General features: G+C 60.7%; 60 protein-coding genes and 1 tRNA gene (1 of these 61 cut by a window edge). 44 read left to right on the top strand and 17 right to left on the bottom strand.

The window, feature by feature from the left end:
* The 11 genes from OHL13_RS18590 to OHL13_RS18540 all read left to right on the top strand — a co-directional run.
* Window positions 1-125 (top strand): EF-Tu C-terminal domain-related protein (locus OHL13_RS18590; RefSeq protein ID WP_449649498.1); only part of this gene is annotated, 125 nt, incomplete at its 5' end.
* A gap of 74 nt (window positions 126-199) precedes the next feature.
* Complete coding sequence (locus tag OHL13_RS18585) at window positions 200-826, top strand: Uma2 family endonuclease (RefSeq protein ID WP_263411614.1); 627 nt, start codon at window positions 200-202, stop codon at window positions 824-826.
* 415 nt (window positions 827-1,241) lie between these two features.
* The gene (gene rpmG, locus OHL13_RS18580) at window positions 1,242-1,391 is read left to right on the top strand and encodes a 50S ribosomal protein L33 (protein WP_263411613.1); all 150 of its coding nucleotides are present in this window, start codon (window positions 1,242-1,244) and stop codon (window positions 1,389-1,391) included.
* A gap of 33 nt (window positions 1,392-1,424) precedes the next feature.
* Window positions 1,425-1,500: transfer RNA gene (locus tag OHL13_RS18575), tRNA-Trp, on the top strand.
* A 46-nt stretch (window positions 1,501-1,546) separates the two neighbouring features.
* Complete coding sequence (secE, locus tag OHL13_RS18570; RefSeq protein WP_263411612.1) at window positions 1,547-1,807, top strand: preprotein translocase subunit SecE; 261 nt, start codon at window positions 1,547-1,549, stop codon at window positions 1,805-1,807.
* 29 nt (window positions 1,808-1,836) lie between these two features.
* Window positions 1,837-2,457, top strand: a complete 621-nt coding sequence (nusG, locus tag OHL13_RS18565) for a transcription termination/antitermination protein NusG (RefSeq protein ID WP_263411611.1) — start codon at window positions 1,837-1,839, stop codon at window positions 2,455-2,457.
* A gap of 182 nt (window positions 2,458-2,639) precedes the next feature.
* Window positions 2,640-3,074: a 50S ribosomal protein L11 gene (gene rplK, locus OHL13_RS18560; protein WP_263411690.1), complete on the top strand. Its 435-nt coding sequence runs from the start codon at window positions 2,640-2,642 to the stop codon at window positions 3,072-3,074.
* A gap of 274 nt (window positions 3,075-3,348) precedes the next feature.
* Window positions 3,349-3,846, top strand: a complete 498-nt coding sequence (locus tag OHL13_RS18555) for a hypothetical protein (protein WP_263411610.1) — start codon at window positions 3,349-3,351, stop codon at window positions 3,844-3,846.
* A gap of 102 nt (window positions 3,847-3,948) precedes the next feature.
* Window positions 3,949-4,497, top strand: coding sequence for an RNA polymerase sigma factor (locus OHL13_RS18550; protein ID WP_263411609.1), 549 nt, complete (start codon window positions 3,949-3,951; stop codon window positions 4,495-4,497).
* Between the two features lie 7 nt (window positions 4,498-4,504).
* Complete coding sequence (locus OHL13_RS18545) at window positions 4,505-4,873, top strand: hypothetical protein (RefSeq protein ID WP_263411608.1); 369 nt, start codon at window positions 4,505-4,507, stop codon at window positions 4,871-4,873.
* Window positions 4,866-5,036, top strand: a complete 171-nt coding sequence (locus OHL13_RS18540) for a hypothetical protein (RefSeq protein WP_263411607.1) — start codon at window positions 4,866-4,868, stop codon at window positions 5,034-5,036. The genes OHL13_RS18545 and OHL13_RS18540 overlap by 8 nt, the downstream gene beginning before the upstream one ends.
* Before the next feature lie 373 nt (window positions 5,037-5,409).
* Here the strand turns inward: OHL13_RS18540 and OHL13_RS18535 are convergent, their stop codons facing one another.
* Window positions 5,410-6,027 (bottom strand): HD domain-containing protein, encoded by a 618-nt coding sequence (locus OHL13_RS18535; RefSeq protein WP_263411606.1) that lies wholly within the window; start codon window positions 6,025-6,027, stop codon window positions 5,410-5,412.
* A gap of 334 nt (window positions 6,028-6,361) precedes the next feature.
* Between OHL13_RS18535 and OHL13_RS18530 the strand changes: the two genes are divergently transcribed.
* Window positions 6,362-6,808, top strand: coding sequence for a helix-turn-helix domain-containing protein (locus OHL13_RS18530; protein WP_263411605.1), 447 nt, complete (start codon window positions 6,362-6,364; stop codon window positions 6,806-6,808).
* A 120-nt stretch (window positions 6,809-6,928) separates the two neighbouring features.
* On the opposite strand, the gene OHL13_RS18525 is transcribed toward OHL13_RS18530, so the two are convergent.
* From OHL13_RS18525 to OHL13_RS18505, 5 genes are all read right to left on the bottom strand, one after another.
* Window positions 6,929-7,840, bottom strand: coding sequence for a dienelactone hydrolase family protein (locus OHL13_RS18525; protein WP_263411604.1), 912 nt, complete (start codon window positions 7,838-7,840; stop codon window positions 6,929-6,931).
* A 111-nt stretch (window positions 7,841-7,951) separates the two neighbouring features.
* On the bottom strand, window positions 7,952-9,298 hold the full coding sequence (locus OHL13_RS18520) for an NAD(P)/FAD-dependent oxidoreductase (RefSeq protein ID WP_263411603.1): 1,347 nt from the start codon (window positions 9,296-9,298) through the stop codon (window positions 7,952-7,954).
* Between the two features lie 42 nt (window positions 9,299-9,340).
* On the bottom strand, window positions 9,341-11,623 hold the full coding sequence (locus tag OHL13_RS18515; RefSeq protein WP_263411602.1) for an IPT/TIG domain-containing protein: 2,283 nt from the start codon (window positions 11,621-11,623) through the stop codon (window positions 9,341-9,343).
* Window positions 11,613-12,284, bottom strand: coding sequence for a hypothetical protein (locus tag OHL13_RS18510; RefSeq protein ID WP_263411601.1), 672 nt, complete (start codon window positions 12,282-12,284; stop codon window positions 11,613-11,615). Before OHL13_RS18510 ends, OHL13_RS18515 begins: the two co-directional genes overlap by 11 nt.
* 79 nt (window positions 12,285-12,363) lie before the next feature.
* A complete protein-coding gene (locus tag OHL13_RS18505) occupies window positions 12,364-12,564 on the bottom strand; it encodes an allantoinase (RefSeq protein WP_263411600.1) in 201 nt (66 codons plus the stop codon).
* 89 nt (window positions 12,565-12,653) lie between these two features.
* On the opposite strand from OHL13_RS18505, the gene trxB reads away from it, so the two are divergent.
* Together trxB and OHL13_RS18495 are read left to right on the top strand one after the other, a co-directional pair.
* Window positions 12,654-13,607, top strand: coding sequence for a thioredoxin-disulfide reductase (gene trxB, locus OHL13_RS18500; RefSeq protein ID WP_263411599.1), 954 nt, complete (start codon window positions 12,654-12,656; stop codon window positions 13,605-13,607).
* A gap of 47 nt (window positions 13,608-13,654) precedes the next feature.
* The gene (locus tag OHL13_RS18495) at window positions 13,655-14,065 is read left to right on the top strand and encodes a VOC family protein (RefSeq protein ID WP_263411598.1); all 411 of its coding nucleotides are present in this window, start codon (window positions 13,655-13,657) and stop codon (window positions 14,063-14,065) included.
* Between the two features lie 31 nt (window positions 14,066-14,096).
* Here the strand turns inward: OHL13_RS18495 and OHL13_RS18490 are convergent, their stop codons facing one another.
* Window positions 14,097-15,050 (bottom strand): quinone oxidoreductase family protein, encoded by a 954-nt coding sequence (locus OHL13_RS18490; protein ID WP_263411597.1) that lies wholly within the window; start codon window positions 15,048-15,050, stop codon window positions 14,097-14,099.
* Between the two features lie 112 nt (window positions 15,051-15,162).
* On the opposite strand from OHL13_RS18490, the gene OHL13_RS18485 reads away from it, so the two are divergent.
* Window positions 15,163-15,777, top strand: a complete 615-nt coding sequence (locus tag OHL13_RS18485; RefSeq protein ID WP_263411596.1) for a TetR/AcrR family transcriptional regulator C-terminal domain-containing protein — start codon at window positions 15,163-15,165, stop codon at window positions 15,775-15,777.
* Between the two features lie 88 nt (window positions 15,778-15,865).
* On the opposite strand, the gene OHL13_RS18480 is transcribed toward OHL13_RS18485, so the two are convergent.
* A complete protein-coding gene (locus OHL13_RS18480) occupies window positions 15,866-16,531 on the bottom strand; it encodes a LamG domain-containing protein (RefSeq protein ID WP_263411595.1) in 666 nt (221 codons plus the stop codon).
* 98 nt (window positions 16,532-16,629) lie between these two features.
* Window positions 16,630-16,959 (bottom strand): DMT family protein, encoded by a 330-nt coding sequence (locus OHL13_RS18475; RefSeq protein WP_263411594.1) that lies wholly within the window; start codon window positions 16,957-16,959, stop codon window positions 16,630-16,632.
* Between the two features lie 28 nt (window positions 16,960-16,987).
* On the opposite strand from OHL13_RS18475, the gene OHL13_RS18470 reads away from it, so the two are divergent.
* The 3 genes from OHL13_RS18470 to OHL13_RS18460 all read left to right on the top strand — a co-directional run bounded on the left by OHL13_RS18470 (window position 16,988) and on the right by OHL13_RS18460 (window position 18,671).
* Window positions 16,988-17,680, top strand: coding sequence for a YggS family pyridoxal phosphate-dependent enzyme (locus OHL13_RS18470; RefSeq protein ID WP_263411593.1), 693 nt, complete (start codon window positions 16,988-16,990; stop codon window positions 17,678-17,680).
* A 2-nt stretch (window positions 17,681-17,682) separates the two neighbouring features.
* Window positions 17,683-17,976: a DUF167 domain-containing protein gene (locus OHL13_RS18465; RefSeq protein WP_263411592.1), complete on the top strand. Its 294-nt coding sequence runs from the start codon at window positions 17,683-17,685 to the stop codon at window positions 17,974-17,976.
* Between the two features lie 89 nt (window positions 17,977-18,065).
* Complete coding sequence (locus OHL13_RS18460) at window positions 18,066-18,671, top strand: DUF882 domain-containing protein (RefSeq protein ID WP_263411591.1); 606 nt, start codon at window positions 18,066-18,068, stop codon at window positions 18,669-18,671.
* 129 nt (window positions 18,672-18,800) lie between these two features.
* Here the strand turns inward: OHL13_RS18460 and OHL13_RS18455 are convergent, their stop codons facing one another.
* A complete protein-coding gene (locus tag OHL13_RS18455; protein WP_263411590.1) occupies window positions 18,801-20,528 on the bottom strand; it encodes a L,D-transpeptidase family protein in 1,728 nt (575 codons plus the stop codon).
* Window positions 20,529-20,690: 162 nt separating this feature from the next.
* On the opposite strand from OHL13_RS18455, the gene OHL13_RS18450 reads away from it, so the two are divergent.
* The 4 genes from OHL13_RS18450 (at window position 20,691) to OHL13_RS18435 (ending at window position 23,325) form a co-directional block, all read left to right on the top strand.
* Window positions 20,691-22,121 (top strand): sodium:solute symporter family protein, encoded by a 1,431-nt coding sequence (locus OHL13_RS18450; RefSeq protein WP_263411589.1) that lies wholly within the window; start codon window positions 20,691-20,693, stop codon window positions 22,119-22,121.
* 98 nt (window positions 22,122-22,219) lie between these two features.
* Window positions 22,220-22,543 (top strand): hypothetical protein, encoded by a 324-nt coding sequence (locus OHL13_RS18445; RefSeq protein ID WP_263411588.1) that lies wholly within the window; start codon window positions 22,220-22,222, stop codon window positions 22,541-22,543.
* A gap of 21 nt (window positions 22,544-22,564) precedes the next feature.
* Window positions 22,565-23,026, top strand: a complete 462-nt coding sequence (locus OHL13_RS18440; protein WP_263411587.1) for a DUF1440 domain-containing protein — start codon at window positions 22,565-22,567, stop codon at window positions 23,024-23,026.
* Between the two features lie 2 nt (window positions 23,027-23,028).
* Window positions 23,029-23,325 (top strand): DUF503 domain-containing protein, encoded by a 297-nt coding sequence (locus tag OHL13_RS18435; RefSeq protein ID WP_263411586.1) that lies wholly within the window; start codon window positions 23,029-23,031, stop codon window positions 23,323-23,325.
* 7 nt (window positions 23,326-23,332) lie between these two features.
* Here the strand turns inward: OHL13_RS18435 and OHL13_RS18430 are convergent, their stop codons facing one another.
* Both OHL13_RS18430 and OHL13_RS18425 read right to left on the bottom strand, forming a co-directional pair.
* Window positions 23,333-24,208 (bottom strand): nitrilase-related carbon-nitrogen hydrolase, encoded by an 876-nt coding sequence (locus OHL13_RS18430; RefSeq protein WP_263411585.1) that lies wholly within the window; start codon window positions 24,206-24,208, stop codon window positions 23,333-23,335.
* The gene (locus OHL13_RS18425; RefSeq protein WP_263411584.1) at window positions 24,205-24,663 is read right to left on the bottom strand and encodes a winged helix-turn-helix transcriptional regulator; all 459 of its coding nucleotides are present in this window, start codon (window positions 24,661-24,663) and stop codon (window positions 24,205-24,207) included. The genes OHL13_RS18430 and OHL13_RS18425 overlap by 4 nt, the downstream gene beginning before the upstream one ends.
* A 97-nt stretch (window positions 24,664-24,760) precedes the next feature.
* Here OHL13_RS18425 and OHL13_RS18420 point away from each other — a divergent pair, with 97 nt between their 5' ends.
* The 4 genes from OHL13_RS18420 to ahcY all read left to right on the top strand — a co-directional run bounded on the left by OHL13_RS18420 (window position 24,761) and on the right by ahcY (window position 28,390).
* A complete protein-coding gene (locus OHL13_RS18420; protein ID WP_263411583.1) occupies window positions 24,761-25,600 on the top strand; it encodes an SDR family oxidoreductase in 840 nt (279 codons plus the stop codon).
* A 250-nt stretch (window positions 25,601-25,850) separates the two neighbouring features.
* Window positions 25,851-26,519 carry a Rossmann-fold NAD(P)-binding domain-containing protein gene (locus OHL13_RS18415; protein WP_263411582.1) on the top strand — a complete coding sequence of 223 codons (669 nt, stop codon included), beginning with the start codon at window positions 25,851-25,853 and terminating at the stop codon, window positions 26,517-26,519.
* A 41-nt stretch (window positions 26,520-26,560) separates the two neighbouring features.
* Window positions 26,561-26,824, top strand: coding sequence for a hypothetical protein (locus OHL13_RS18410; RefSeq protein WP_263411581.1), 264 nt, complete (start codon window positions 26,561-26,563; stop codon window positions 26,822-26,824).
* 138 nt (window positions 26,825-26,962) lie between these two features.
* Window positions 26,963-28,390 (top strand): adenosylhomocysteinase, encoded by a 1,428-nt coding sequence (gene ahcY, locus OHL13_RS18405; protein ID WP_263411580.1) that lies wholly within the window; start codon window positions 26,963-26,965, stop codon window positions 28,388-28,390.
* Window positions 28,391-28,486: 96 nt separating this feature from the next.
* On the opposite strand, the gene OHL13_RS18400 is transcribed toward ahcY, so the two are convergent.
* Window positions 28,487-29,233 carry a DUF4397 domain-containing protein gene (locus OHL13_RS18400; protein ID WP_263411579.1) on the bottom strand — a complete coding sequence of 249 codons (747 nt, stop codon included), beginning with the start codon at window positions 29,231-29,233 and terminating at the stop codon, window positions 28,487-28,489.
* Window positions 29,234-29,305: 72 nt separating this feature from the next.
* Between OHL13_RS18400 and OHL13_RS18395 the strand changes: the two genes are divergently transcribed.
* Entirely contained in the window at window positions 29,306-30,457 is a 1,152-nt protein-coding gene (locus OHL13_RS18395; protein ID WP_263411578.1) for an LssY C-terminal domain-containing protein, read from the top strand.
* A 20-nt stretch (window positions 30,458-30,477) separates the two neighbouring features.
* On the opposite strand, the gene OHL13_RS18390 is transcribed toward OHL13_RS18395, so the two are convergent.
* The 3 genes from OHL13_RS18390 to OHL13_RS18380 all read right to left on the bottom strand — a co-directional run bounded on the left by OHL13_RS18390 (window position 30,478) and on the right by OHL13_RS18380 (window position 33,919).
* On the bottom strand, window positions 30,478-33,114 hold the full coding sequence (locus tag OHL13_RS18390; RefSeq protein ID WP_263411577.1) for a PP2C family protein-serine/threonine phosphatase: 2,637 nt from the start codon (window positions 33,112-33,114) through the stop codon (window positions 30,478-30,480).
* Between the two features lie 67 nt (window positions 33,115-33,181).
* A complete protein-coding gene (locus OHL13_RS18385; RefSeq protein ID WP_263411576.1) occupies window positions 33,182-33,508 on the bottom strand; it encodes a ComEA family DNA-binding protein in 327 nt (108 codons plus the stop codon).
* Window positions 33,509-33,610: 102 nt separating this feature from the next.
* Window positions 33,611-33,919 (bottom strand): ComEA family DNA-binding protein, encoded by a 309-nt coding sequence (locus OHL13_RS18380; protein ID WP_263411575.1) that lies wholly within the window; start codon window positions 33,917-33,919, stop codon window positions 33,611-33,613.
* A 110-nt stretch (window positions 33,920-34,029) separates the two neighbouring features.
* Between OHL13_RS18380 and OHL13_RS18375 the strand changes: the two genes are divergently transcribed.
* The 13 genes from OHL13_RS18375 to OHL13_RS18315 all read left to right on the top strand — a co-directional run bounded on the left by OHL13_RS18375 (window position 34,030) and on the right by OHL13_RS18315 (window position 44,217).
* Window positions 34,030-34,947 (top strand): LysR family transcriptional regulator, encoded by a 918-nt coding sequence (locus tag OHL13_RS18375; protein WP_263411574.1) that lies wholly within the window; start codon window positions 34,030-34,032, stop codon window positions 34,945-34,947.
* Window positions 34,948-35,017: 70 nt separating this feature from the next.
* Window positions 35,018-35,596, top strand: coding sequence for a 6-phospho-3-hexuloisomerase (gene hxlB, locus OHL13_RS18370; RefSeq protein ID WP_263411573.1), 579 nt, complete (start codon window positions 35,018-35,020; stop codon window positions 35,594-35,596).
* A 52-nt stretch (window positions 35,597-35,648) separates the two neighbouring features.
* A complete protein-coding gene (gene hxlA / locus OHL13_RS18365) occupies window positions 35,649-36,281 on the top strand; it encodes a 3-hexulose-6-phosphate synthase (RefSeq protein ID WP_263411572.1) in 633 nt (210 codons plus the stop codon).
* 258 nt (window positions 36,282-36,539) lie between these two features.
* Entirely contained in the window at window positions 36,540-36,878 is a 339-nt protein-coding gene (gene hisI, locus OHL13_RS18360) for a phosphoribosyl-AMP cyclohydrolase (RefSeq protein ID WP_263411571.1), read from the top strand.
* Window positions 36,879-36,881: 3 nt separating this feature from the next.
* Window positions 36,882-37,757, top strand: coding sequence for an ATP phosphoribosyltransferase (gene hisG, locus OHL13_RS18355; protein ID WP_263411570.1), 876 nt, complete (start codon window positions 36,882-36,884; stop codon window positions 37,755-37,757).
* Window positions 37,758-39,020 (top strand): histidinol dehydrogenase, encoded by a 1,263-nt coding sequence (hisD, locus tag OHL13_RS18350; protein ID WP_263411569.1) that lies wholly within the window; start codon window positions 37,758-37,760, stop codon window positions 39,018-39,020.
* Window positions 39,017-40,135 (top strand): histidinol-phosphate transaminase, encoded by a 1,119-nt coding sequence (gene hisC / locus OHL13_RS18345; RefSeq protein WP_263411568.1) that lies wholly within the window; start codon window positions 39,017-39,019, stop codon window positions 40,133-40,135. Before hisD ends, hisC begins: the two co-directional genes overlap by 4 nt.
* Complete coding sequence (gene hisB / locus OHL13_RS18340; protein ID WP_263411567.1) at window positions 40,122-40,811, top strand: imidazoleglycerol-phosphate dehydratase HisB; 690 nt, start codon at window positions 40,122-40,124, stop codon at window positions 40,809-40,811. Before hisC ends, hisB begins: the two co-directional genes overlap by 14 nt.
* A gap of 66 nt (window positions 40,812-40,877) precedes the next feature.
* On the top strand, window positions 40,878-41,486 hold the full coding sequence (hisH, locus tag OHL13_RS18335; protein ID WP_263411566.1) for an imidazole glycerol phosphate synthase subunit HisH: 609 nt from the start codon (window positions 40,878-40,880) through the stop codon (window positions 41,484-41,486).
* Window positions 41,487-42,008 (top strand): YcxB family protein, encoded by a 522-nt coding sequence (locus tag OHL13_RS18330; RefSeq protein ID WP_263411565.1) that lies wholly within the window; start codon window positions 41,487-41,489, stop codon window positions 42,006-42,008.
* Window positions 42,002-42,781 carry an imidazole glycerol phosphate synthase subunit HisF gene (hisF, locus tag OHL13_RS18325; protein WP_263411564.1) on the top strand — a complete coding sequence of 260 codons (780 nt, stop codon included), beginning with the start codon at window positions 42,002-42,004 and terminating at the stop codon, window positions 42,779-42,781. The genes OHL13_RS18330 and hisF overlap by 7 nt, the downstream gene beginning before the upstream one ends.
* 150 nt (window positions 42,782-42,931) lie before the next feature.
* Entirely contained in the window at window positions 42,932-43,603 is a 672-nt protein-coding gene (locus OHL13_RS18320) for a 1-(5-phosphoribosyl)-5-[(5-phosphoribosylamino)methylideneamino]imidazole-4-carboxamide isomerase (RefSeq protein WP_399256101.1), read from the top strand.
* Window positions 43,604-43,668: 65 nt separating this feature from the next.
* On the top strand, window positions 43,669-44,217 hold the full coding sequence (locus OHL13_RS18315) for a methylated-DNA--[protein]-cysteine S-methyltransferase (protein WP_263411562.1): 549 nt from the start codon (window positions 43,669-43,671) through the stop codon (window positions 44,215-44,217).
* Window positions 44,218-44,331: 114 nt separating this feature from the next.
* On the opposite strand, the gene OHL13_RS18310 is transcribed toward OHL13_RS18315, so the two are convergent.
* Window positions 44,332-45,294 carry a VWA domain-containing protein gene (locus tag OHL13_RS18310; protein WP_263411561.1) on the bottom strand — a complete coding sequence of 321 codons (963 nt, stop codon included), beginning with the start codon at window positions 45,292-45,294 and terminating at the stop codon, window positions 44,332-44,334.
* 239 nt (window positions 45,295-45,533) lie between these two features.
* Here OHL13_RS18310 and OHL13_RS18305 point away from each other — a divergent pair, with 239 nt between their 5' ends.
* The 4 genes from OHL13_RS18305 to OHL13_RS18290 all read left to right on the top strand — a co-directional run.
* Window positions 45,534-46,808 carry a VWA domain-containing protein gene (locus OHL13_RS18305; RefSeq protein ID WP_263411560.1) on the top strand — a complete coding sequence of 425 codons (1,275 nt, stop codon included), beginning with the start codon at window positions 45,534-45,536 and terminating at the stop codon, window positions 46,806-46,808.
* Between the two features lie 139 nt (window positions 46,809-46,947).
* Window positions 46,948-47,862, top strand: a complete 915-nt coding sequence (locus OHL13_RS18300) for an EamA family transporter (protein WP_263411559.1) — start codon at window positions 46,948-46,950, stop codon at window positions 47,860-47,862.
* 63 nt (window positions 47,863-47,925) lie between these two features.
* A complete protein-coding gene (locus tag OHL13_RS18295) occupies window positions 47,926-48,780 on the top strand; it encodes an isoprenyl transferase (RefSeq protein WP_263411558.1) in 855 nt (284 codons plus the stop codon).
* Window positions 48,781-48,912: 132 nt separating this feature from the next.
* On the top strand, window positions 48,913-49,247 hold the start of the coding sequence (locus tag OHL13_RS18290) for a phosphatidate cytidylyltransferase (protein WP_263411557.1). The gene runs 487 nt beyond the window's last position; only the first 335 of its 822 coding nucleotides appear in the window; its start codon is at window positions 48,913-48,915; its stop codon lies beyond the right edge, outside the window.

Raw genomic sequence — 49,247 nt, 5'->3', positions numbered from 1 at the left:
GCGATAACGTTCAGCTGGAAGTTACGCTGCACACGCCGGTAGCCATGGAGAAGGGTCTCCGCTTCGCTATCCGCGAAGGCGGACGTACCGTCGGCGCTGGCGCCATCTCCGAGATCATCAAGTAAACCTGCTGTAAAGCAACAAAAGCGGCGAGCTTCGGCTCGCCGCTTTTGTTTTGCCCGGGGCTACAATGTTGAGCATGGGCGCAGCAGTGGAGACAAAATTACCGGAGATTGTGTTGAGCGGGCTAACAATGCCGCTGATACTGCGTCCTGCTGCGCCTGTGAGCGACGAAGAATTGATGTCCTTCTCGCGGCAGAATAAGCCTTTTCGAATTGAGAAGAATGCGGAAGGTGAAATTGTGATGATGACGCCGGTTGGCGGTCAGGGCGGTTATTGGGAGACCTTCGTCGCTTCAGAACTATTTTTCTGGGCGAAAGAAAATGGAGGCATGGCTTTCAGTTCAAACGTCGGTTTCAACCTTCCCGATGGATCGACATTGAGCCCGGATGCTTCATGGGTGTCGCAACAGCAGTGGAATGCTCTGACGAAAAAACAGCAGGCCGGATATCCTCCCCTGTGCCCGGAGTTTGTTGTTGAGATTCTGTCTGCCAGTGATTCGCGCCAGTTATTGGAAACCAAGATGCATGTGTGGATGGCGAATGGTGCCAAGCTGGCGTGGATGATCGATCCCTATGGCGCGACGCTGCGGATTTATCGTGCCGGGCGGGAGATGGAGTTGCTGGAGCGGCCGGATTCAGTGGAGGCGGATGAGGTAGTACCCGGTTTTCGACTGAGTACAGCGCGATTGTGGGATGAGGCGTGAAGACTCACCACCTTCTATTTACCTGGATATATAGTGAGCCGAAGTATAGTCAGCCTGATCTGTTCATTGCCTGTCTTTGCTGTTTGGGCAATTCTTTGTCTCTTCGTGCCGTCTTGGAAATCTTCGAGCGCTACCCTTTTAGTGATGCTGGGCATCGTGACTTTGGGCGCTTTATGGAGAGATTCAGTGGAACGGAAAAACAAGTCGCGCTAGTAAGCCCCTCTTATTAGCAGATTTTCAAACCGGGGACTTTCATGCATAATAGAAAGAGGCGAATGCGTGGCCTGACCGCTTCGCTTCCAAGGCAACAACTCAGGAATTTAGGCGCTGGGCCTACAAGCCCTGTGTCGCGGCGTGCCGGATAGGCATTGCTGCTAGCCAGTCAAAGGTACTGGCCAAATGAAGGAGAGCAATCATGCGCGAAATCGTTACCCTGCAGTGCCCGGAATGCAAGAACCGGAACTATTCGACGACCAAGAACAAGAAGACGACCACGGGCCGTCTGGAATTCTCGAAGTTCTGCAAGTTCTGCCGCAAGCACACAGACCATAAGGAAACCAAGTAAGGTTTTCCTAGCTGCCCAGAGATGGGCACACACAGGGGCGTAAGCTCAACGGTTAAACTGTCGGTCTCCAAAACCGAACTTCTCGGTTCGAATCCGAGCGCCCCTGCCAAAAGTTTTGAAGTAATTTACGAAGTATCGTTGAAGGTGTAGGCGTTATGGCCAAGGCGGTAGCAGTGGCAGAAGAGCAAAACGCGGGAATGCAGCAGTGGAAGTCGCAGCCGGCAAAGCTGAGCGGCTTTCTCAAGGACGTCCGCAACGAGTTGAAGAAGGTGGTCTCGCCGTCGCGGGCCGAGGTCCAGTCGACCACGATCGTCGTGATTGTGACCGTGTTTGTGTTTGCCTTCTACTTCTGGATTGTGGACAACGTCATTGGCCGGGCCATCGAAGTGGTCCTGGACAAACTGACCTCGCACTAAGTATCTCCGCACCTCTGAAGAAGGCACTCATGGCAGAAGAACTGAACCCGGCAGGCGGCAACGAGGGCGGAGAGCAGCAGCTCCCCGCCGATCAGCTTGCGCCTCCGACGAACGAAAACTTCAAGTGGTACATCATTCACGCTTACTCGGGCTTTGAGCGCAAGGTGCGCGAGAGCCTTGAGAGCCGTGTACAGGCTTTTGGTCTGCAGAACAAGATCGGCCGCGTGATGATTCCCACCGAGCCGGTGACCGAACTGCGTAACGGCAAGAAGTACACAATCGAGCGCGTTTTCCTTCCCGGCTATGTGCTGGTGGAGATGGACCTCGACAACGATCTGTGGCACATCATCAAGAACACGCCGCGGGTTACGGGCTTTCTGGGAACCGGCGATAAGCCGGTGGCTCTGAGCGAGGAAGAGGTCAGCTCGATCATCTTCCGCTCCGATGTCTCCAAGGACAAGCCCAAGCTCAAGGTCAAGTTCGACAAGGGCGAGCAGGTACGCATCACCGAGGGACCGTTTGCGAACTTCAACGGCACCGTGGACGATGTGAACGAAGACAAGCAGACCCTGAAGGTCATGGTTTCGATCTTCGGCCGTGCAACACCGGTGGAGATCGAGTTCTCCAAGGTCGATAAAACGATCGAGTAATTGAAAAGCAGGTCTTTCGCTTCGCCCAGGGTGACAGGGGCAAGCATGGGGACAGGCAATGAAAAATTTTGTCCGGTGTCTTCTACCACTGGACCGCGCTGGCGGCGGGCGCTTCACCTGCGGCAGTCAGCATGGAAGTGAAATTCACCTCCGCCTTCAGTGCGGAGAAGAGGACAGGCAACATGGCATCGAAGAAGATTCAAGGATACGTCAAGCTCCAGGTGATGGCAGGCAAGGCCAACCCGGCTCCGCCGATCGGCCCCGCGCTCGGTCAGGCGCAGGTCAACATCATGGAGTTCTGCAAGCAGTTCAACGCCCGCACCTCCACCCCGGAGATGGCCGGCCTGATCATCCCGGTTGTGATCACGGTTTTTGCTGACCGTTCGTTCACCTTCGAGACGAAGACCCCCCCGGCTGCCGTTCTGCTGAAGAAGGCCGCCAAGATCGAAAAGGGCGCCGGCGCCCCGAACAAGGACAAGGTTGGCAAGGTGACCGAGGCCCAGGTTCGTGAGATCGCCACCACCAAGATGCCTGACCTGAACGCGTCGTCGGTTGAGAGTGCGATCAAGTCCATCAAGGGTACGGCTCGTTCGATGGGCATCGAGGTTGTAGCCTAAGGCGCACCCTGATTTCGCAAGACAGAGACGGAGCGCTTCGGCGCTCCGTTTTCTTTTGTGGATGCTATCCTTCGTGCCACGGCATTCCCTTTGTGAAATTCACCCCTGAGAGGTTCCTGGTGAACCTGCGCACGTATTTCCGGACCTGGGCAATCTTGCTGGTGGCGGGTGCTGTGGCGCACGAGAACTGATCGCTTACTACAACGCACAGATTAAGCCGAAGGAACCGCTGATCGACTATTGGCTGCTGCCGCAGAGCTCGCGCAGGGCTGGGTTGAAGGAGTGGGATCCCAGCCCGGAAGAGGTGAGCAATGGCTATATCAAGGGCTGGATGATCTCCTCCGGCAGCGGGCTTGCGCTGCGGAACTGGCACGGCGTGGAGGTGCTGCGCAACGCAGTGCCCGTGGCACAGCGGGGAAGCCTGCAGATCTACCACGGGTCGTACTATCTGCCGATGGTCGCCGCCGGCATTCTTGCCAGGCATGCCTTCAAAATTCTCCATGCCGGGGAGCCAGGAGATCATGCGCTGGCGGAAAAGTACCTGGTAAAAGCGGTTGGCATGAACCCGGAGATGTGGGGCAGCGAAGTGGAGCTGGGCAACCTGGCGATTGAGCACAAGGACAAGACCATGGCCCTGCACTGGTTTGTGATGGCACGCGACCAGGCCAAGGACGCTCCAGAGGAGCAGAAGGATATAGCCGCGGAAGTGGAGCGGGTACAGAAGGCAGCACCCGACGCGATGACTCCGATGCGGAACCCCATGATGGAGTAGCCATGGAGAGCCACCTTCCCTCTCTTGAGAGCGACACAAGAAAGTCTGCAATATTCTCGCTTCAGCGGCGTTCTACCAGTAGAGCGCTGCATGACACATGAGATGAGCCTCGACGAACAGGACCGCTTCCTTACCGAGACGATGGAGCGCGATGAGCCGCGCCTGCGCAGCTTCATCCGCCGCCGTGTGAAGGATACCGAGGACGCCGAGGACATACTGCAGGAGGTCTTCTACGAACTGGTGGAGACTTACCGGCTGATGAAGCCGGTGGAGCAGGCGACCGGATGGATGTTTACCGTGGCGCGAAACCGCATCACGGACATGTTCCGGAAGAAGAAGCCGAGCTCGCTGCAAGAGCCGGTGGTGGACGACGCTTCGCTGACGCTGGAAGACCTGTTGCCCTCCAAGGATGCCGGGCCGGAGGCGGCCTATGCGCGGGCGGTGCTGATGGATGTGATCGAAGATGCCCTGGACGAGCTGCCCGACGCGCAGCGCGAAGTCTTTCTGGCGCATGAGGTGGAAGGTTTGAGCTTCAAGGAGATCTCCGACGCAACCGGAGTCGGGATCAATACGCTGCTCTCGCGCAAGCGGTATGCCGTGGTGCATCTGCGCGAGCGGCTGGAAGAGATGAAGGATGTCTTCGGAAAGTAGGTCGACGATGAGAAAACTTTTGAAGGTGGTGAAGGTTCTGCTGATGGTGGTGGTGGCGATCACCGTACTGGGCTACGTGGTGATGCACCTGTGGAATTGGCTGATGCCGCCGATCTTTGGACTGACGACAATTACCTACTGGCAGGCGTTGGGACTGTTTGTACTGTCCAAGCTGCTGCTCAGCGGCTTCAAAGGGGGCCGCAGGCACGATGGCCCACGATGGGGTCGCCACATGCGCGAGAAGTGGGAGCAGATGAGCCCTGAACAGCGCGAGAAACTGCGCGAAGGCATGCGCGGCGCACGCTGCGGATGGGGTCATCGTGGTCCTTGGGGACGCGGTGAGGAGTTCCGTGAAGAGGAGGTTCGCCGTGACTGAGATACAGATGCCGGCGGAATTCCTGATTCCCCGCGTGGCTGAGCTGGAGGCTGAGAACGAACGGCTGCGGCAGATGCTGGCGGAGTTATTGCTACGGAATCAGGTGTTGCGGGAGAAGACGATTTCAGCTCAAACAGCGGGTGCCCCACCCTCGCGGAGCTAGGGTGGGGCACCGGGTTAGGGAAAATATCCCACTCACGCTTTCCGTCTGGATTTGAGAAATCCAACCAGATCAACGTAAAAACGCTGAGCGTAGCAACAACTGAGATGAAAAAGACACAGGCATTGATCTTGTCGATAAGCGGAACTTCGCGCTCAATCCAGCATGGAGAGAACGCAACTTGATCCTCTTGGATCACTGCTGCATGCACTTGAGTGAGCCTCTGACATGGTCCCCCTTCCCGCCAGGTCTCAAACAACCCAAAGAACAGTGAAAACAACATCGCGACAAACCAGAGGCGTGTTCGGCGTGAGATCCATTGCATGGTGTTTCGCTCCATAACCCACCCTAGCGTTGCTAGGGTGGGGCACCCGGGTTAGGGATGAACTTCCGGCGTCCCCTGCAATCCCAACTCTTCCGCCCTTCCCTGCAATGCAGTCAGGCAGTTCTGGATATGCTCTTCCACCGGCAGCCCCAAAAGCTCCGCGCCCAGCCTAATATCTTCCCTCTTCACCGCGCGGGCGAAGGCCTTGTCTTTCATCTTCTTTTTCACACCCGCCACCTCCACATCGTGGATGGACTTTGACGGCTTGACCAGAGCGCAGGCCGTGAGGAAGCCGGCGAGTTCGTCGCAGGCGAAGAGCGCTCGTTCCAGGTGCGTATCGCGTGGCACGCCAGAGTAGTCGGCGTGGGCCAGGATGGCGCGGCGGATCGCTTCCGGCCAACCCTGTTCGGCCAGTACCTTCTCGCCGACGAACGGGTGCTCTTCGAGCGACGGGTGCCTGTCGTAGTCGAAGTCATGCAGCAGGCCGGCGATGGCGTACTGCTCCGTGAAGGCAGCGGCCTCGTCGCCGCCCAGGCCGAGACGTGCCGCCTCGCGGGCGCCATAACTTTCGGTGCAGGTTTCCACGGCGAGAGCGTGTTTGATCAGGCTGGGAGAGGTGGTCCATTCTGCCAGGAGAGCCCATGCGCGGGCGCGGGTGTATTCGCTCATGGGTTGATGCTAGTTGGCTGGATGGCGGGTTGACTAGATGGATGGAGGCACGATTGGCCAGCACACCAGCCAACTATCCCACCAGTAACTACTTTGGTTCTTTTCGGGTTTTCTAGTGCTTTTCGCTAATAATCACCGGGATTCCCCTTGACTGACTGGTAACTGGGTGTGAATCTAGGTACATCCATTCCGTCCTGCTTGACGGGTGGGCGGGTCCCTTGCTCTGGCGACTTCGCGACAAACAAATATGGCAACTATGATGGCTCCCGTTGAACAGAGGGAAGTTCTTCGTTGCGACCACTGCAGCCTGGTTCAGTTCAGGACTGCAAACGCAATGTGCCGCCGCTGCCACAAGGCGCTTGAGGCTGATGAGCCTGAAGTCGCTCCGGCACCTCTGGCTATCGTTCCGCCCCAGCCAGCACAGGAAGGTTCTCTTCAGGTGGCTACGGCCGTGCGCGATCTGCGCCGTGTCCGCAACCTGTCGCAGCGCCAGCTGGCCGGACGCATGAATGTGCCCCGCACCTATATCTCCAAGATTGAGAACGGTAAGGCGATGCCGACGCTTGGCTCGCTGGAGCGTCTTGCGTCCGCGCTGCAGGTAGATATCTCTGCCCTGCTGCGTGACTCGCGCTCGCGCCGTTCCGACGAGACGGCCGTTCTGATGGCTGACCCCTTCCTGGCGGAGATTGCCGGGTACGTCAACCAGCTGGACAGCCTGCAGCGCTCCATCTTCATGAACCATGTCCGCGAGCTGGCCAGCGGACGCCGAAAGATGGCTTAACAAACGCTGTAGAAGTTCGTCTCTTTTCCTCTTCAAAAAACTGGAAGGGACGCTGCCTGAACAGGCTGGCGTCCCTTCTGGACCCGCTATCGCCGGGCAACCGCTCCCCCGCGGCCGGTATTACACGCGAACATACTTGTTGAACCAGTCGATGGTGCGTCCCCAGGCCAGGTCAGCCGCTGCCTTGTTGTAGCGCTCCGGCGTCGCATCGCAATTGAAGCCGTGCACGGCGTTGGGATAGATATACCCCTCGTGCGGCACGCCAGCTTCTGTCAGCGCCTTGTCATAAGCAGGCCACGTCGCGGCAGTGTTCTTGTCCAGCTCACCATGCTGCACGAGGATCGCGGCCTTGATTTTGGGCACATCCGCGGCCGGAGGCACTCCGCCGTAAAACGGAACGGCTGCACTGAGGTCGGCGCCGAGGCGGACGGCCATGTTGTTGGAGACGCCGCCGCCATAGCAGAAGCCGGTGATGCCGATCTTCCCGGTGCAGTCGGGGCGCGCCTTCAGCCACTGCGCGGAGGCGACCATGTCCTCAAACATTTTGGCGCGGTCAATCTTGGCGAACATCTGGCCGCCCTTGTAGTCATCGCCAGGAAAGCCTCCGAGCGAGGTGAGGCCGTCCGGAGCGAAGGCCATGAAGTTGGCCAGGGCAAGGCGGCGGGCGATGTCTTCAATGTGCGGGTTCAAGCCACGGTTCTCATGCACCACGACGATGCCGGGCAGCTTTGACGGCTTTTCGCTGCGGGTGTCGGCTGAGACCGGACGAACGAAGTATCCCTTGATGCTGCCGTTGCCATTGGGCGAAGGAACGGTCTCATAGGTAGCCTTGATGCGGTCGTCAGTACGGGAGACCTGTTGACCGAAGGCGTAATCCGGCAGCAGCGCCTTGGCCACGGCGGAGACGGCAAGACCGCCGACGGCGAACTTCTTCAGGCCGTTCATGAAGGCACGGCGGCTCATGCCACCGTGGATGAATTTGTTGTACAGCTCAATGGCTTCAGCCGGAAGCTTTGGGCGGGTGGATTCCATGGGTTGTCCTCGTGCCCGGAAGAATACCATCCGCGTAAGAGCAAAGGATGCAGCTTTCCGGCGCGGAGGGAGCAGGGGCTGAAGACCCCTGCTCCTGCAAAACAAAACCACCTAGCGCTTGGCTGAGAGCTCCGGAGCGGGCGCCGTGGGGTCGAGCTTTTCCTTGTCGTCCAGTTCGTTCCATCCGGGCAGATCCTGCGAGCCGACGATCAGGCGGGCGCCGTCCTTGAAGAACAGGTAGGTATACGCCCACTGGCGGAAGACCGCAAGGCGGCTGCGGAAGTTGACCAGGAAGCTGATATGGATGACCAACCAGACGATCCACGCCGGGAAGCCGGACATGTGCGCCTTGAAGGGCCAGATGACCTTGGCCACGGCGGCCTTGCGGCCAATGGTGGCCATGTCGCCCTTGTCGAAGTAGTGGAAGGGCGTGCGTTTGGCGTGGTTCAGGTCCTGAGTAATCATCTCCGCGGCATGCACGCCCATCTGCATGGCGGGTTGGGCGGTGCCGGGAATCTGGCGGCCGTTCTCTTCCACGTGGGCCAGGTCGCCACAGACGAAGATCTCGGGGTGATCCTTGGGATTGAGAAACTGGTCGACCAGCACGCAGCCGCGGCGGTCAGTCTCCACGTTCAGCAGCTTGCCCAGGGGCGAGGCCTGCACACCGGCGGCCCACAGGGTCACAACAGCATCGATACGTTTGGCGTCCGGGCCGCTGCCCAGGATGACGTAGCCCGGCTGAACATCGGTGACGTGCGTGCCGGTGATGACCTCGACACCGAGCTGGTTAAGCTGCTCGACGGCCTTCTGGCGCAGGTCTTCCGGATAGGCTGCGAGAATGCTGGGCGAGCCCTCGAGGATCATCACCCTGGCCTCGGAGGGGTCGATGTGGCGGAAATCGCGACGCATGTAGAGCTTGGCAATGTCGGAGATAGCTCCGGCGAGTTCAACGCCGGTGGGTCCGCCGCCGATGATGACAAAGTTCAGCTCAGGGTGCGTCCCCTTTTCCAGCATCTCGCGCTCGGCCAGCTCAAAGGCCAGCAGAACACGGCGGCGGATGTCGACGGCGTCTTCAATCGTCTTGAGGCCGGGGGCAAGCTTGGCCCAGTCATCCCTGCCAAAGTAGGAGTGCGTGGAACCCGTGGCGACGATCAGGTAGTCATAGGCCAGTCGCGCACCGGAACGCAGGTCGATATGGTGGTGGTCGATATCGAAGCCGATGACCTCATCCATCAGGACATCGACATTCTTGGCATGTCGGAATTCGGCACGGATCGGCTGTGCGATATCCGACGGATTCAGAACCGCCAGAGCCACCTGGTAGAGCAGCGGCTGAAAGGTATGGTGATTGCGCCGGTCGACGATGGTGACGTCTACTGCCTGTTTGGCCAGCACATGCGCCGCACGCAGCCCCGCAAAGCCCGCCCCGATAATGACCACCCGTTTCCGCTCAGCCATCTGTACCCCCTAGGGATACGATGCACCATTTTCGTCCACGGCTCAGGGAGTCTTTTCAAGACGTGTACTGATATAGCCAGCCCTGCCGGTGGTGGCGACGATCTGCGTGACCTCCGCACCGGAGATTTCCATGGGTGTCACTTCGACGCGGCCGGCGGAATCCGTGATCATGGAGGCGTTGACCGTGCCATAAACCGGAGGCACGGCGCAGCGTCCGGTGGTGGTGCAGACTGGGGCGTATCCGGTCAGCGTCTGGTGGACCTGCACGGTGGCTCCGGGCAGGTTGTTGCCTGCACCGTCGGTTACCTGCAGCACCAGCTTGCTGAAACTGCCGCTGGAGGAGACGGACTGGCTGCCGCCACTGACCAGGATCAGCTCATCGCTGATCCCGGTGGCTGTTCCGCCGGTGTAGCTGAGCGCGTTGCCAAGAGTAGAGCTGGCCTGCGTTGCCATATCCAGGACCATGACGCCGCCTGTCCAGGAAGCGGCATTCGAGACTCTGCCGAGCGGCGGCGCCGTGACCACCATCTGCGTCGAGGTTGTGCTGAGAACGGTGGCTACGGTGTTGCCGATGAGAACAGAGTTGCCTGGGCGGAAGCCGCGTCCGGTAAGGGTGAGTGTGCCTCCGCCAGCCGGAAGCTGTGTGGGCCAAATCGAGTCAATCAGCAGAAGGCGGGCTTTGTAAAAGTAGTCCGGACGACCGTCTCCGCGCTGGTCGGCCAGGGCAATGCGAAAGGCCTGGGCAGAAGATGTGCTGCCGCGCAGCAGGCTGACCCCGGTGGCGGTGGAGTTAAAGGCCTGCGTGGTCGCAGCGACGGTGGGCAATGTGCCGTAGCTGTCGGTCTTCTTCCAGAGGCCGATGGTTGGCAGCAGCTTCTGCGTGGTGGCGGCTCCGGACTCATTCAGCGCGGTCACTTCAAGGGTGAAGGTGCGGTTTGCACCGGCGGTAAAGGTAAGCCATGCGGTGTGGTTCCAGGCACACATCTGGCTGCTCCACCAGCCGGTGGAAGCAACCGCCGCCGGCGAACTTTCCGTGCCGTCAGAGCCGGTGTTGCAGGTGGCCGCGGCGTTGGTGGCGACCAGAGGAGCGGGGCCGTAGTACGCCGGACGGACGATGTTGGTCTGCAGGGAGATGGTGCCGGACGGTAAGACCTGGGAGCTTGTGTAACTTCCTACGGAATATTGCCCGACATAGAGCGGATTGACGGGCTGCCCGGTAATCAGCATCGTCTCCCAGGTTGCGGTCACCATAGGAACGCGGCCGATCTGCCAGTATCCGGGCAGGTCGCTGCGGGCAAGACCCACCTGGCTATTGATGCCGGTTGGCGCTGGAGTGATTGGCGTGGCCGACGAAACGACAAAGCCTGTCCCGGTCACGGCAGAGGCGGTTTCCCAGGGAAAGGTCACATTCCAGAACTGTGGCTGCAACTGCACCACGATATTGACGCCCTGCATGCCCTGACCACTGGGGAACTTCAGCGTGCTGTACATGCCAGCGCCGTTGATCTGGGAGCTTAGCTTCCCATTCCCTCCCGTAGAGGGGTAGAGAGACACCATGCCGGAGATATCGTCGTCGCGCAGGGTGAACGGCGAGGGCAGGCACTGATACGCGTACGGCCCGCAGAGGATGTCGATGGGGTGCATGATGGGCCAGTGCATGGCCTGCTGATAGGTAGGCGTAGGTGTCCCGGTGAAGACGTTGTCGTTGCACTGCGACCAGCCCAGGCCAAGCACGCGGCCAGTCTTGCGAAGAAGCTGGTACTTCATCTCCAGCAGTTGCTCCGGCGTACCTGTGCAGCGCCCGTTCAGGACCAGGATGGCGTGGCCAATGTAGCCGGTCTGCAGCAGAAAAAGATCGACGCTTTCCGTCACCGCGTTCTGGCGGCAGTAGAGCGGATCGCTGCTGCCGGAGCCAAGCAGGAGGTCTGTAATCGAGCCGTCGGCGTCGAAGATGACCGCAACCGGCTTTGCGGCGTAGTTAGAACTGGTTACGTCCGTGGGGAAATTGATGCCGGTAGACGCCATAGAGACATTGCTGCCGCTGACATCCTCGGCCAGGGAACCGCCGTTGGAGAGAGTAAGGCTGGCGTACGGAATATTCCAGGTCTGCATGACGCTGTCGACCATCTGCACAGCCTGATCGTGCGGAACGGATGGGCTGAGGTCGCCACGGTCGACAAAATAGGCAAGCGATGGCCCCTGCCAGACGACCGGCTGGCCGACGCGCGCGCCGAATTTGCTGCCGGCGGTCCAGCGCGGCGTAGCGGCCTGCAGCAATGCTGGAAACAGCAGGAGCAACCCTATCCATCGGCTGTTAGCGCGCATGGGAGGCCGCCTCCCATGTATGCAGCAGGGTCAGTACGGCATCGAGCGCCGGTGTTACCGGAACGATCTCTGTCCGGCGCATGTAGGTGGGTGCGGGCTGAAAGGTGGCAGCCTGCGGCAGAATTCCTCGCGGAGGCGAGATGGGAAACGGTCTGGGCGGCCGGGGAAGATCGACCGGCAGTTCCACGGGCTGCTCTGTGAGTGGAGCGGAGGGTTGCAGGGTCTGCGTCTGCACCCAGCGAAGATCGACGTTGCCGGAGGTGATGGGAACGGCGCCGTCCTGCCCCATGACCGGCGAACTGAAACCGCCGGGGCCGGGAGCGTGCAGCAGCATCATGCGGCGCTGGCCAACCTCGTAGCGATTCTCGGAGCTCCACAGACCGCCCCATTCGCGAAGGGTGTAGATGCTTCCCTGCTGGCAGCCGTACACGGCATCGTCGACATGAAAGTCGACCTCGACGGCCTCCGGGACGGCATCATCCACTGAGGCCATCTGACGGCGAATGGCGACGACCTCGCCGGCAAAGACGACGGCGGCACCGTCCGCCATGCGGCGCAGGGCGCTGAGAGTATCGGACGGAGGCGCCGGAACCGCCGTGGGAACCTGTGCAAAGGCGGGGATACAACCGGCGAACGCAAACAGGAGTGCAAACCTGTGCATGAAACAAACCTCCTGCTGACTTCTTCGTCAGCAGGGGCCTGCACCATTACCTAAGAAAATCCTGAGGAGACTGTCTCCTTTAGATTTCCGGGTAGAAGTCGAAAAAGGCATCGAGGCTCTGCTTAAGCTGGGCCTCAATCTGCTCGCGGGAGCCTTCCAGCAGGTGCATGGTGACGCGCGCCGAGTTGCCGTTTTTCAGTTCGATGGGAGCCTCTCCGATCGAGGCCACCTCATCGGCGGGCAGAAGACGCATTCCGTAGACAAGAACAAGATTTGCCATAGCTCTATTGTCGCTCCGAAACAGGCTTCAGAGAGTGACGGAGGGCGGCGGTGAATCCTTCAGGAGCCATTTACAATCAAACCTTAGCCATGTCCGACCACACTACACGCGACACAGTCATCCTTGGTTCCGGCTGCTCCGGCCTTACGGCCGCCATCTACACCGCCCGCGCCAACCTGAAGCCCCTTGTCCTGGAAGGCCACGAGCCCGGTGGACAGCTCTCGATCACCACGCTGGTGGAGAACTTTCCCGGCTGGCCGCAGGGTGTGCAGGGCCCGGAACTGATTGAGAACATGAAGCAGCAGGCCACGCGCTTTGGCGCGGAGCTGAAGATGGCTCACCTGGTTTCCGTTGACCTGTCCAAGCGCCCGTTTGAGCTGAACCTGGGCAAGGAGACGATCCACGCACGCACGCTGATCATCGCGTCGGGCGCATCGGCCCGCTGGCTGGGTCTACCCAGCGAACAGGCGCTGATCGGCCACGGTGTCTCGAGCTGCGCTACCTGCGACGGCTTCTTCTTCTCCGGCAAGGAGATCGCGGTGGTCGGCGGCGGAGACTCCGCCATGGAAGAGGCGCTGTTCCTGACGCGCTTCGCCACCAAGGTCACGCTGATCAACCGCAGCGAAAGCTTCCGTGCCAGCAAGATCATGCTGGAGCGCGCGATGGCGCACCCGAACATCATTTTCCGCCCCAACACGGTGGTGGACGAGGTTCTGGGCGTGGAAGAGAAGGATGTTAAAGGCCTGGTGCTGCGCAACACCAAGACGGATGCCCTGGAGACCCTGCCGCTTTCGGGCCTGTTCCTCGGCATTGGCCACGAGCCCAACGCGAAGATGTTCAAGGGCCAGATCGACCTGGACGAAGACGGTTATGTGAAGACGAAGGACAACGTCTTCTGCACGCTGAACGGCCAGGTGCTGCCGGGCGTCTTTGCCTCCGGCGATGTGCAGGACCGCCGCTACCGCCAGGCCATTACGGCTGCCGGAACCGGCTGCATGGCCGCGCTGGAAGTCGAGAAGTTCCTGGAAGAACACGGACGGTAATCCCCAAGGCCGCGGTATCCTGTCGGCACCTCATGGAGGTGTCCTGCATGGAGATCCGCGGCCTTACTGCGTTAATCCAGGTCTTTGACATGCCGCGCTCGGTCGCGTTCTACCGCGACGTACTCGGCTTCGAACTCTACCAGCACTCTCCGGTCTACGCCGTGGAACATGGCGTGGAGCTATTTCATTGGTGCTGGCTGAAGAACGGCGACGCACACCTGATGCTGAACACCGCTTACGACGAAGGCGAGCGGCCTGCGACTGAAGATGCAGCCCGGACATCTATGCACAGCGACATCAGCTTTTACCTGAATTGCCCGGAACTGGATACGGCGTTCGCCGGGCTGCAGGCCAAGGGGATTCCATGCAAACCACCCGTGGTCACTCCGTACGGAGCTCGACAGCTCAGCCTGAGGGACCCGGATGGATACGGCGTGGTTCTGCAGTGGAGCGCCTGACCGATGTAGCAATGCACCAAGGCTTCACGTGCTAAATGGTGAAAACGATACGGGAGCGGTCGCCTGTGTTCCACCACGTTTCGACTTCGGCAAGCGGAACCGCCTTTGCGGCGATCTGCAACTTGCCCTGCGACGCAGCTTCGAAGACCTTCTCAATTGCCCGCAGCAGGCCTTCCATGGAGACGCTCTTCAACCCGCTTCCCATCAGCACCAGGGACGATGACCGCAGCGCCGATGCTGGCAGATCGATCGACTCCTGACCGGCGGCTGATCCTACCTGCACATACCGTACCGGGCGTCCATCCTCCACACCTCTCGCCGCAGCAGACAGAATACGCCGCGCGCTCTCGCCCCACAGGTAGTCGATGACCACATCTATACCGCTGGTGAACTCGGCGATCAGCGTCTTCTCAAAGGCATCCAGGTCTGCAGTGATGGGAAGTACCACATCCGCACCGAGCGATTTCACGCGCTCAAGCTCTTCCACATTGCGCCCAGTGGCAACCACCTTCGCCGCACCAAGGAACTTTGCATACTGCACGGCCACGGTTCCAGCGGAGCCGGTTGCGCCATGCACCAGCACTGTTTCGCCTGCCTTGAAGCCAGCACGTTCGACAAGAGCCGCACCGACGGACATGCCCGGATTCGCGATGGCGGCTGCGGTTACATCCTCCAGGCCGTCCGGAATGGCGACGCACTGTCCGCTGCGCACCAGGCTCTTCTCTGCCATGGCTCCGAACTTCGCGTCCGGCAGGGCGAAGTACACGCGACGGCCATCGGCGGTGCGGCCTACACCGTCCACTCCGGGCACATTGGGAAATAGTCCGGCGGAGCTGTAGTGCGCGCCGGAGGCACGCGCCTTCGTCAGGTGTGTGAGAGCGGCTGCGCTTACGGTCACGACTTCAAAACCCTCGCGCGGCTGCGGTTCTTCCAACTCACCATAGACCGGGGCCAGACCCGCTCCTTGTACGACTGCTGCCTTCATATGCCGATTCCTCTTTTACGGAAAATGAACATCGTTCAATTTAATCTAACACCGTTAGATTTTAGGGTGCGAACTTGCTATGCTCAAATCCGTGAAGGTTAACCGTGAACTCGTGACCCGAACCGCCCTGCAGGTTTTGGACAGCGCCGGACTGGAGCAGCTTACGCTTCGGTTGCTTGGCAAGGAGCTGGGCGTACAGGCCGCCACCATCTACTGGCATTTCAAGAATAAGCAGGAGCTGCTGGATGAGATGGCCACACTGGTGCTGGCCGAAGGCGCTCCGAATCTGCTGCCTGCACGCGCCTCGTCCGAGTGGACGGCCTGGGCCGCGGCCTTTGGCCAGGGTTTGCGCAAGACGCTGCTTGGCCTTCGGGACGGGGCCCGCATGGTATCTGGCACGCGCCTGACCAACACTCTCTACATGAAGACGGTGGAACAGATCGCCGCGCAACTGATTGCCAGCGGCTTTACAACACGGCAGGCCGTAGTTCTGCTGAGTACCATCTACAGCTACACCCTCAGTTTTGTGATGGAAGAGCAGGCGGTGTTTCCGCGGCCCGGAGAGCGATCTCCGCAGTATGACATTGCTGAACGCAACCGAAGCCTTGCCGCGGAGGAGCTTCCGCTCCTGCGGCAGGCCGGAGGCATTCTTTTCGATAAATTTGATCGCCGGTACAAAGAAGGACTCGACCTGATTCTGCGTGGGGCGGCGATGCAATTCCATTAAAAGCCGCGAGCCCACGGTTCCATTCCGGAACCGCAGGCCCTTTTCCGCAGCCGGAAAGGCTGCGCCGATGCCGTTATCGTACGCCTGCTTACGGGACTTTAAGAAATTGCGCGGGTTTCAGCGCCGTGTTGCTGAAGCGGGCAGAAAGGATATCGCCTTTGAAGAAGTCCACCAGGTTGTAGCGGCTTCCCAGGGAGGCTCCGCCCTTGCCGAGCGGCAATAGCCTGACCTTCGCCTCGCCCTGCAGGACTCCGTCGACGTAGGCGCGCAGCGTGGTGCCGTCATAGGTGGCCGCGACGGCGTACCACTGGTCCAGAGGGTAGAGGTGGGCGGGGTCGCAGTTGAGAATCGGTGCCCGCTCCGCACCGATGTTTTCCGCGAAGACATCCAGGCACCACTTGTTGCCCTGGCGTATGCGGATCTCGAAGAGACGGCGTGACTCTGATCCCTCTTCCTTCAAGTGAAAGACGCGCTGCTCTTCTCCCCCGCCGGTAGCCGGGCGGAAGATCATCTCCCAGGTGTAGGTCAGCGTGCCCTGCAAAGGCAGCGCATCCACAAAAAGAGCGTCGCCCTTCATGCGGTCACCGTCAAAATGCACGGCCCTGCCACGGTCGGTGTCCACGACCTTTGGCGAACCAACCTGTCGCACAGGATGGCCGGCGATAGAGGTGACGCTGTCCACGCGCCACACCGTCTGTGCTGTAGCAGAGAAGGAGACCAGAAGAAGAAGAGCTGGGGCAGGCCAGTGTTTCATGGCCTACCAGCATACGCGCGCCTCAGCAGCTAAAGCCCCTTCTCTCGACAAATGATTTACGGCACGACCGAAGCCGTGCCCTTGACAAGCCATTTGAGTTAAAACTTGTGGAACATGAAGAAGGCCGCGCCCACCAGGCAGCCGAAGGCCGCGAAGTAATTCCAGCGCAGCTTCTCGCCGAAGTACACCACTGCGAAGATGCCGAAGACGGTCATGGTGATGACCTCCTGCATGACCTTCAACTGTTCGGGGGAGAATTTGGCCGCGCCCAGCCGGTTGGCCGGAACCTGCAGGCAGTACTCAAAGAAGGCAATCAGCCAGCTAACGAGGATCACCTTCCACAAGGAAGCGTCGCGGTGTTTCAGGTGTCCGTACCAGGCGATGGTCATGAAGATGTTGGAACCAAAGAGAAGCAGAATCGTCCACATATCTTTCCTCAGATGCAAAACTAGAAGCATGTCGATCGTAAAAAACCTGGCGCGAGTGCGCGAGCAGATTTCCGCAGCCTGCGCGAAGACCGGACGCAAAGAATCCGAGGTAGCCCTGATGGCCGTCTCCAAGACCCATCCGGCAGCCGCCGTGGAAGAGGCCTACGCCGCCGGGCAGCGGCTGTTTGGCGAGAACCGCGTGCAGGAGTGGGAGGCGAAGTCCGCAGGACTCTCGCTGCCAGACCTCGATATGCACCTGATCGGGCCCCTGCAGTCGAACAAGACGAACAAAGCCGCCGCGATCTTCCAGGCCATTGAGGCAGTCGACTCCCTGAAGATCGCACAGCGTCTGGACAAGGCTGCGGCGGAGCTGGGGAAAAAGCTACCGATTCTGATCGAGGTGAAGCTGTCCCACGAGGAGTCAAAGCACGGCCTTGCTCCCGAGGACCTTCCAGCATTGCTGGAGGCTCTGCCCACGCTGGGCAGCATTGTCCCGGTGGGCCTGATGACGGTGCCTCCGCTGGACGCCCAGCAGGAGGCCGCGCGGCCGTACTTCCGCCGCCTGCGGGAGCTGCGCGACCAGGCGCAGGCGAAGATTGCCAGCATCACACAGCTCTCCATGGGCATGTCGCATGACTACACCGTAGCCATTGAAGAGGGCTCGACCTGCGTGCGCGTTGGAACGGCCATCTTCGGCAAGCGGGAGTATCCGCAGCCGTGAACGTGAAGCTGCAACAGGTGGGCGAGGATTGCCTGCTGCCGGTTCGGCTGCATCCCGGGGCGCGGAAGAATGCCATCACTGGCGAGCACGATGGAGCTCTGAAGATGGCCCTCACGGCTCCGCCCGTGGACGGCAAGGCGAATGAGGCGCTGCTGAAGTTTGTGGCGGAATGGTTGGGAATTGCACCATCGCGTGTGCAACTTCGCTCCGGGCAGACCAGCCGGACAAAAGTGGTGTTGATTACGCGCATACCGGTTGCCGAAGTAGCCGCGAAAATTGCCGCTGCAGCCGGCTGACCGGGCAACCCGGCGTATAGTTGGAGACAGAGCAAGCCCAAATCCCGAATGCGATTTGCGAATCGTCATTCACCATTCGGAGAGTTTTCATGGAGTTTCGCCGCCTGGCTTGCGGAGCCGCACTGAGCGCCGCCCTTCTTCTTCTGTTCGGCTCACGCACAACCGTTCGAGCCAATGACCTTCCCACCGGCATGAAGCCCGTGCCCGCTCGCCCACTGGAGCAGTTTCGGCTGAAGATGCACCACCTGCACACGGGTGAGGACATCGACGTGGTCTACAAGATCGGCAACGAGTATGTGCCGTCGGCGGTGGAGAAGCTGAACCACTTCCTGCGCGACCACCGCACGGGCGATGTTGCGACCTACGATCCGAAGGAGTTCGACACGCTGCACAGCCTGCTGGCAAAGCTGGGCAAGCAGAACGGCGTCATCGACATCGTCTGCGGCTACCGCACGCCATGGAGCAACAACTTCCTTCGTGGACGGTCGGCGAACACGGGCGTCGCGAAGAACTCGCAGCACATGCAGGCCAAGGCGATTGATATCCGGGTGCCGGGCGTGACCACGGCCAGACTGCGCGAGACGGCCCTGAGCCTGCACGCGGGTGGAGTGGGATATTACCCGGTCTCCCAGTTTGTGCATGTGGATGTCGGCCCGGTGCGCCAGTGGACGTATGGGGCGGCGCATAACGATTAGTTGTGTGTTTCTGTGGCGTGAGGTGTGAGAAAAGGCTCCGGTGATTCGGGGCCTTCGTTTGCCGGGGCCTGGCTAGACAACATTACGTCAGGGCACGGCTGAAGCCGTGCCCTGACGAGCTTTATCTCACTAAACAGTCTCTCCCGGAGCAGTCTTCGGCTTGACCTCTTCCTTGAACCAAGGGTAGGGATACCCCTTCTTCAACACATCCTCAAGCTGCTGGTCATATTTATAGACATCGTCGTAGAAGTGGATATCGCCGTCCTCAGCCACCAGGGCCGTGGCGTAGAAGATGACCACCGGAAGCGGCTGCTTCAGGACAACGGTCTTGTTGTCCTGGCCGTTGAACATGGCTTCGTGGATCTTTTCTTCGGTCCACTCCGACTGGTTCTTCAGCACCCAGTTGGCCAGCTTCTCCGGCTCCTGCAGGCGGATGCATCCGTGACTGAAGTCGCGCTTGCTGTTCGCGAATAACTGCGTCGCGGGCGTGGAGTGCATGTAGATGTCGTACTGGTTGGGGAACATGAACTTCACCAGGCCGAGCGAGTTCTTGGGGCCGGGCTTTTCGCGCACGATCACGCGGCCCTGTGCGATGGATTCAGCGGTCCAGCCGCTGACCGGCTCGCCCTTGGCGTTCACTACCTCAAAGTTCTTCTTCGTGATGTAGCCCTTGTCTTTGGCTACCTGCGGAGCAATCTCTTTGCGCGCGATGTTCGTGGTCACCGTCCAGTAGGGGCGGAAGACGATGTACTTCATCATCTGCGTGAAGACCGGCGTCTGGTGCTGGCCGATGAATTTGCCGACCACCACGCGCATACTGAACTCAAGCTTGTGGGTTTCGGGGTCATGTACGCGCAGGACAAACTCCGGCAGGTTGACCTGCAGGGGCGCCTTCAGGAACTGGTCGGGCAGCCAGCGCCAGCGCTCCAGCGTGTCCTGGAACTGGTGGATGCGCTGCGAGGGTGAAATGTTGAGTGCGGTGATGGTCTGCGGGCCGAGCTTGCCGTTGTCTTCCAGCCCATGGCGGTGCTGGAAGTGCTTGACGGCATCGGCTACCGGCTGTGTATAGACCGTGCCCTGCGGAGCGTCGCCCTCGGCGTCACCCAGCAATGTGAGCCGCTGCCACAGGGCGGACAGGCCTGGGTAATCGCCGCCGGGAGTGACGGGCTTTGCGACAGCGGGCAAGGCATCCCACTGCGGGTTGGCCCTGGCCATATCGATGTACTTGCCCAGCGCCTGCTGCGTGGCGCGGTACTGGTCGCTGTCCGGCTCTACCTTGACGATCTCCTTGGCGACGTCGTCAGAGTCAACGACGTTTTCCGCCAGGAAAGTAGGCAGGTCATACCGTTTGCCCAGCGCGTTCACGTCGAAGTCAAAGTGCTGCGGGTTGACCCGGCCGATGTGCAGGTCGCTGATCATGCGCATGGTGCAGACGGTCATGGCGATGTCGAACTTCGCCAGGTCGTCGTCGGACATGCTGGAGAGAGAGGCGAGGCGCTGCTGCCAGCGGCTGGCATCGTAATCCTCAGGGTTCAGGCCCTTGCGGTCAATGGTCTGGAAGAGCTGGATGGTGTCCGTTGTGGCCTTCACCGGCTTCTTGTCGCGCGTCCAGGCCAGACGGTACTCGCGCATGGCGTAGAAGTTCTGCACGTAGCCCTTGTAGTCGGTGTAGTTGGGCCAGCGCAGCAGGTCGAGCTTGCCGGTGGCATCCAACTGCTGCAACTGACTGGAATAATCCGGGGAGAAGGTTTCGAGCGTTTTGCCGACACCGCGGGAACGTCTGCAACCACCTGCTACTGCCAGAACCGCAATCATGGTTGCGGCGACCAAACGACCACCCAGGAGCTTCCTGTTCACACTTCCTCCGCGCTGCACTTGTACACCTTACGATGCCACAAGTTGATGTTTTGTCAGCCGGATATCGTGAAGCCGAACCTACCCTCCGTTATCGCTGCCGGATAACAGGGCAAAAAGATAACAGAGAGCGTGGCTTCCGCTACACTGTCGTGACTGCTTGTTATGAATGTGTACGCGCTTGTTCTTGGCATCATCGTGGTCACGCTGCTGACCGTCTCCCTGACACGCCTGTCCAAGGTGAAGACGAAGGCCGACTACCTGGTGGCAGGGCGGTCACTCCCCGCGTTTGTGCTGGTGTTCACACTGCTGTCCAGCTGGATCGGTTCCGGCTCGCTGCTGGGCGGTGCGGAGAACGCCTACAAACATGGCTTTGTGGCGCTGTGGCAGGGCGGAGGAGGATGGGCCGGGCTGCTGCTGATCTACTTCATTGCGCCGCGTGCGCGAAAGTTTGCGCAGTTCACCATTCCGGACCTGCTGGAGGCACGTTACAACCAGACAGCTCGCGTGCTCGGCGTCATCGCCATCCTGTTCGCGTTCACGGCCATTACCAGCTACCAGTTCATTGGCGGCGGCGACATTCTGGCGCTTATCTTTCCGGGAATAATTTCCCCGATGGTGGGCCGCTACATCATCGCGGGGTTTGTCATCTTCTTTACGGCGATTGCCGGCATGTCGTCCGTGGCATACACCGACCTGGTGATCGGCCTGCTGGCGACGGTATCGCTGGTGGTATCGTTCCCCCTGCTGGTGCATCATGCCGGTGGATGGGGTGCTGTACATGCGGCGCTGCCGCCCAGCTACTTTACGCCGCTGGGTGACCTGTCGCTGGTGCAGGCAATGGAGATCTTTCTGCCCACCTGCCTGCTGATGCTGGGAAATCAGTCGATGTATCAGAAGTTCTTCTCCGCCAAAAGCGAGAAGGACGCAAAAGTAGCGGTGGTGGGCTGGATCATCGGCACGGTGATCCTGGAAACGATCATCGTGGGCATTGCCATTGTGGGCAATGTGCTGGCGAGGCTGGCGGGCACTCAGCCGTATCCGCGTGAAATTCTCGCCTTCACCGCGCTGCATTCGCTGCCCAGCCTGCTGGGCGCAATCCTGATGGGAGCAGTCTTTGCGAAGGTGATCTCCACAGCGAACAGCTTCCTGTTTTCGCCTGCAACCAACCTGATCAACGATATCTATGTACGCTATCTTTCGCCGGACGCGTCAGATAAAAAGGTGTTGATCATCTCGCGCCTGACGGTTGTTATGCTGGGAGGGTGGGCACTGTGGCAGGCCGTGGGCATTACCAGCGTTCTGGCCAAAACACTGTATGCCTATACGATTTATTCAGCAGCGCTGACGCCCGTGATTCTGGCGGCTTTTTTCTGGAAACGTGCGACCGCCGCGGCGGCCGTAGCATCCATTGCTGCGGGTACGGTGGTAACGGTGTGTTGGGATACAGACGTGGTGAAACATCTGCTTCCGCAGTTCATTGCGGAACGGGACGCGATTTTTCCAGCTTTGCTGGTTTCACTGCTGTGCCTGATCGTTGTAAGCTACCTGACGCCGCCCCCAGATAAAGAACATCTGGCCCGGGTATCGGCCTAAAATTTTCGAGTGGGAGTCACATCCCGTATTGTTTTCTCAGCGTCTATTCCAGCATTCAAGAACGGAACAGAACATAACCCATCCCCAAAGGACGAATCATGGAACTGAACGAAAACCTCCTGATGCCAACCGCCGCCCACGACTTCGTGCCCGAAGGTCTGCTGGCCCTGAACGCTGCAGAGATGTGGCAGGCCGCGCCCGTGGCTGACGATGAAGATGACGAGGATGAGGATTACGACGACGAAGAAGATGACGAGGATGAGGACGACGACCTCGAAGACGACGAGGACGAGTTTGAGGACGACGAAGACGACCTGGACGGCGACGACGAGGATGAGTACGACGAGGACGAAGACGACGAGCCCGAGTACGAAGACTACGACGACGATGATGACGAGGATGAAGACGACGACTACGAATAGTCGTGCATCCAACGGACTGCTATGTCGAACGTAAAGCCAAATCTGCTGAAGGGCCTGCTGGCGGGAATCGCCGCGGGCCTTGTCGCAACTGCCGCCAAGGCAGTCGCTGAGAAGTTCTACCCGCCCCACACGCATGGCGAACCCGAGCCCCACGCCGTGCTGGCAGAAAAGCTGGGTGGCAAACACCTGTCGCCCGCCAGCAAGGCCGTGGCGGCAGAGACAATCCACTGGGGCTTTGGAGCGCTGGCCGGTGGCGCCTATGGCATGCTGGCCGAGGTCTACCCCTCCGCAACCGCACGCAACGGAGCGCAGTTCGGCGTGGTGCTGGGAACCCTGACCCAGGAAAGCGCGCTGCCCAGGCTGGGACTTGCCGCGGAACCGGAAGACCAGGAACTGCGCGAGCAGAGCAGCGAGATGATCTCGCACGTGGTGTACGGCGTCGTAACGGAAACGGTGCGCTCGCTGGTCCGCCGCACGCTTTAACTATGCCGGTCGCTCGGCTTACCCTCGAACTCAGCATCGAACATGCGCAGTCTTTGAAGGACCGCCGCCAGGCGGTTCGCTCCCTCAAAGACAAGCTGCGCCACGGCTTCAACATCTCGATCGCGGAGATGGATGATGCCGCGTTATGGAACCGCGCCACAATCGGCGTCGCGGCCATCTCCGGCTCGCGGGACTATGTTCTTGGACTGCTGCAGCAGGTGGAGGACGCAGCCCACCGCATCGCTCCCGGCCTGGGCGCGGAGATTCTGGACGCGATCGTCGATGTGCTGGAAGAGTAGGTTCTTCTCAGCCCTTGCGCGTCTCGAAGTGAAAGACATCCGGGCGGCTGTAGTGCCCGGCCACATCCAGGTCGAAACGGCCCCGGGGAATCTCCTCCATATCCAGATCGGCAAACAATAGCTCAGGGCTGACATCCGGGCCGGCCAGCATCTCTCCACGCGGCGAGACGATCAGGCTGCGGCCGTCAATCTCGGCTCCTGTGCCCTGCAGATCGGCTGGCCAGTCCGCCTTGCGGAGCTGCTGGCAGGCGCTCAAGACGAAGCAACGGCCTTCATACGCAATGTGCCGCATGCTGGTCTGCCACATCTCGCGAGCGTCCACGGTGGGCGCGCACCATAGCTCCACACCCTGGTTGTACAGGTGCTGGCGATAGAGCGGCATGTAGTTCTCCCAGCAGATGGCCGTGCCGATGCGGCCAATCTCCGTCTGCACCACCTGCATGGTGGAGCCATCGCCGCAACCCCAGATCAGCCGCTCCGAGCCGGTGGGCATCAGTTTGCGATGCTTCGCGACGATACCGCCGCCAGGGGTGACCACCAGCGAGATGCAGTAGAGTGTGCTGCCGGCGCGTTCCACCGCTCCGGTGACAAGATGCAGGTTGAGTTCGCGCGATAGCGCCTCGAGCTGTGCCGTCTCCGGCCCGGGACAGACAATGGCCGCTTCAAAATAACGGCGGAAGTGTTCGCGGCCTTCGTCGGTACGGTTGCCCACGGTCGCGCCAAAGCTCAGCCCCCTGGGATAGCCGCCGAGCATAGCTTCCGGCAGTACCAGCAACTGCGCGCCTTGTTTCGAGGCATCCCGGCACAGCGCTTCCACACGCTCCATGGTGCGGACGGTATCGAACATCACGCTTCCGGCCTGAGCCACGCTTACCTTGATCATCCTCTTCCCCGATTCAGCACAGCCGGCGTGGCCAGCTTGCGTTGTTTTTCCGTCGCGTCATAGGCCTGTTGCGCCTTCAACACGCTGGGCATGTGCGTCTCTGCCCAGTGCGCCAGCTGGGCCACGGGCCGTGACAGGTCCGTGCCGAGCGGAGTCAGCGTGTACTCCACCGAGACCGGCACCGTGGGATAGACCGTACGGACAAGCAGGCCATCGCGCTCCAGCTTGCGAAGTGTCTCCGCCAACACCTTCTGCGAGACGCCCATCAACTCGCGCCGCAACTGGTTGAAGCGCACCGGGCCGTCGCGCAGGCAATCCAGAATCAGCAGGGCCCACTTATCGGCGATGCGATCCAGCACCTGGCGGGTGGGGCAGTCGCTGGCGTAGATATCATAGGGCCGCTGCGGGCAGCACTCGTCTTCCAGAGCTTGAGGTAGTTTCTTTGCCGTAACCATGTGGTGAAAAAGTGCCTTCTTGTGAGCTTCCGCGAAACGGAGAACACTGTGTTCAGGATATCTGGTTTCAAAAAGAAACCAAGTAGGAGAAACAAGTATGAGCGGTTCCATCCTGGTATTTGGCGCAACCGGAACGGTCGGCGCCTCGGTCGTAAAGGGGCTTCTGGAAAAGGGCGAGCAGGTCAGGGCGGCCTCGCGCACGGCAAAGCAGGTACTAACGGCCGAGCCGGTGAGGTTTGAGTACGACGCGCCCACGGACTTTGACGCGCTGTTCGCAGGCGTCGATCGCGCCTTCATTCTGGTGCCCAGCGGTTACGTCGACCCCATCACGCCCATCGCCCCGGTTATCGATGCAGCGGCAGCACGCGGTGTGAAGATCGTCTTCATGAGCGTGCTGGGGGTGGATGCAGACGAAGAGATTCCCTACCGCAAGCTGGAGCGCCGCGTGGAAGCTGCAGGTGTGCCGTATGTCATCGTGCGACCCAACTGGTTTGCGGACAACTTCCACACCTTCTGGAAGGCCGGCGTGGTGCATGGCCAGATCGCCCTGCCTGCGGCCGAGGGCAAGTCCAGCTTCATCGACTCGCGCGACATTGCCGCCAGCGCCGTTGCCGCGCTGACGACCCACAAGTTCGATGGCCGCGCCTTCAACCTGACCGGCCCCGAGGCCTTTGGTTATGCCGAGGCGGCGAAGATCCTCTCCCGCGCCACCGGCAAGACCATCACCTACACCGCCACCACGGACGAGGCGTTTATCGCCATGCTGACTTCGGTGGGCGTCCCGGCGGACTATGCGCAGATGCTGGCTGCGATCTTCGCCCCGGTGCGTGCCGGATACACGGCCGTCGTCACGGGGGATGTCGCGGAGCTGACGGGCAAGCAGCCGATCTCGCTGGCGACATATGCAAAGGACCATGCTGCCGACCTGACGGCCTAACCGCGGGTGAGGATTTTCTTGTTCCGTTCTGGAAAGCTTTAGCCTTGGGCCTTACGAAGAACCCAGGGCTAAAGCCCTTTCGTTTTTATGGCTGATTCAGTGGCCTGAAGGCACTGCTTAATCCGTTTGAGAGCTAAAGCTCTCAAACAAACATCCCTCTTCCATTCAAAAATCCTCTATACGTGGGGCACATCCCCGGTTAGTACTACTTAATTGCACCCCTTATCCCGTCAAGCCTCATCTACTAACCATGCGCGTTCTTCTCTTCGGAGCCAGCGGCATGGTGGGGCAGGGCATTCTGCGGGAGTGCCTGCTGGCCGCGGACGTCACCGAGGTGCTCTCGATTGGACGGTCGCCACTGCTGCAGAAGCACCCGAAGCTCAAAGAGATTCTTCTGCCCAACCTGTTTGACATCGCAACGGCGGCTTACGAGCTGACAAACTTTGACGCCGTCTTCTTCCCGCTTGGCGTGTCGTCCTTCCGCATGAGCGAGGCCGACTACCGCTACCTGACCTACGACCTGACGATGAACATTGCCACTCTGGTGGCAAAGCAGAGTCCGGAGGCGACCTTCTGCTATGTGTCGGGCGCTGGCACGGACGCCAACAGCAAAACGATGTGGGCGCGGGTGAAAGGTGAACTTGAGAATGCGCTGATGCGGCTGCCGTTTGCGGATGCCTTCATGTTCCGCCCCGGAGCGATTCGTCCGCTCCATGGAATCAAGACAAAAACTCCGCTCTACAACGCCATTTACCTGGCTTTCAGCCCGGTGGTGCCGCTGCTGATGAAGCTATTCCCGCGTCACATTACCACCACGGAAGAGGTGGGATTGGCCATGCTGGCGGTGGCAAGGAAGGGCTACCCGAAGCCGATCCTGGAGCCGGTCGATATCCGCCGTGCGGCAGGCATCGCAATTTAGGGGCTTTTTCCTGTCATACGGCTGTGATACGTTGCCCCCATATGTCCTACACCGAAAGCTACGAGTGCGACATCTGTGGCAACAAGAAGGGCGAGCGCGACCTGTGGTGGCTCGCATTCAACGACTGCATGCCCGGATCGTCGCCGGATGACACCATTCCGGTGGTCAAATTCTCCCGTTTTGACACCAGCCATGCGCATGACGCGACGGTTCGCCACTTGTGTGGAGCCCAATGTGCGGCAAAGTTAATGGATCGCTGGATGAGCGATCAGCATGAAGACCCTGACCAGCACTGCGCGACCTAAAAACACCTGTCACAGCCGGCCGGCGCATCTGCTCCATTCAGCCCCCGATAGCCGCCGTTCCGCGCGGACGCACCAGCCATGGTGCAACCGCAGTGCTATCCTTAAGCCGCACAAACGCTTATTTGACTGAGGTACACCATGGCTACAGCCACTCTGGAACAAACTCTGCCCTACAAGGTAGCCGACATCTCGCTGGCCGACTGGGGCCGCAAGGAACTTACCATCGCCGAGCAGGAGATGCCCGGCCTGATGTCGATCCGCGCCAAGTATGCACCGTCGAAGCCGCTGAAGGGCGTCCGCGTAACCGGATCGCTGCATATGACCATCCAGACCGGTGTTCTGATTGAGACGCTGGTGGAACTGGGTGCCGATGTTCGCTGGGCAAGCTGCAATATCTTCTCCACGCAGGACCACGCCGCCGCCGCCATTGCCGCCGCAGGCGTTCCGGTCTTCGCCTGGAAGGGCGAGACGCTGGAAGAGTACTGGTGGTGCACGGACCAGGCGCTGAACTTCCCCGGAGGCCTTGGCCCGCAGCTCGTCGTGGACGACGGCGGCGATGTGACCCTGCTGATCCACAAGGGTGTGGACCTGGAGAAGGGCGATCGCTCGTTTGTGGACTCGGCTGAAGGCAGTGAAGAAGAGAACGTCATCAAGGCCCTGCTGAAGAAGGTTCTGGCTGAGAACCCGACCCGCTGGCAGAACGTTGCCAAGGAGTGGCGCGGTGTCTCGGAAGAGACCACCACCGGCGTTCACCGCCTGTACAAGATGATGGAGCAGGGCAAGCTGCTGGTGCCGGCCATCAACGTAAACGATTCGGTGACCAAGAGCAAGTTCGACAACCTGTATGGCTGCCGCGAGTCGCTGGCAGACGGCATCAAGCGCGCCACCGACGTGATGGTGGCCGGCAAGGTTGCCGTGATCTGCGGGTATGGCGACGTCGGCAAGGGCTCGGCGCACTCGCTGCGCGGCATGGGCGCTCGCGTTATCGTCACCGAGATTGACCCCATCAACGCACTGCAGGCCGCGATGGAAGGCTTCGAGGTCACCACGATTGAAGAGACACTGGGCCGCGGCGACATCTACGTCACCTGCACCGGCAACCTGGACATCATCACGCTCGAGCACATGGAGCAGATGAAGGATCAGGCCATCGTCTGCAACATTGGCCACTTCGACAACGAGATCCAGATGGAGCGCCTGAATGCTTCCGGCGCGACCAAGCTGAACATCAAGCCGCAGGTGGATAAGTACACCTTCGCCGGCGGCAACGCGATCTTCATTCTGGCCGAAGGCCGCCTGGTGAACCTGGGCTGCGCGACCGGCCACCCGAGCTTCGTGATGTCGAACAGCTTCAGCAACCAGACGCTGGCGCAGCTTGACCTGTGGGCGAACAAGGACACCTACAAGGTGGGCGTCTATGTTCTGCCGAAGAAGCTGGACGAGGAAGTGGCCCGCCTGCACCTGGAGAAGATCGGCGTGAAGCTGACCACGCTCTCGCAGAAGCAGGCCGACTACCTGGGTGTTCCGGCGGAAGGTCCGTTCAAGCCTGAGCACTACCGGTACTAGTTGTCAGTTCCTAGTTGTCAGGAAAAGCGAAAGGCCCCGATCGCTCGGGGCCTTTCTGTTTTGCCTTGACTCACAACTGAAAACTAACAACTGCCTCTACTGAGTGGCGGTCGCGGAATCGTAATCGTTGGCGGTAATGACGTTCAGCGCGGGAGTGGTCACGAGCTGACGATCCAGCAGAACGATGGTGCGGGCCGAACCTTGCGGATAGGTGGTAGCGGCTCCCGTATACAGCGTCGTCGTGGTGGCAGTCAGTGCCGTTCCGTTGCTGACGATATAAAGCGTGTACGTGCCTACCGGGACATTGAGGTAGCCGGTATTGGTTCCGAAGCTGATGCCCGATTGCAAAGCCGTTACAGCCGTGACGGCGGTTCCGGAAGGGACCAGGTAGATATCGACTGCGCCGGTCGCCGTGGACTGGTCAAGGAAGCGCAGCGAAACCTGCCCGGAGGGCGCGGGCTGAGACTGATCCGTAAGGACTGTTGCTCCCAGGCTGGCGACCATATTGCCGACAAGAACGGTGTACTGCTTATTGTTGGCTAGCGTTGCCCTGGCCGAAGCCAGCACCTGCCGGGTTCCTGCCGAATCGACGTTGATGGTGTAGGTAGCAGGGGTAACGGGAATGTAAGAGGTAATGGTGCCGAAGCCGAGGTTATAGGCTACGGCGGTGGTCCCCATGTACATGTCCATGCCACCCGCATCGATGGAGGCATCGATAAAGCGGATCTGGGAGCTGGAGGTACTGCCGGTGACACTCTGGCAACCACCGAAACCAAGCGTCGCGGCGGCCAGAGCGGTCGCGGCGACGACACGCTTAAAGAACTGTGCAACGTCTGGTTTCATTGGCCGGTCTAATAAGGGAACTACAGCAACAGAGTACCTGATTCCGGGTTCTGAACCTAGAACGAAAGTCGTATGGCGAACATTCTGAAGAACATGGCATGCTTGATGGCGCTCTGCTGCCCGGCAGTGGCGCAGCAGGGCGGGGGTACGCAGCGCGTCGTCTCCATTCCCAGCATGCGGGCGGCCGCGGGCCAGCAAAGTATGCCGCAGCGCAAATCCTCCTACAGCTTCACCCTCAAAGAGACATCGTGGCTGGATACCGGTGTGACTCTCGCCGCCGGAGAACAGATCAAACTCAGCGCCAAGGGCAGCTTCCAGCTTGCGGATGGACGCAAAGCTGACCCCGCAGGTGTGGATCGAGGCTGGCGCGACCTGCTGGCCAGCTTCCCGGCGAACTCCGCGCCGGTGGGAGCACTGATTGGCCGCATCAGCGATATGGGGGCTTCGCTTCCCTTCCTGGTCGGCACAGACGATACGGTCACAGCCCCGACCACGGGCCGTCTATACCTGGGCGTGAACCTGCCCGGCAGCATCAGCGCCACCGGCAGCTTCACGGTCAAACTGGAGTTCCCCAAGCAGGCCGCTGTTGCGCCCAGGACCGCCGCTACTCCCTTACCGGAGGTCAGTACCCTTGTCTCGCCCGAAACCTTTGCCGGGATTCCGCGCCGCGTGGGCGACCAGCAGGGCAACGAAGGCGACATGGTGAACTTTGCGCTGGTGGGCACGCGCGGCCAGGTGGAGCAGGCCTTCAAGGCCGCCGGCTGGGTGCCGGTGGACCAGTCAGTGGATGCGGCCATTGTGCACGGCATCCTCTCCACGCTCTCACGCGAGGCCTACCTGGAGATGCCGATGAGCACGCTGTACCTCTTTGGCCGTCCGCAGGATATGTCCTACGCGCGCGGAGAGGCGATTCGCGTGGTGGCTGTGCGGCACCACCTGCGCGTGTGGAACAGCGGGCAAACCGTGAATGGAGTGCCGCTCTGGGTCGGCTCCGCCACGCATGACAACGGTTTTGAGAAAGACCAGCGCAACGGCCAGGTGACCCACCACATCGATCCGGAGATCGACGAGGAACGCAAATTCATCCTGGATAGTTTCGATGCGGCGGGAGCGTTTACTTCCGCGGCGTATGTGCTGCCGGATGATCCGTTCGCCAGCGGTAAGACAGCGACCGGAGGCGAGTTCCATTCCGATGGGCGGGTGCTGGTCATGATGCTGAAGTAGAGTGCGGCAGCATTTGCTGATTAGCTGATGCGCATGACAACCATGGTCATGTCGTCATGCTGGGGAGCTCCGCTGACATACTCATCTGCGCGGCGATAGAGGGCACGCAGCATACCTTCCGCGGTCCGCGCCCCGCGAGAGCGCTCCTGCTGCGCGGCGGCGACCATGCGGGCCTCGCCCCACTCCTCGTCGTCGCGATCCATTGCCTCGGAGATGCCGTCGGTGAAGAGGACGAGGATGTCGCCGGGTTGCAGGTAGATGTCCCGCTGTTCGTAGTCCTCTTCTTCCACAAGTCCAATGGCCATACCGGTGACTTCCAGTTCGATGACCTGTTCGCCGCGCAGGACCACCGGCGGGTTGTGGCCTCCGTTGGCGTAGCAAAGGCGGCGCGTGGCAGGGTCATACTCCGCATAGAAAAAGGTGGCGTAGCGATTGGCCGTGCTGCCCTCGAAGACCAGCTTGTTAATGTGGCGCATCATCTCGCCCAGATCGGACGGACCCACCAGCGTCAGTCCGCGCAGGCTGGCGCGAAGACTGGCCATCAGCAGTGCGGCGGAGATGCCCTTGCCGGAGACGTCTCCGATGGCAAGGCCCAGCAGGCGGCGGGGAGCGCTGCCGTCAGAGGTTTCGCGTTCCACCTCCATCACGTCGTAGTAGTCGCCGCCAATCTCCTGTGCCGGGCGGCAGTAGCCGGCGACGTCAATGCCTTCGAACACCGGATAGCTCTGCGGGAAGAGCCGCTCCTGCACCTCGCGGGCGATCTCGATGTCGCGGGTGACGCGCTCGCGCTGGGCCGCTTCCTGTGCGAGCGACTTCAGCAGCTCGGCGTTCTCCAGCGCCAGCCCGGTCTGCGAGGCGACGGTCTCCAGCAGGCGGCGGTCGTTGCGGGAGTAGGGCTCCTCGCTGCGCTTTGGGCCAAGGGCCATGACGCCGATCAGGCGTCCGCGGCCGGGCAGCGGCACCAGCAGCTCGGTGTGGAATTCGCTGAGCGCGGCACGCTCGGTTTCGCTGGCCTCCAGCAACCACTCCGTACTGTCGTCAATGCGCAGGGCGGCAGGGCGTTTCTCGCGCGAGAGCGTGGTCATGGTGGCCGACTGTGCGGGCAGAAGCACCGGCGAGGTGAGATCGACCCCCATGGCTGTCTGCAGCCGGAAAACATCGCCGGCACGCAGGAAGACCGCCATGCGGTCCACATGCAGCGTGTCGCTAATGCGCTGGGTAATGGTGCTGAGAAGGGGGCCGGTCTCGGTAAAGTTACGTGCCTCTTCGGATAGCTCGCTCAATACCTGTTCGGTGGAATAGGCTTCGCGGAAGAAGCGCCGGTCGATATCGCCTTCCAGTTTTTTTGACAGCACAAAACGGAAGGCGAAGAATAGGCCCATCAACGCGGCGATCCAGACGTAGTCCACCACGCGGCGATAGCTCTCGGGGTAGGTGGTGAAGAGCGATAACCGCCATGCGAAGAGAGCGGCGATGAGACCCCGCACACCGAAGAGCGTATAGCGCGCGAAGGCGTACTTGGTGCCCTGGCGCAGCAGAAGGCGAACTTCCATGGCGCGCTGGACCACCAGTGCATAGGCCAGGGAGAGCGGGAAGATGGCCAGCACAAAGACCATGCCGAAGCTGAGCCACTGCGGGAAGGCCTCGCTGAAGTCCTCTCCCGTGATGAGCGTGTAGACCACCATGGCCCCGAAGGGGAGAAGGCCGATGGCCGCGCCCCAGAAGAGCAGCCGCAGGCGGCGGCCGGCGTCGGCGCCCACCTTCTCGGCGAAGATCTTGTGACTGAACAAGACGAAGAAGTAGGTGATGCACAGCACGCTGAGAATGCTTTCCAGCGTGTCGACCGTGCGCATCCATGGCGCCAGAGTGCGCTCCATCTCCAGGTTCCACAGACGGGCGTAGCTGTGCAGCAGATCGAAAGGGAGAAGCGCGAGCAGCGACAGGCCGAAGACCCACTTGACCCACGGCATGCGCCTGTCCAGAGTGGCGCGCTCCGGGAACAGGACACCGAACCACATCAGGCAGATGGGCATGGCCATTTGCGCGGTCTGGTTCCAGTAGGAGGCATACCAGGCCGTCCAGTCCCATTGCGGATAGGCGGGCGAGAGCAGCGCCTCAAAGTACGGCAGAATGCCCAGCACCAGCCACGCGCTTACGTCGTGCGGCTTGGCCAGTACCACCCACAGCCCCACCAGCAGGAAGGCCAGCGGCAGGATGACGACCAGCAGCAAGGGGCTGATCCATCCCCCGGGACGGCCGCCGCCGCGGCGACGCTGCGGAATGGACAGCTTCCAGGTGACGGTCTGGCGCTGGCCGCCGGGATGCTCGACGTCGACGCTGATGGTGTCTCCCAGGTGGGAGTGGGCCAGTTCCTTCAGAAGGACGGCCTCTCCGGTGACGACCTGTCCATTCACCGCGAGCAGACGGTCGCCAGTCTGCAATCCCGCGTTATGCGCGAAGGGATTCATGCCGGAGATGACGCCGTTGTTCAGGCTGAAAGGGGCACGGATGCCGCGCTCGCCACCGAACATGCCGCGCACCATGCGGTATGCCGAGGTACCCCATTGCCCCAACGCCATGGCGGCGACCAGGGCCAGCACAATGTATTGCGCGACCGCGGGGCGGTGCCTGGGCCGCAATGGATTAGAAGTCTGCATCCGGGCTGGTGCCTGTCATCCTAGCATCGGAGACGAACCAGCCGGCTGAATGGTTTACGGTTACCGCTTATTGCTTCTTGGGCCGGTGCGCGATCACGCGCTCCTTGATGGGTTCGTACGCCGCCTGCGGCAGGACTCCACGACTGACAAGCTGGTTCTTCGCCGTATAGGGCCGGCCATCAATAATGCGCTTGATGTAGTTGTCGCCCAGCCCCAGGGACTTGAGTTCCGCAACTGTCGCGGTGTTCAGGTCCAGCTTGGTCTTATCCGCCTCAATCTTTTCGGCGATGGTCTGCTGCGCCTGCACAGGAGGAAGAATGGCATCGGTCAAAGAGACAAGACCGGCCAGCAGGAAGGCAAAAAGATAGGGCACGAGTTTGCGAGGAGAGATCATGGGCTCAGCGTCTCCAAGGGGGTAAGGAAAAGCGTAGCATCCTCCGTTCGAATGCGCACTTAGAAAAGTGGGGCGGCCGCGGCCGCCGCCCACTTTTCATTCCTACTTTTGCTTGGCGACGATCTTGTCCTTTACTTTGTCGTAAACACCCTGCGGCAGGATTTTCTTGCTGACCAGCTGCGTCTTGTTGGCATAGGGACGTCCGTCAATGATCTTCTTTGAGTAGGCATCGCCAATGCCGGGAATAGCTTTCAACTGATCTGCCGAGGCAGTGTTGATGTCAATCAACATGGAAGCATCGGCTTTTGCAGCAAGAGGCTTGGCTTTTGCAGCCTGGGCGGTGGTAAACGAAGGCGCCAGCAAAACAGGAACGAGCGCCAGAGCAAGGGCAAGACGACGAAGCTTCAGCATAGTATCCCCTCCGGGTGGCGGAAAGACTAGCACACGCCCTGTTGCAGTTGGAACAATCCTGCAAATGAGACACTGGAAGATATGGTTTTACCGCCGGGAGCCCGTATCTCGTGATCATCCGTAACTTCGAGTACCTGCTCGCGCTGAACCAGGAACGCCACTTTGCCCGCGCCGCCGCGGCCTGCCAGGTCTCGCAACCCACGCTTTCCTCCGGCATCAAGCAGTTGGAAGAAGACATGGACGTGCTGATCGTCAAACGCGGCCAGCGTTTCGAAGGCTTTACCGAGGAGGGCGCACGTGTCCTGCTGCTGGCCCAGCAGATGCTGGAAGACTGCCAGCGGCTGAAGCAGGAACTGCGAGACCTGCGCGGCCCGGGCTTGCAGGGTCCCTTCCGCATCGGCATGTCGCCGTCGACAGCGGCGGTCGTCTCTGTTTTGAGCGTGAGCTTCGCCGAGCAGTTCCCGTTGCTACAGATCTCCAGCACCACGGCGTCGTGTGAAGAGCTGATGCAGCAACTTCGGCAAGGCGAACTGGACATTGCACTGACGCACCTGGAACCCGCTCTTCATGAAGGGCTGGAGACCCATGCACTGTACGACGAGCGGCTCTTTCTGCTGACCAGCGACAAGGCGCACAAGGAACGCGTGAGTTGGGAGCAGGCAGCCGCCTCCCCCCTGTGCCTGCTGCGGGGGGCTATTCCAGCACCAGCGCAGACGCGGCTGGAACACGCACCGAAGCTGATGGTGACCGATGCCGTCCCGATGGTGGCTGCTCACCTTGCCACAAAGAAGTGGGCCACCGTGCTGCCGCAATCGCTGGTGTCACAGGTGGCGACAGCGCAGACAGTGGCGATCCCTCTGAGCCCGCCGGACAACCGCATCAACATCGGTTTTGTGACACAGAAGAAAGCAGCACTGCCGCCCGCCATCCACGCCATGATGGAGCTGGCGCATACGCCGGAGATGGTTACGGCTATCCGTGCGCTGCTGGCCGCGCATCGCGCCTTCCGCGCAAAGCCCACTCGATAGACAGAACCTATCGGCCCATCGAAATTTCCTGTTTGATCGCGATTCTGGCGGGTGGAATGCTGGCAGAGTCATGCAAGCCGCAGCAACCGCTTCCGCCAGCTTCGCCTCCCTTCAGAACACGATTCTTGCCGAGGTCCAGCAGACACTCTCGACCATCCGCGAAGAGCAGATCGAACAAGCGACGCAGATGATCCTTGCCGCACGGCGCGTCTTCCTCACCGGAGCAGGCCGCAGCGGGCTTGCGCTGCGCATGGCGGCGATGCGGCTGATGCACCTTGGCCTGACCGTTCACTTTGCGGGCGAGGTCACAGCCCCGGCCATTGCGACAGGCGACCTGCTGATCGTCGCCTCCGGTTCCGGCACCACGGCCAGCGCCGTGCATGCAGCCGAGGTCGCACGAAAGAACAACGCGCAGGTGCTTTGCTACACCACCAGCCCGGAGTCTCCCCTGGCCCGTCTCGCACAGGGGGTCATCGTCATTCCCGCGCAGACCAAGCAGGATCACGCCGGGGTGCGCTCCGCGCAATACTCCGGCGCGCTGTTTGAGCAGAGCGTTCTGCTCGCCTCCGACGCTATTTTTCAAATGCTGTGGCAGGCCTCCGGCAAGAGCGCCGAAGATCTGTGGTCGCGCCACGCCAATCTCGAATAACCGGACGAGCGTTGTTCCCGGTCCCCTTTCCAAACACCATCAGGAGTTCCGCATGAAACTGCAGGTTGCTATCGATCTTCTCTCCACCGCCGACGCGCTCACGCTGCTGAACAAGGTTGCCGACTCGGTCGACATCATCGAGCTGGGCACGCCGCTGATCAAGCAGCAGGGGCTGAGCGTTGTGACCAACGTGAAGGCCGCCTACCCGGACAAGCTGGTCTTTGCCGACATGAAGACCATGGACGCGGGCGAGCTGGAAGCCAACCTGGCCTTCGCCGCCGGTGCCGACATTGTCACTGTCCTCGCCTCCGCGGCGGACAGCACCATCGCGGGCGCGGTGAAGTCCGGCAAGGCGCATGGCAAAGCTGTTGTGGCCGACATGATCGGCGTCGCCGACAAGGCCACTCGCCTGAAGGAACTGAAGGAGCTTGGCGTGAGTTGGGTCGAGCTGCACGCCGGTCTGGACGAGCAGGCGCAGGCAGGCTACTCCATCGACAACCTGCTGGCCGCCGGCCGCGATGCGTCGATTCCCTTCTCGGTCGCCGGAGGCATCAACCTGGACCGGATCGGCGCGGTTGAAAAGGCCGGTGCAACGATTGCGGTTGCGGGCGCAGCTATCTACGGCGCGGCTGACCCGGCTGCGGCAGCCAAGGCTCTGCGCGCGAAGATCGAAAAACTGGGATAAATCCAGCATTGTGAGCGGCCCGGATTGACACGCCGGGCCGCCCGCAGCTACTTTAACTAGTAGATATGCGCTTTGTGCAGCACCATCACGGCCACCATCACCATCATGCGATCAGCGTGTCGGCGGCGGTGTCCGGTGCTTCCAGGAAGTAAGAAGCACAAGGCCACTCAAGAGATTCAAAGCCCGCTGATGCGCAAAGCCAGCGGGCTTTGTTGTGTCTGCGGCGTTGCGCACCCAGCAAGAATGGAAAGCAAGGAAATGGCAGAACCTATCCAACTCGACTTCGCAAAAGAAAACGGCCTCGTCCCCGGCATTGTGCAGGACGCCAACACCGGCCAGGTCCTCATGCTCGGCTTCCTGAACGAAACCAGCTATCAGAAAACACTGGAATCCGGCTTTGTCACCTTCTGGTCGCGCACACGCCAGAAGCTGTGGATGAAGGGCGAGACCAGCGGCAACCGCCTGCGCATCGTCAGCATGTCCACCGACTGCGACAACGACGCGCTGCTGTTCAAAGTGACCGTCGACGGTGACGGCCTGGTTTGCCACGAGGGAACGGTGAGCTGCTTCACCAAAACGATTGAGGAGAAGAAGTAAGTCATGGCGAAGAAACTGAAGCTCGGAATCCCCAAAGGCAGCCTGCAGGACGCCACCATCGCTCTGTTCCAGAAAGCCGGATGGGACATCTATCCCTCGGGCCGTTCGTACTTCCCCACCATCAACGACACCGAGATTGAGTGCATGCTCGTCCGCGCGCAGGAGATGGCCCGTTACGTCGAGCACGGCGCTCTGGACGCCGGTCTGACCGGCAATGACTGGATCCTCGAGAACCTGTCGGACGTCGAGCGCGTCACCTCGCTCACCTACTCCAAGCAGAGCCGCCAGAGGGTGAAGTGGGTGCTCGCCGTTCCTGAAGACTCCCCCTTCCAGAAGCCCGAAGACCTGGAAGGCAAGATCATCGCCACCGAACTCGTCGAGTACACCAAGCGTTACTTCGCCGAGAAGGGCATCAACGTCAAGGTGGAGTTCAGCTGGGGTGCGACCGAGGTAAAGCCGCCGACACTGGCCGACGCCATTGTCGAAGTGACCGAGACCGGCTCTTCGCTCCGCGCCAACCGCCTGCGCATCATTGAGACGTTAATGGAGAGCGAGACCCAGTTCATCGCCAACAAGAGCGCCTGGGCCGACGACTGGAAGCGCGAGAAGATCCAGAACATCTCGCTGATGCTGAATGGTGCGATGGCAGCGCACACGCAGGTGGGCCTGATGCTGAATGTATCGAGCGCCAACCTGCAGGCCGTGCTCGACGTACTGCCCGCGCTCAACTCGCCCACCATCTCGCAGCTCTCAAACTCGGACTGGGTCGCCGTCAACACCATCCTCGATGAGTCGACCGTGCGCGAAGTGATTCCCAAGCTGAAGGCCGCTGGCGGCACCGGCATCGTGGAGTATCCGCTGAGCAAGGTGGTCCTCTAAATGAAACTGATCCGCACCTTCGGCAAATCGGCAGCAGAGGCCACCTCGATGATCGAGCAGATCGCCGCGCGTGGCGCCACCTCCACGGCTACCGTTGCGCCTGCCGTCAAAAAGATCGTCGCCGACGTGAAGCGCAAGGGCGACAAAGCCCTGCGCGCCTACGCCGAGCAGTTTGACGGCCTCACGCCCGGGCAGGACATTCTCGTCGATCCCGCCGAGATGGAAGCCGCGTGGAACGCTCTGCCTAAGGCGCTGAAGGCCGCGATGAAAGAGGCCGCAGCCAACATCCACGCCTTTGCCGAGGCGCAAATGCCGGAGGACTGGATCATTGAGCCGGCCAGCGGCGTGCGCACCGGGCAGATCATTCGTCCGCTGGATGCCGTGGGTTGCTATGTTCCGGGGGGCCGCTATCCGCTGCCATCGACCGTGCTGATGACCACACTGCCCGCGCAGGTTGCGGGTGTGGAACGCATCGTCGTCTGCAGCCCCAACCCGGCGCAGGAGACGCTGGCCGCGGCGCACCTCTGCGGCGTGACCGAGTTCTATCGCGTGGGCGGAGCACAGGCCATCGCCATGCTTGCCTACGGCACAGAAAGCACTCCGCCGGTCACGCGCATCGTCGGACCGGGCAATCTGTACGTTACCGCAGCCAAGCAGCTTGTCTCGCAGGATTGCGGCATCGACATGCCCGCCGGGCCAACGGAGATCGTCGTCACCAGCGACCTCGGCGATCCGCTTGGCATCGCGACCGACCTGGTCGCACAGGCTGAGCATGACCCCGAGACGCTGGCCATCTTCATTACGACCAACGAGCCGCTGGGCAAAGAGGTATTGAAGCAGGTAAAGCTGCTGGCAAAGAAGAACAAGCTGGCCAAGCAGAGCCTGGAAGCGCGTGGCGCGATCTTTGTCTGCGAGCACCCGCGTGAAGCGCAGGCGCTGACCAACATGCTGGCGCCCGAACATCTGACGGTCGACCATCCGGACGATCTGCAATGGGTGCGCAATGCCGGCTCGGTCTTCATCGGTCCGCATTCGCCGCAGTCGATGGGCGACTACGTCTCCGGGCCGAACCATGTGCTGCCGACCGGACGCACCGGACGTTTGCGTGGCGGGCTGAGTGTGATGGACTTCCTGAAGCTGATCACCGTGCAGCAGTACACGGCCAAGGGACTGGCAAAGCTCGGGCCCCATGCCATTGCACTGGCTGAGGCCGAAGGTCTTGTCGGCCACGCGGAATCGGTCCGGGCGAGGTTAAATCCATGAGCGTAAAGCCGCGCAAAGCCATCGACCAGATGCCGGAGTATCACCCGCCGCTTGCGGGGCGTACGGCCCTTCGCCTGGACTTCAACGAAAACACCTTCGCGCCTTCGCCGAAGGTGCTGGAGCGCGTGCGTTCGCTCACGGCCGAGAGCTTCACCATCTATCCCGAGCGCGAACCCGTCGAGCGCAAGCTGGCCGCGCACCTTGGTCTGCAGCCGAATCAGGTGCTGCTGACCAACGCGGTCGATGAAGCCATTCACCTGGTGACCTTCACCTTCCTAAACGAGGGCGATGAAGCCGTGGTCGCTGTACCCAGCTTCTTCATGTACGACGTCAACGTGCTGGCCATGGGTGCGAAGCTCAACCGCATCCAGGCCGATGAAACACTGGCCTTCCCGTATGAGCGTTTCCTCGCGGCCATTACGGAGAAGACCAAGCTCGTCATCCTCTGCTCGCCCAACAACCCCACCGGCACCACGATCACCCGGGAACAGATCCGCACCATTGCCAACGCCGCTCCGCAGGCCGCTGTGCTGGTCGATGAAGCCTACTTCCACTTCTTCGGTGAGACCATTCTCGATGAGCTTGCCTCGCTGCCGAATGTCATCGTCGCGCGCACTTTCTCGAAGGCCTATGGGCTTGCGAACCTGCGTATCGGCGCTCTGCTGGCCTCAGCCGAGATGATCACGCATCTGCGCAAGGCAGCTTCGCCCTACAACGTGAATGGCGTAGCTCTGGCTGCGCTCGAAGCTTCGCTGGAAGACGACATTTACATCGAGTGGTACGCCGAGCAGATCAAGCACGGTATGCGGAAGATGGCCGCGGGTCTGGATGAGCTAGGCATTCCGCATTATCCGTCGCATGCGAACTTTATCCTGATGCGCATTGGGCCGCGCCACAAGCAGCTTGTTGCCGATGCTCGCGCGCACGGTGTGCTGCTGCGCGACCGCTCCAGCGACCCGGGCCTGCAAGGCTGCGTGCGCATCACCATCGGGCCCAATGATCACGTCGAGCGCGGCCTTGCAGCGCTGAAGCTCGCCATCCACGCCATGAACTGGACGCCGGAAGAAGCCGGCCTGAGCAAAGGAACCAGCGGAGACGAACATGAGTACGAGTAAAAAAAGACTGAAGAATGTAGTTAAGGAACCTGCGACTGCAGCTAAGACTGCAGCCCCGGCCCCCGTCGCAGCCCCCAAGCCCTTGAAGGCGCGCACCGCTACGATCAAGCGAATCACCACCGAGACGCAGATCGCTCTGAAGCTGAACATCGACGGCACTGGCATCTACAAGGTGACGACCGGCATCCGCTTCTTCGACCACATGCTGGAGCTGTTCACGCGCCACGGCGGTTTCGACCTGACGTTGACCTCGACTGGTGATCTGGACGTAGACCAGCACCACACCGTGGAAGACGTGGGTATCGCTCTGGGCGAGGCTTTTGACAAGGCGCTGGGCAACAAGAAGGGCATCCTGCGCGCGGGATACTTCGTCATGGCCATGGATGAAACGCTGGCCGTCGCCGCCGTCGATCTCTCGGGCCGCGTGGCCTACGTGGTCGACGACAAGGTGAAGACGCGCATCGTCGGCGACTTCCAGAGCGAGCTGCTCGCCGACTTCTTCGACGGCTTCGCACGTGGTGCTCGCGCCAACGTCCACGTTAAGACAATGTACGGCCGCAGCAACCATCACAAGATCGAGGCAATCTTCAAAGCGTTTGCACGCGCCCTGCGCGGAGCCTGCAGCCGCGATGAGCGCATGGCGGAGATTCTGCCGAGCACGAAGGGACTTCTGTAACCAGCTTCTAGCTGTTAGCTCCTAGCTTCTAGCTAGCGGCTAACAGCTAAGAGCTAGAGGCTAGCCATGATCGCAGTCATCGACTACAAAGCCGGAAACCTCACCAGCGTCGTCAAGGCGCTGAACTACCTTGGCGCGGAGACTGAGGTCACGCAGTCGCCCGACGTCGTGTGCAGCGCGAGCAAGATCGTTCTGCCCGGCGTTGGGCATTTCCAGGCGACGCAACTTCTGCACGATCTGCAACTCACCGAGGCCATCCGCGAGGCCGCAGCCAAGGGCACGCCCTTCCTCGGCATCTGCGTTGGCCTGCAGTGGTTGTATATGGGTTCTACTGAAGCGCCGTCGACCGATGGCCTGTGCCACTTCGGCGGGCAGTGCGAGCGCTTTCCGGAGAGCTTCCATGGCGAGCCGTTGAAGAGCCCGCACGTCGGCTGGAACTCGCTTGAGAACATCCGCCCGGACTCGCGCCTGTTGCGCGGTGTGGCCGAAGGGAGCTTCGTCTACTACACCCACTCCTGGCGCGCTCCGGTGAGTGAAGATACCGCCGCCACTACAACGTATGGCGGGCCCTTCACCGCAGTCGTAGAACGCGGCAATGTGATGGGCGTGCAGTTCCACCCGGAGAAGTCCGGCGAAACCGGCTTGCAGTTGTTGAAGAATTTTCTGGAGATATGAATGGCTTACGATTACCTCCTTACCTACGACGACTATCTTGCAGCCCAACGCGCTTACTACAGTCGGAAATGGACAAGCAGGCTCTTCTATATTTTTCTTATATGGATTTGCCCACTAGCTGGCTGTAGCCTAGTCTTTTTTGAGTTGTATCTATACATAGGTAATGAAGGTTTCGATCATTTCTACTTGATCCTCGGGTTTGTGTTTGGCATCGGCATGCCACTCACTCGCATCTATCAATTGCGCGGTTGCTGGAGATCAATGAATCCAACCGGCAACGCTATTCCAGCTGAACTCGAATGGAATGATGAACAAGTCGTTGTGAACGTCAAAGATAACCGCGATAACGGCGAAGAGCGCCTCCTTTGGCCTTCCATCTGTGGCCTGATCACTGACAGCAACATCACCTTATTATTCATTGAAAAGAAGCGCTTCATCTTCATTCCCAATCGTGCTCTTCCGCAAGAAGCATGGGATGATCTCCGAACACACTATGCAACATTAGGACGCAAGCAATGCTGACGAAACGCATCATCGCCTGCCTGGACGTTCGTGACGGACGCGTCGTCAAGGGCATTCAGTTTGTCGACATCATTGACGCCGGCGACCCGGCCGAACTGGCGCATCGCCACGCCGCCGCAGGCGCCGACGAGATCGTCCTGCTCGACATTACGGCAACGCACGAAGGCCGCGCCACGCTGATCGATACCGTGAAGCGCGCCGCGTCACAGCTCTTCATTCCGTTTACCGTTGGCGGCGGCATTCGCTCGGCATCGGAAGCTGAGGCTGTCTTCCTCGCCGGAGCCGATAAGGTCAGCATCAACTCCGCTGCTATCTCGCGGCCGGAGCTGATTGGCGAGATAGGTTCTGCCTTCGGAGCGCAGGCTGTAGTCGTTGCGATTGACGCGCGTCGCGCTGTTGATTCGTCTGACCCTGTGCGCAACGCCGAAGTCTACGTCGCCGGTGGACGTAAGCCGACGGGCCTGAAGGTGGTGGACTGGGCGCGCGAAGCCGAAGATCGCGGCGCAGGCGAGATCTTGTTGACCAGCATGGACTCTGACGGAATGCGCAAAGGCTTTGATTGCGAGCTCACCGCCGCTGTCTCGGAAGCCGTGCAGATTCCCGTCATCGCCAGCGGAGGCGCAGGCACCGCACAGCACTTTGCGGATGTATTCACCGCGGGCAAGGCCGATGCGGCGCTTGCGGCCAGCATCTTTCACTTCGGTGTGACTTCGAGCCGCGCGCTTAAGGAAGAGCTGGCGAAGAGTGGCATTCCGATGAGGTTGCCGTGCTGAAGGCGTCAGTACAAGAAGCAGATCCCTACGGGATGACAAACAAAAGAGCAAAAGCGAAAAGCGGATCCTTCGCGTTGCTCAGGATGACAAACAAGAAAAGCAACATCGACGAAAGGCAATCCTGTGGCACTTATCCCATCCATTGACCTGATGAACGGCAAGATCGTTCAACTCCGCCAGGGCGCGGAACTGAAGCTCAGCTTTGACGACTTCGACTACTGGATCGAGCGCTTCAGCAAATACCCGCTCGTCCAGCTCATCGACCTGGACGCCGCGCTGCGCAAGGGCGACAACAAGGCCCTGATCGCCGACATCGCCAGGCGCCTGCCTGTGCAGGTGGGCGGCGGCATCCGCACTGCGGAGGACGCCAAGGCGTTGCTGGATGGCGGAGCGAAGCGCGTCATCTTCGGCAGCTCGCTGTTCAACACGGAGCCGGATGCCAAGTCCGATGAGCTCATCCGCAAGGACTTCGCCGCGTCGCTGAAGAAAGACGTTGGCGAAGAGAACCTGGTCTTCTCTGTCGATACGAAGAACGGCAAGGTGGCCGTGCGCGGATGGCAGGCCAACGTGGACCTGACTCCGGAAGAGGCCATCACCTGGCTGGAAGATTACTGCTCCGCCTTCCTGTACACGCACGTGGACACGGAGGGCACCATGCAGGGCTTCCCCATCGACACGGCGGCGATTCTGCGGGCCACGACGACCAGGCAGTTGATCGTCGCCGGCGGCATCCGCTCCATGCAGGAGGTCGAAGACCTCGATGCCTTCGGCGTAGACGCCGTGGTCGGTATGGCTGTCTACTCGGGAGCGATGGACGCTTAACGACATTTGTCAGTTCTTAGTTGTCAGTAAAAACCGGGTGCCCACATCTCGATCGCATTCCTCGCATGAAAGAACTGCTCACCAGCACATTCGACACGCCGCTCGGCCCCATGGTTACCATGGCCGAGCGGCAGGGTCTTGTGCTGCTGGAGTTCGCCGACCGGCCTGCCCTGCCGGCGGAGAAGCATGAGTTGCAAACGCGTTATGGCTACGCCATTCTGCCAGGACGCACACCGCACCATGACCAGATAGAGCAGGAGCTGGCTGCGTACTTCGCCTGCACATTGCAGCAGTTCACCGTGCCGCTGGTCACACCGGGCAGCAGCTTCCAGATCCGCGTATGGAATGCCCTGCGGGCGGTGCCCTATGGCACCACCAGTACCTACGGAGAGCTTGCGGTGACGATTGGGGCGCAGCCCTCCGCCAGCCGCGCCATTGGCGGAGCCAACGGGCAGAACCGCATCGCCATCGTCGTCCCCTGCCACCGCGTGATTGGGGCGGATGGATCGCTGACCGGCTATGGCGGCGGCAAGCACCGCAAGGAGAAGCTGTTGCGGCTGGAGCGTGCGGCGAAGTTCGACGGACCACCTGCAGAACAGGTGTCCCTGTTCTAGGCGCGACCTCCGTATTTGTAATGACTCACGGACTTTGTCGCCGCCAAAACAAAAGCCCACCTCCGAGATGCAGAGATGGGCTTCTTCTAACGACAAATATCTAAGAACCAACAGCTAGTTGGTCGCGCCTTCATCCACGGCGTAGTAGCCGCGCCGCGCCTGCACCTTCAGGCCCTTTTCGCCGCAGGTGATCTCCTGCTTGCGGAAGGTGCCGTCCAGCTTGTTGTTGGTGGGGGTGTAGCTCATCAGGTACTGGGTGCGCAGCTCGTCGCTGATCTGCAGGAAGGCGTCCTTCAATTTTTTCCCGTTGGAGCCAACGTCGATCATGCGGCCACCGGTCTCTTCGGCCAGCTTCTTCATGTAGCCGCCACCACCACCGCCACCGATCATGATGCCGCCGTTGGAGTAAAAGCTGCGGTCCTCCACCAGGATGACGTAGACGATGGCGTTGGCCTTCTGGGCAGACTCGATGGAAGACTTCAGCGTCTCCTGGCTGCCCTGGTCCACGCCGTCCGTCAGTACGACGATAACCTTGCGGCCTGCCTCGGCTCGCAGCTTGTCGTGTGCAGCCAGGTAGACGGCGTCGTACAGCAGGGTTCCGCGGGGATTGCCTACCGGCACGGGGCCACCGCCGATTCCAGGAACACCGCCGGAAGAGGACGCCGTGTTTACCCGCGCCTTGTGAATCTGGCGATCCAGCTCGCGGGAGCTGCTGGTGTAGTCGGCCAGCAGGTCCACGTTCACGTCAAAGGTGATGAGGAAGGCCTCGTCCTTGGGGGTCAACATGCCCTTCAGGAACTCGGAGCCGGAGTCCTGCTCCATGGGGAGAACGCGCTCCATGCTGCCGGAGGTGTCCAGAAGGATGCCCACCGTCAGCGGGAGGTTCTTTTCCGTGGTGAAGTTCTTGATCTTCTGTTCGACGCCGTCCTCGCGGACGATACAGGCATCCTTGGTCAGGTCGGTGATGAAGCCGTTTTTGTCACGGACGGAGAAGTACGTATTCACCAGGTTGACGTTCACCCGCAGGGTCGGGGCGGCGTCCGTGGCCTCCTGCGCAGCGCTGGGGGCGGAGCTCATGGGCGGCGCTCCTCCGGGAGACGGGGCTTCCTGCGCCCAGGTTTGGGCGCATCCCAGGGCCAAAACTGCTGCAATACACCACTTTGCTCTCTGCATATCACCTTTTTAGACGCTTCCGGCTCCTGTTGGTGCACGGCATAGCAACCCCTATGGCCCGGCAGCGTCAAAATTGATAGAACGGTGACGCCGAATCACCGCACTGATAGTCTTCTATAGGTAGGAAAGCGAGGCAAGATCAAGTGAAACTGGGACTTATGGCAGGTGTCATGGCGGTTGCCCTGGCCGGGCAGCAGTCGACGCAGCAAACGGCACAGCAGCAGGCCATCCCGGATGCCCCTTCATCCGCACCCACTTCTATTTTTGATGGCGTGGCTCCCGGCAAGGGCGCCGTACCCGAAGCTCCGAAGCCGGCGAGCGGCAATCAGATTCCCCAGGCGGCAAAGCCCGCCGCTCCGCAGGACGATCCTGGCCCCGAGCCTGATCTGCCTGCCTCCGGTGAAGCTCCGGCGTATGTTATCCGCCAGCGCGTTAACTTCGTCGAAGTTCCCTTCACGGTGAAGGACAACAAGGGACAGCTGGTCTATGGACTGACCTGGCGCGATGTGCGCGTGTATGAGAACGGCGTGCGGCAGCAACCCCGCTTCTTCACGGTCGATCCGTTCCCGCTCTCCATCGCTCTGGTTATTGACCAGAGCCTGCCCTTCAACGTGATGTCGAAGGTGAATGATTCGCTGACGGCCATGCCCGGGGCGTTTACGCCGCAGGACGAAGTCGCCGTCTTCACTTACAACAACGGACCGAAGAAGCAGACGGACTTCACCGGCTCGCAGTCCGCCCGTCTGCCCGCGATCCTGGAGCGCAGCAAGTCCAAGGGCCGCGAGGTCACCCTGTACGACAACACCGGCCCGCTGTCGCAGACCACGACCATCAACGGCCGCCAGTTCGACCCCAATACCGCGCCTGTCCGGAACCAGAACAGCATGACGCTGACGATTCCGAAGGAACAGCACACCCTGAACGACGCGATCTTTGCCGCCGCCCAGGAACTGGCGACGCGTCCCAAGGGCCGCCGCCGCGTCATCTACGTCATCTCGGACGGCAAGGAATACGGTTCGCACGCCAAGTTTGCCGAGGTTCGCCGTTACCTGCAGGCCAACCAGATCTCGGTCTGGGGAACCCTGGTGGGCGACTCAGCCGCCTGGGGACTTGGCTGGGTGGACAAGTTCCACCTGCCCTTCATGATGCAGGACAACATTCTGCCGAAATACACCAACACAACCGGTGGAACCCTCTACTCGGAGTGGCGTCAGCGTGCCATTGAAGACAGCTTTGCCGAGATTGGCCGCACCATGCGCGCCCAGTACACGGTCGGCTATTACAGCAGCCAGCCTTTCATTGACGGCAAGTACCGCACCATCGATGTGCGTGTGCTTCGTCCAAACCTGAATATTCAGGCCAAGGAAGGCTATATCCCCAGCGCGCACGACGCTGTTTCGACACCGCGCACCCGCTAGTTGCAGCGCCCTGTTCTCCGGCTCTCAGGATGCTGATGAGAGCCGGGAACAGGGCCTTTGCGTTTAATTCCGCCGCACCGTACTGTTTTCTTTCGCATCTGTTTCTTCTGGAACAGAGAACTGAGCACGACCACCTTCAATGAACGCCCTTCTTCAATCCAATGCCGTGCTTGGCCTTCTGGCTGCCATCTTCTGGGGTGGCGGGGACTTCTGCGGCGGTATGGCCAGCAAGCACTCCGGCGGCACCGTTCCTGCCGCGCTGCGGGTTGTGTTGCTGTCGCACACCATCTCCATGACGGCGGTCTGCCTGATCGCCTGGGCGCTGGGCGATCCCATCCCCAGCACCACGGCCATCCTATGGGGCATGGTGGCGGGCGTGGCCAACGGCCTGGCGCTGGCCATCTTCTACGTCTCGCTGTCCAGTGGAGCCATGGGCGCAGCAGCCGCTATCAGCGGTCTGCTGGCGGCGGCGCTGCCGGCGATTATCTCCGCCTTTACCGAGGGCTCTTCCGGATGGCGGCGGTACCTTGGCTTCGCCATCGCGGCGCTGGCTATCTGGTTGATTGCAGGCACAGAGGGCGAGCATGAACTGGCGGAAGCGGCTCATGCCCACGCGAAGCGCACCACGTGGCTGGCGCTGGCCTCCGGCCTTGGCTTCGGCATCTTTTTTACGGCCATCAAGTATGCGGGAGAAGGCAGCACCGGTGTTCTGCTGCCCATGGCCACTACCCGTATCGGATCGCTGGCGACCTGCGCCATCACACTGGCGATTCTTTCTGCTGCAAGCCGCCGGGGTGAGCCGGCCAGCGAGCACGCACTGACCCGCAGGTCGGTCTACTGGATCCTGGGCGGATGCGTGGTCGATACCTCCGGCAACCTGTTCTATATTGCCGCCACGCAGCATGGCCGGCTGGATGTCGCCGCTGTGCTGGGATCGCTTTATCCCGCCTCCACCATTATTCTGGCCAGCCGCATCTTGAAAGAACGTACGACGGTCAGGCAGAATCTTGGCTTCGCTATCGCCGTCGCTGCTGCCGTTCTGATTACGCTGTAACCCGGCGTCAATTGCGACGAGCCGTCCGGCGTGCTACGGTCGAAGATGACGAGGTGACCTGTTTTGCCCCTTACTCAGCCCAGCCGTGTGCATGAACTCTCGCCCGAAGAGTTGGCGGTTTACCGCACGCTGGATCCTGCTCGCATTCCGGAGCACGTTGCCATCATCATGGACGGTAACGGTCGCTGGGCCGGCAAACGCCTTCTGAAGCGTTTCTTTGGCCACAAACAGGGCGCCGAATCCGTACAGTTTGCCGTGGAAACAGCCACGCGCATCAACCTGCCCTGGCTGACGCTTTACGCCTTCTCCATCGAGAACAACCTCCGCCGTCCCAAGTCGGAGGTCAACTTCCTGATGAAGCTGCTGAAGAGCTACCTGGTCAGCAATCTGAAGCGGATGAACGACAACAACGTCCGCATGAACTACATTGGCCGCCTGCACGAACTGCCCGCCGAAGTGCAGGAGACGATGCAGTGGGCACAGCAGCAGACCGCCAAAAACACCGGTACCACGCTGACGCTGGCGCTGAACTACGGCTCGCGGTCCGAGATTGTGGATAGCTGCCGAGCCGTCGTGCGCGAGGCCATTGCCGCCGGAAAGTCGCCGGAAGAGATCCTGGCCTCCATCAACGAAAACTCGATTGGTCCACGGCTGTACACGCACAACATGCCGGATCCGGACCTTCTGGTCCGCACTTCGGGCGAAATGCGTATCTCAAACTTTCTGCTGTGGCAGATCGCCTACTCGGAGATCTTCGTCACGCCTCGCCTGTGGCCGGACTTCCGTGGAGTCCACCTTCTGGAGGCCATTGCCGCCTACCAGGGCCGCGAGCGCCGCTATGGCGGCCTGAAGGACTCTACCACCGACGAAGAGGCCCTTCAGGGGACTGCCGCCGAGGCGGAAGCACTGGTGAAATAGGAAGAATTGAATAGCTAAACAGTTGAATAATAGAGACTTTTCTGGTTCAACCCTCCGACGGTCCAGTTATTCAACCATCTTCCCCTGCTTGCCCCCTGCCCCCCGTACCCTGTACCTTCCCATTAGCAAGCCATGCAGCGAATCCTTACAGCCACAGCCCTTATCCTTGCCGTCGCAGCCCTGCTGTGGTTCGGCAACCGCTATCCGTGGCTCCTGCTTCTGGCTGGCGCCCTGGTCGCTCTGCTGGCCGGGTTTGAGTACACCAGCCTGGTCAACCTGTCGGGCGCGAAGATTCCCCATTGGTGGACCGGCGTGGCCATTGCCGCCTTCTTTGCCGCGACCTTCTTTACGCCCAACCTGCAGTTGCCAGTGCTTACCCTGCTGGCCTTCTCGCTCTTCGTCATTTCCTTGTTTGCGGAGCCGACGGCCCGTGTTCTGAAAGACGCAGCCGCCGGAGCCTTCGGCCT

It is taken from the genome of Terriglobus tenax, from assembly GCF_025685395.1.
GTDB lineage: Bacteria > Acidobacteriota > Terriglobia > Terriglobales > Acidobacteriaceae > Terriglobus > Terriglobus tenax.
Note: the sequence above shows the minus strand (reverse complement) of the source record. Positions and strands in the feature narration are given on the sequence as shown.

Coding starts and splice junctions, on each gene's coding strand:
- OHL13_RS18435 (WP_263411586.1), top strand. CDS start 23,029: ATGCCGGTCGCTCGGCTTACCCTCGAACTCAGCATCGAACATGCGCAG.
- OHL13_RS18520 (WP_263411603.1), bottom strand. CDS start 9,298: ATGGCTGAGCGGAAACGGGTGGTCATTATCGGGGCGGGCTTTGCGGGG.
- OHL13_RS18505 (WP_263411600.1), bottom strand. CDS start 12,564: ATGGCAAATCTTGTTCTTGTCTACGGAATGCGTCTTCTGCCCGCCGAT.
- OHL13_RS18470 (WP_263411593.1), top strand. CDS start 16,988: ATGTCGATCGTAAAAAACCTGGCGCGAGTGCGCGAGCAGATTTCCGCA.
- OHL13_RS18510 (WP_263411601.1), bottom strand. CDS start 12,284: ATGCACAGGTTTGCACTCCTGTTTGCGTTCGCCGGTTGTATCCCCGCC.
- trxB (WP_263411599.1), top strand. CDS start 12,654: ATGTCCGACCACACTACACGCGACACAGTCATCCTTGGTTCCGGCTGC.
- OHL13_RS18525 (WP_263411604.1), bottom strand. CDS start 7,840: ATGGAATCCACCCGCCCAAAGCTTCCGGCTGAAGCCATTGAGCTGTAC.
- OHL13_RS18515 (WP_263411602.1), bottom strand. CDS start 11,623: ATGCGCGCTAACAGCCGATGGATAGGGTTGCTCCTGCTGTTTCCAGCA.
- hxlA (WP_263411572.1), top strand. CDS start 35,649: ATGAAACTGCAGGTTGCTATCGATCTTCTCTCCACCGCCGACGCGCTC.
- OHL13_RS18460 (WP_263411591.1), top strand. CDS start 18,066: ATGGAGTTTCGCCGCCTGGCTTGCGGAGCCGCACTGAGCGCCGCCCTT.
- hisC (WP_263411568.1), top strand. CDS start 39,017: ATGAGCGTAAAGCCGCGCAAAGCCATCGACCAGATGCCGGAGTATCAC.
- OHL13_RS18450 (WP_263411589.1), top strand. CDS start 20,691: ATGAATGTGTACGCGCTTGTTCTTGGCATCATCGTGGTCACGCTGCTG.
- OHL13_RS18320 (WP_399256101.1), top strand. CDS start 42,932: ATGAACGGCAAGATCGTTCAACTCCGCCAGGGCGCGGAACTGAAGCTC.
- OHL13_RS18330 (WP_263411565.1), top strand. CDS start 41,487: ATGGCTTACGATTACCTCCTTACCTACGACGACTATCTTGCAGCCCAA.
- hisI (WP_263411571.1), top strand. CDS start 36,540: ATGGCAGAACCTATCCAACTCGACTTCGCAAAAGAAAACGGCCTCGTC.
- OHL13_RS18430 (WP_263411585.1), bottom strand. CDS start 24,208: ATGATCAAGGTAAGCGTGGCTCAGGCCGGAAGCGTGATGTTCGATACC.
- OHL13_RS18475 (WP_263411594.1), bottom strand. CDS start 16,959: ATGTGGACGATTCTGCTTCTCTTTGGTTCCAACATCTTCATGACCATC.
- OHL13_RS18585 (WP_263411614.1), top strand. CDS start 200: ATGGGCGCAGCAGTGGAGACAAAATTACCGGAGATTGTGTTGAGCGGG.
- OHL13_RS18550 (WP_263411609.1), top strand. CDS start 3,949: ATGAGCCTCGACGAACAGGACCGCTTCCTTACCGAGACGATGGAGCGC.
- nusG (WP_263411611.1), top strand. CDS start 1,837: ATGGCAGAAGAACTGAACCCGGCAGGCGGCAACGAGGGCGGAGAGCAG.
- rplK (WP_263411690.1), top strand. CDS start 2,640: ATGGCATCGAAGAAGATTCAAGGATACGTCAAGCTCCAGGTGATGGCA.
- OHL13_RS18445 (WP_263411588.1), top strand. CDS start 22,220: ATGGAACTGAACGAAAACCTCCTGATGCCAACCGCCGCCCACGACTTC.
- hxlB (WP_263411573.1), top strand. CDS start 35,018: ATGCAAGCCGCAGCAACCGCTTCCGCCAGCTTCGCCTCCCTTCAGAAC.
- OHL13_RS18425 (WP_263411584.1), bottom strand. CDS start 24,663: ATGGTTACGGCAAAGAAACTACCTCAAGCTCTGGAAGACGAGTGCTGC.
- OHL13_RS18535 (WP_263411606.1), bottom strand. CDS start 6,027: ATGAGCGAATACACCCGCGCCCGCGCATGGGCTCTCCTGGCAGAATGG.
- hisF (WP_263411564.1), top strand. CDS start 42,002: ATGCTGACGAAACGCATCATCGCCTGCCTGGACGTTCGTGACGGACGC.
- OHL13_RS18380 (WP_263411575.1), bottom strand. CDS start 33,919: ATGCTGAAGCTTCGTCGTCTTGCCCTTGCTCTGGCGCTCGTTCCTGTT.
- hisH (WP_263411566.1), top strand. CDS start 40,878: ATGATCGCAGTCATCGACTACAAAGCCGGAAACCTCACCAGCGTCGTC.
- OHL13_RS18495 (WP_263411598.1), top strand. CDS start 13,655: ATGGAGATCCGCGGCCTTACTGCGTTAATCCAGGTCTTTGACATGCCG.
- OHL13_RS18310 (WP_263411561.1), bottom strand. CDS start 45,294: ATGAGCTCCGCCCCCAGCGCTGCGCAGGAGGCCACGGACGCCGCCCCG.
- OHL13_RS18420 (WP_263411583.1), top strand. CDS start 24,761: ATGAGCGGTTCCATCCTGGTATTTGGCGCAACCGGAACGGTCGGCGCC.
- rpmG (WP_263411613.1), top strand. CDS start 1,242: ATGCGCGAAATCGTTACCCTGCAGTGCCCGGAATGCAAGAACCGGAAC.
- OHL13_RS18390 (WP_263411577.1), bottom strand. CDS start 33,114: ATGCAGACTTCTAATCCATTGCGGCCCAGGCACCGCCCCGCGGTCGCG.
- hisD (WP_263411569.1), top strand. CDS start 37,758: ATGAAACTGATCCGCACCTTCGGCAAATCGGCAGCAGAGGCCACCTCG.
- ahcY (WP_263411580.1), top strand. CDS start 26,963: ATGGCTACAGCCACTCTGGAACAAACTCTGCCCTACAAGGTAGCCGAC.
- OHL13_RS18300 (WP_263411559.1), top strand. CDS start 46,948: ATGAACGCCCTTCTTCAATCCAATGCCGTGCTTGGCCTTCTGGCTGCC.
- OHL13_RS18400 (WP_263411579.1), bottom strand. CDS start 29,233: ATGAAACCAGACGTTGCACAGTTCTTTAAGCGTGTCGTCGCCGCGACC.
- OHL13_RS18490 (WP_263411597.1), bottom strand. CDS start 15,050: ATGAAGGCAGCAGTCGTACAAGGAGCGGGTCTGGCCCCGGTCTATGGT.
- OHL13_RS18395 (WP_263411578.1), top strand. CDS start 29,306: ATGGCGAACATTCTGAAGAACATGGCATGCTTGATGGCGCTCTGCTGC.
- secE (WP_263411612.1), top strand. CDS start 1,547: ATGGCCAAGGCGGTAGCAGTGGCAGAAGAGCAAAACGCGGGAATGCAG.
- OHL13_RS18545 (WP_263411608.1), top strand. CDS start 4,505: ATGAGAAAACTTTTGAAGGTGGTGAAGGTTCTGCTGATGGTGGTGGTG.
- OHL13_RS18315 (WP_263411562.1), top strand. CDS start 43,669: ATGAAAGAACTGCTCACCAGCACATTCGACACGCCGCTCGGCCCCATG.
- OHL13_RS18385 (WP_263411576.1), bottom strand. CDS start 33,508: ATGATCTCTCCTCGCAAACTCGTGCCCTATCTTTTTGCCTTCCTGCTG.
- OHL13_RS18440 (WP_263411587.1), top strand. CDS start 22,565: ATGTCGAACGTAAAGCCAAATCTGCTGAAGGGCCTGCTGGCGGGAATC.
- hisB (WP_263411567.1), top strand. CDS start 40,122: ATGAGTACGAGTAAAAAAAGACTGAAGAATGTAGTTAAGGAACCTGCG.
- hisG (WP_263411570.1), top strand. CDS start 36,882: ATGGCGAAGAAACTGAAGCTCGGAATCCCCAAAGGCAGCCTGCAGGAC.
- OHL13_RS18530 (WP_263411605.1), top strand. CDS start 6,362: ATGTGCCGCCGCTGCCACAAGGCGCTTGAGGCTGATGAGCCTGAAGTC.
- OHL13_RS18415 (WP_263411582.1), top strand. CDS start 25,851: ATGCGCGTTCTTCTCTTCGGAGCCAGCGGCATGGTGGGGCAGGGCATT.
- OHL13_RS18480 (WP_263411595.1), bottom strand. CDS start 16,531: ATGAAACACTGGCCTGCCCCAGCTCTTCTTCTTCTGGTCTCCTTCTCT.
- OHL13_RS18410 (WP_263411581.1), top strand. CDS start 26,561: ATGTCCTACACCGAAAGCTACGAGTGCGACATCTGTGGCAACAAGAAG.